The organism is Pseudomonas sp. S1_G07 (assembly GCF_054668565.1).
In genome coordinates this window covers 1,596,007-1,653,677 of record NZ_CP162778.1, presented here as the reverse complement: position 1 = coordinate 1,653,677, position 57,671 = coordinate 1,596,007, and the positions used below count along the sequence as shown (strand labels likewise).

51 protein-coding genes, 2 tRNA genes and 1 riboswitch (2 of these 54 only partly in view) are annotated in these 57,671 nt (G+C 61.6%); of the genes, 14 read left to right on the top strand and 39 right to left on the bottom strand.

Annotation, left to right across the window (positions count from 1 at the left end):
• The 6 genes from rplI to rnr all read right to left on the bottom strand — a co-directional run.
• Positions 1-321 carry the 5' portion of a 50S ribosomal protein L9 gene (gene rplI / locus AB4O05_RS07520; protein WP_003171376.1) on the bottom strand. 126 nt of this gene lie to the left of the window's left edge, so the window shows 321 of its 447 coding nt (coding positions 1-321); the start codon lies at positions 319-321; its stop codon lies off the left edge, out of view.
• An 18-nt stretch (positions 322-339) separates the two neighbouring features.
• Positions 340-1,233, bottom strand: coding sequence for a hypothetical protein (locus AB4O05_RS07515; RefSeq protein WP_460131869.1), 894 nt, complete (start codon positions 1,231-1,233; stop codon positions 340-342).
• Positions 1,234-1,269: 36 nt separating this feature from the next.
• On the bottom strand, positions 1,270-1,500 hold the full coding sequence (gene rpsR / locus AB4O05_RS07510; RefSeq protein ID WP_003171373.1) for a 30S ribosomal protein S18: 231 nt from the start codon (positions 1,498-1,500) through the stop codon (positions 1,270-1,272).
• 29 nt (positions 1,501-1,529) lie between these two features.
• The gene (rpsF, locus tag AB4O05_RS07505; RefSeq protein WP_003171371.1) at positions 1,530-1,952 is read right to left on the bottom strand and encodes a 30S ribosomal protein S6; all 423 of its coding nucleotides are present in this window, start codon (positions 1,950-1,952) and stop codon (positions 1,530-1,532) included.
• Between the two features lie 207 nt (positions 1,953-2,159).
• Positions 2,160-2,909: a 23S rRNA (guanosine(2251)-2'-O)-methyltransferase RlmB gene (rlmB, locus tag AB4O05_RS07500; RefSeq protein ID WP_460131871.1), complete on the bottom strand. Its 750-nt coding sequence runs from the start codon at positions 2,907-2,909 to the stop codon at positions 2,160-2,162.
• Positions 2,906-5,536: a ribonuclease R gene (rnr, locus tag AB4O05_RS07495; RefSeq protein WP_460131873.1), complete on the bottom strand. Its 2,631-nt coding sequence runs from the start codon at positions 5,534-5,536 to the stop codon at positions 2,906-2,908. The genes rlmB and rnr overlap by 4 nt, the downstream gene beginning before the upstream one ends.
• Before the next feature lie 225 nt (positions 5,537-5,761).
• On the opposite strand from rnr, the gene AB4O05_RS07490 reads away from it, so the two are divergent.
• Positions 5,762-5,848 (top strand) — tRNA-Leu (locus AB4O05_RS07490).
• Between the two features lie 8 nt (positions 5,849-5,856).
• On the opposite strand, the gene AB4O05_RS07485 is transcribed toward AB4O05_RS07490, so the two are convergent.
• Positions 5,857-6,027 (bottom strand): hypothetical protein, encoded by a 171-nt coding sequence (locus AB4O05_RS07485; RefSeq protein ID WP_460131874.1) that lies wholly within the window; start codon positions 6,025-6,027, stop codon positions 5,857-5,859.
• Here AB4O05_RS07485 and AB4O05_RS07480 point away from each other — a divergent pair.
• Positions 6,002-6,088: transfer RNA gene (locus tag AB4O05_RS07480), tRNA-Leu, on the top strand. The two genes, AB4O05_RS07485 and AB4O05_RS07480, sit on opposite strands and share 26 nt — an antisense overlap.
• 115 nt (positions 6,089-6,203) lie before the next feature.
• On the opposite strand, the gene AB4O05_RS07475 is transcribed toward AB4O05_RS07480, so the two are convergent.
• The 12 genes from AB4O05_RS07475 to AB4O05_RS07420 all read right to left on the bottom strand — a co-directional run bounded on the left by AB4O05_RS07475 (position 6,204) and on the right by AB4O05_RS07420 (position 20,549).
• Positions 6,204-8,138 (bottom strand): methyl-accepting chemotaxis protein, encoded by a 1,935-nt coding sequence (locus AB4O05_RS07475; RefSeq protein WP_460131875.1) that lies wholly within the window; start codon positions 8,136-8,138, stop codon positions 6,204-6,206.
• A 139-nt stretch (positions 8,139-8,277) separates the two neighbouring features.
• Positions 8,278-9,567 (bottom strand): adenylosuccinate synthase, encoded by a 1,290-nt coding sequence (locus tag AB4O05_RS07470; RefSeq protein ID WP_460131876.1) that lies wholly within the window; start codon positions 9,565-9,567, stop codon positions 8,278-8,280.
• A gap of 54 nt (positions 9,568-9,621) precedes the next feature.
• Positions 9,622-10,809, bottom strand: a complete 1,188-nt coding sequence (locus AB4O05_RS07465) for an ATP phosphoribosyltransferase regulatory subunit (RefSeq protein ID WP_460131877.1) — start codon at positions 10,807-10,809, stop codon at positions 9,622-9,624.
• A gap of 293 nt (positions 10,810-11,102) precedes the next feature.
• Positions 11,103-11,969 carry a protease modulator HflC gene (gene hflC, locus AB4O05_RS07460; RefSeq protein ID WP_010213607.1) on the bottom strand — a complete coding sequence of 289 codons (867 nt, stop codon included), beginning with the start codon at positions 11,967-11,969 and terminating at the stop codon, positions 11,103-11,105.
• Positions 11,969-13,144 (bottom strand): FtsH protease activity modulator HflK, encoded by a 1,176-nt coding sequence (gene hflK, locus AB4O05_RS07455; RefSeq protein ID WP_460131879.1) that lies wholly within the window; start codon positions 13,142-13,144, stop codon positions 11,969-11,971. The genes hflC and hflK overlap by 1 nt, the downstream gene beginning before the upstream one ends.
• Positions 13,145-13,240: 96 nt before the next feature.
• The gene (gene hflX, locus AB4O05_RS07450; protein ID WP_027604899.1) at positions 13,241-14,542 is read right to left on the bottom strand and encodes a ribosome rescue GTPase HflX; all 1,302 of its coding nucleotides are present in this window, start codon (positions 14,540-14,542) and stop codon (positions 13,241-13,243) included.
• Positions 14,543-14,554: 12 nt separating this feature from the next.
• On the bottom strand, positions 14,555-14,815 hold the full coding sequence (gene hfq / locus AB4O05_RS07445) for an RNA chaperone Hfq (RefSeq protein ID WP_034095604.1): 261 nt from the start codon (positions 14,813-14,815) through the stop codon (positions 14,555-14,557).
• A 94-nt stretch (positions 14,816-14,909) separates the two neighbouring features.
• Positions 14,910-15,881 (bottom strand): tRNA (adenosine(37)-N6)-dimethylallyltransferase MiaA, encoded by a 972-nt coding sequence (gene miaA / locus AB4O05_RS07440; RefSeq protein WP_460131881.1) that lies wholly within the window; start codon positions 15,879-15,881, stop codon positions 14,910-14,912.
• Entirely contained in the window at positions 15,881-17,794 is a 1,914-nt protein-coding gene (gene mutL / locus AB4O05_RS07435; RefSeq protein ID WP_460131882.1) for a DNA mismatch repair endonuclease MutL, read from the bottom strand. The genes miaA and mutL overlap by 1 nt, the downstream gene beginning before the upstream one ends.
• A complete protein-coding gene (locus tag AB4O05_RS07430) occupies positions 17,794-19,215 on the bottom strand; it encodes an N-acetylmuramoyl-L-alanine amidase (RefSeq protein WP_460131883.1) in 1,422 nt (473 codons plus the stop codon). Before AB4O05_RS07430 ends, mutL begins: the two co-directional genes overlap by 1 nt.
• Positions 19,216-19,230: 15 nt before the next feature.
• On the bottom strand, positions 19,231-19,701 hold the full coding sequence (gene tsaE / locus AB4O05_RS07425; protein WP_460131885.1) for a tRNA (adenosine(37)-N6)-threonylcarbamoyltransferase complex ATPase subunit type 1 TsaE: 471 nt from the start codon (positions 19,699-19,701) through the stop codon (positions 19,231-19,233).
• A complete protein-coding gene (locus tag AB4O05_RS07420; protein WP_460131887.1) occupies positions 19,689-20,549 on the bottom strand; it encodes an NAD(P)H-hydrate dehydratase in 861 nt (286 codons plus the stop codon). The genes tsaE and AB4O05_RS07420 overlap by 13 nt, the downstream gene beginning before the upstream one ends.
• Before the next feature lie 63 nt (positions 20,550-20,612).
• Between AB4O05_RS07420 and queG the strand changes: the two genes are divergently transcribed.
• Positions 20,613-21,677: a tRNA epoxyqueuosine(34) reductase QueG gene (gene queG / locus AB4O05_RS07415; RefSeq protein ID WP_460131888.1), complete on the top strand. Its 1,065-nt coding sequence runs from the start codon at positions 20,613-20,615 to the stop codon at positions 21,675-21,677.
• On the opposite strand, the gene AB4O05_RS07410 is transcribed toward queG, so the two are convergent.
• Entirely contained in the window at positions 21,674-22,291 is a 618-nt protein-coding gene (locus AB4O05_RS07410) for a trimeric intracellular cation channel family protein (RefSeq protein WP_175404229.1), read from the bottom strand. The genes queG and AB4O05_RS07410 overlap by 4 nt on opposite strands.
• Positions 22,292-22,483: 192 nt before the next feature.
• Entirely contained in the window at positions 22,484-23,026 is a 543-nt protein-coding gene (orn, locus tag AB4O05_RS07405; protein ID WP_460131889.1) for an oligoribonuclease, read from the bottom strand.
• 108 nt (positions 23,027-23,134) lie between these two features.
• Here orn and rsgA point away from each other — a divergent pair, with 108 nt between their 5' ends.
• A complete protein-coding gene (gene rsgA / locus AB4O05_RS07400) occupies positions 23,135-24,166 on the top strand; it encodes a small ribosomal subunit biogenesis GTPase RsgA (protein WP_460131890.1) in 1,032 nt (343 codons plus the stop codon).
• 167 nt (positions 24,167-24,333) lie between these two features.
• On the opposite strand, the gene motB is transcribed toward rsgA, so the two are convergent.
• Together motB and motA are read right to left on the bottom strand one after the other, a co-directional pair.
• Entirely contained in the window at positions 24,334-25,350 is a 1,017-nt protein-coding gene (motB, locus tag AB4O05_RS07395; protein WP_460131891.1) for a flagellar motor protein MotB, read from the bottom strand.
• Between the two features lie 3 nt (positions 25,351-25,353).
• The gene (gene motA / locus AB4O05_RS07390; RefSeq protein WP_460131892.1) at positions 25,354-26,205 is read right to left on the bottom strand and encodes a flagellar motor stator protein MotA; all 852 of its coding nucleotides are present in this window, start codon (positions 26,203-26,205) and stop codon (positions 25,354-25,356) included.
• A 167-nt stretch (positions 26,206-26,372) separates the two neighbouring features.
• Here motA and AB4O05_RS07385 point away from each other — a divergent pair, with 167 nt between their 5' ends.
• The 3 genes from AB4O05_RS07385 to asd are packed head-to-tail and all read left to right on the top strand — an operon-like array spanning position 26,373 to position 29,657.
• The gene (locus tag AB4O05_RS07385; RefSeq protein ID WP_460131894.1) at positions 26,373-27,908 is read left to right on the top strand and encodes an HDOD domain-containing protein; all 1,536 of its coding nucleotides are present in this window, start codon (positions 26,373-26,375) and stop codon (positions 27,906-27,908) included.
• A 57-nt stretch (positions 27,909-27,965) separates the two neighbouring features.
• The gene (locus tag AB4O05_RS07380) at positions 27,966-28,781 is read left to right on the top strand and encodes a rhodanese-like domain-containing protein (RefSeq protein WP_460131895.1); all 816 of its coding nucleotides are present in this window, start codon (positions 27,966-27,968) and stop codon (positions 28,779-28,781) included.
• A gap of 15 nt (positions 28,782-28,796) precedes the next feature.
• Positions 28,797-29,657, top strand: a complete 861-nt coding sequence (gene asd, locus AB4O05_RS07375; protein WP_102623807.1) for an archaetidylserine decarboxylase — start codon at positions 28,797-28,799, stop codon at positions 29,655-29,657.
• A gap of 87 nt (positions 29,658-29,744) precedes the next feature.
• Here the strand turns inward: asd and serB are convergent, their stop codons facing one another.
• The gene (gene serB / locus AB4O05_RS07370; protein WP_460131897.1) at positions 29,745-30,959 is read right to left on the bottom strand and encodes a phosphoserine phosphatase SerB; all 1,215 of its coding nucleotides are present in this window, start codon (positions 30,957-30,959) and stop codon (positions 29,745-29,747) included.
• 133 nt (positions 30,960-31,092) lie between these two features.
• Here serB and AB4O05_RS07365 point away from each other — a divergent pair, with 133 nt between their 5' ends.
• Positions 31,093-32,622: an AhpA/YtjB family protein gene (locus AB4O05_RS07365; protein ID WP_460131899.1), complete on the top strand. Its 1,530-nt coding sequence runs from the start codon at positions 31,093-31,095 to the stop codon at positions 32,620-32,622.
• 288 nt (positions 32,623-32,910) lie between these two features.
• Here AB4O05_RS07365 and AB4O05_RS07360 read toward each other — a convergent pair whose 3' ends face one another.
• From AB4O05_RS07360 to AB4O05_RS07325, 8 genes are all read right to left on the bottom strand, one after another.
• Positions 32,911-33,618, bottom strand: coding sequence for a PqiC family protein (locus AB4O05_RS07360; RefSeq protein WP_460131902.1), 708 nt, complete (start codon positions 33,616-33,618; stop codon positions 32,911-32,913).
• 166 nt (positions 33,619-33,784) lie between these two features.
• Positions 33,785-36,049, bottom strand: a complete 2,265-nt coding sequence (gene parC / locus AB4O05_RS07355) for a DNA topoisomerase IV subunit A (RefSeq protein WP_460131905.1) — start codon at positions 36,047-36,049, stop codon at positions 33,785-33,787.
• Between the two features lie 73 nt (positions 36,050-36,122).
• Positions 36,123-37,118 (bottom strand): esterase-like activity of phytase family protein, encoded by a 996-nt coding sequence (locus tag AB4O05_RS07350; RefSeq protein ID WP_460131908.1) that lies wholly within the window; start codon positions 37,116-37,118, stop codon positions 36,123-36,125.
• On the bottom strand, positions 37,118-39,022 hold the full coding sequence (gene parE, locus AB4O05_RS07345) for a DNA topoisomerase IV subunit B (protein WP_460131911.1): 1,905 nt from the start codon (positions 39,020-39,022) through the stop codon (positions 37,118-37,120). Before parE ends, AB4O05_RS07350 begins: the two co-directional genes overlap by 1 nt.
• A gap of 54 nt (positions 39,023-39,076) precedes the next feature.
• The gene (locus AB4O05_RS07340; protein WP_460131913.1) at positions 39,077-39,685 is read right to left on the bottom strand and encodes a YqiA/YcfP family alpha/beta fold hydrolase; all 609 of its coding nucleotides are present in this window, start codon (positions 39,683-39,685) and stop codon (positions 39,077-39,079) included.
• 95 nt (positions 39,686-39,780) lie between these two features.
• Positions 39,781-40,596: a 3',5'-cyclic-AMP phosphodiesterase gene (gene cpdA / locus AB4O05_RS07335; RefSeq protein WP_460131914.1), complete on the bottom strand. Its 816-nt coding sequence runs from the start codon at positions 40,594-40,596 to the stop codon at positions 39,781-39,783.
• 98 nt (positions 40,597-40,694) lie between these two features.
• Complete coding sequence (locus AB4O05_RS07330) at positions 40,695-41,144, bottom strand: DUF1249 domain-containing protein (RefSeq protein WP_003171323.1); 450 nt, start codon at positions 41,142-41,144, stop codon at positions 40,695-40,697.
• Complete coding sequence (locus AB4O05_RS07325) at positions 41,135-41,752, bottom strand: NUDIX domain-containing protein (RefSeq protein WP_460131916.1); 618 nt, start codon at positions 41,750-41,752, stop codon at positions 41,135-41,137. The genes AB4O05_RS07330 and AB4O05_RS07325 overlap by 10 nt, the downstream gene beginning before the upstream one ends.
• 193 nt (positions 41,753-41,945) lie before the next feature.
• On the opposite strand from AB4O05_RS07325, the gene AB4O05_RS07320 reads away from it, so the two are divergent.
• On the top strand, positions 41,946-42,683 hold the full coding sequence (locus AB4O05_RS07320) for an RsiV family protein (protein ID WP_460131918.1): 738 nt from the start codon (positions 41,946-41,948) through the stop codon (positions 42,681-42,683).
• Here AB4O05_RS07320 and cytX read toward each other — a convergent pair.
• Both cytX and thiC read right to left on the bottom strand, forming a co-directional pair.
• Positions 42,652-43,941 carry a putative hydroxymethylpyrimidine transporter CytX gene (gene cytX / locus AB4O05_RS07315; protein WP_460131919.1) on the bottom strand — a complete coding sequence of 430 codons (1,290 nt, stop codon included), beginning with the start codon at positions 43,939-43,941 and terminating at the stop codon, positions 42,652-42,654. The genes AB4O05_RS07320 and cytX overlap by 32 nt on opposite strands.
• Before the next feature lie 146 nt (positions 43,942-44,087).
• Positions 44,088-45,992 (bottom strand): phosphomethylpyrimidine synthase ThiC, encoded by a 1,905-nt coding sequence (thiC, locus tag AB4O05_RS07310; protein WP_460131921.1) that lies wholly within the window; start codon positions 45,990-45,992, stop codon positions 44,088-44,090.
• 149 nt (positions 45,993-46,141) lie between these two features.
• Positions 46,142-46,247: riboswitch (TPP riboswitch) on the bottom strand.
• Between the two features lie 196 nt (positions 46,248-46,443).
• Here thiC and AB4O05_RS07305 point away from each other — a divergent pair.
• Entirely contained in the window at positions 46,444-47,883 is a 1,440-nt protein-coding gene (locus tag AB4O05_RS07305; RefSeq protein ID WP_460131923.1) for a TolC family outer membrane protein, read from the top strand.
• A 123-nt stretch (positions 47,884-48,006) separates the two neighbouring features.
• On the opposite strand, the gene waaA is transcribed toward AB4O05_RS07305, so the two are convergent.
• Together waaA and AB4O05_RS07295 are read right to left on the bottom strand one after the other, a co-directional pair.
• Positions 48,007-49,284, bottom strand: coding sequence for a lipid IV(A) 3-deoxy-D-manno-octulosonic acid transferase (waaA, locus tag AB4O05_RS07300; protein ID WP_460131925.1), 1,278 nt, complete (start codon positions 49,282-49,284; stop codon positions 48,007-48,009).
• A gap of 23 nt (positions 49,285-49,307) precedes the next feature.
• Positions 49,308-50,198, bottom strand: a complete 891-nt coding sequence (locus tag AB4O05_RS07295) for a LysR family transcriptional regulator (RefSeq protein ID WP_460131927.1) — start codon at positions 50,196-50,198, stop codon at positions 49,308-49,310.
• A 103-nt stretch (positions 50,199-50,301) separates the two neighbouring features.
• Between AB4O05_RS07295 and AB4O05_RS07290 the strand changes: the two genes are divergently transcribed.
• The 4 genes from AB4O05_RS07290 to AB4O05_RS07275 all read left to right on the top strand — a co-directional run bounded on the left by AB4O05_RS07290 (position 50,302) and on the right by AB4O05_RS07275 (position 53,759).
• On the top strand, positions 50,302-50,637 hold the full coding sequence (locus tag AB4O05_RS07290) for a DMT family transporter (protein ID WP_460131928.1): 336 nt from the start codon (positions 50,302-50,304) through the stop codon (positions 50,635-50,637).
• A 142-nt stretch (positions 50,638-50,779) separates the two neighbouring features.
• A complete protein-coding gene (locus tag AB4O05_RS07285; RefSeq protein WP_460131930.1) occupies positions 50,780-51,949 on the top strand; it encodes an NAD(P)/FAD-dependent oxidoreductase in 1,170 nt (389 codons plus the stop codon).
• Positions 51,946-52,758: an aldo/keto reductase gene (locus tag AB4O05_RS07280; protein WP_460131932.1), complete on the top strand. Its 813-nt coding sequence runs from the start codon at positions 51,946-51,948 to the stop codon at positions 52,756-52,758. Before AB4O05_RS07285 ends, AB4O05_RS07280 begins: the two co-directional genes overlap by 4 nt.
• A gap of 41 nt (positions 52,759-52,799) precedes the next feature.
• On the top strand, positions 52,800-53,759 hold the full coding sequence (locus AB4O05_RS07275) for a metal ABC transporter ATPase (RefSeq protein WP_460131934.1): 960 nt from the start codon (positions 52,800-52,802) through the stop codon (positions 53,757-53,759).
• Between the two features lie 113 nt (positions 53,760-53,872).
• Here the strand turns inward: AB4O05_RS07275 and AB4O05_RS07270 are convergent, their stop codons facing one another.
• The 3 genes from AB4O05_RS07270 to msbA form a co-directional block, all read right to left on the bottom strand.
• The gene (locus tag AB4O05_RS07270; RefSeq protein WP_460131936.1) at positions 53,873-54,808 is read right to left on the bottom strand and encodes an NAD-dependent epimerase/dehydratase family protein; all 936 of its coding nucleotides are present in this window, start codon (positions 54,806-54,808) and stop codon (positions 53,873-53,875) included.
• Entirely contained in the window at positions 54,801-56,225 is a 1,425-nt protein-coding gene (hldE, locus tag AB4O05_RS07265) for a bifunctional D-glycero-beta-D-manno-heptose-7-phosphate kinase/D-glycero-beta-D-manno-heptose 1-phosphate adenylyltransferase HldE (RefSeq protein WP_460131937.1), read from the bottom strand. The genes AB4O05_RS07270 and hldE overlap by 8 nt, the downstream gene beginning before the upstream one ends.
• Before the next feature lie 164 nt (positions 56,226-56,389).
• Positions 56,390-57,671: the 3' portion of a lipid A export permease/ATP-binding protein MsbA gene (gene msbA / locus AB4O05_RS07260; protein ID WP_460131939.1), read on the bottom strand. The gene runs 524 nt beyond the window's last position; only the last 1,282 of its 1,806 coding nucleotides appear in the window; the start codon falls outside the window, past its right edge — the gene reads right to left on this strand; its stop codon occupies positions 56,390-56,392.

Genomic DNA, 57,671 nt, shown 5'->3' with positions numbered 1-57,671 from the left:
AACGCCGGAGGCGGTCAGTGCATCAGCGATGTCGTGGGTGCCGATCGAACCGAACAGCTTGCCTTCGTCACCGGCGGTGGCAGTGATAGTCACTTCCAGCTCAGCCAGTTGGGCAGCGCGAGTTTCGGCCGAAGCTTTTTTGTCTGCTGCTGCTTTTTCCAGCTCGGCACGACGCTCTTCAAACGCAGCCAGGTTGGCAGCGGTTGCAGCGGTGGCTTTGCCGTATGGCAGCAGGTAGTTACGACCGTAGCCGGCCTTAACGTTCACTTTGTCGCCCAGGTTGCCCAGGTTGGCGACTTTTTCCAGAAGGATCAGTTGCATGTGAAAATCCTCTAACTTTTAACCTTCACCGTTCGCGTTATCGGCGTCTTTCGACGCCAGACGACCGCGAAAATCAATCAGGCCGTCGACAATGGCCAAAACCACGAGTAACGGATAGATCAGCTGCATGAACAGCAACAGCGTGACGTACAACCCCACCAGCCAAAACTTGGCCAGGCGCTTCTGCGCCGCGAGCCCGTGAATCAGGGCCAGCCCGGCAAACACCAGCGGTACACTGCAAATCGGCGCCAGCAAGGCCATCTGTGGGCCGAAGTTCGGCCCGACAACCATGCACGCCAGCAGCAACATCGCCGGCCCCGCGGGGATTCTGATACTGCGAAACTCGCGACCAAAACCACCCGGGTTGTACAACAACGCCTGCCAATAACGCCCAAGAATCAGGCTCAGCACGCTGACGACCTGCAACAATGCCGCAATCAGGCCGGTCAGGACCGGGGCAATCAGTGACGCAAACCGCGCTCGCTCATCTACCGACAACTGCTGGTAGAGATCCCCGAGAGCCAGCGGCAGGATCTTGACGATCTCCTGCGCCAGCGCTTCGATTTGCGGGCGGAAAGCCGCGCCAAGCATCACTGAGTACACCAACCCCAATGCCACGCTGACGAGCAGCGTACGGACCCAGGACTCACTTGCGCGTAAAACCAACGCAAGGCTCGATGACCCCAGCAGTACCAGAAGTACCCGTGGATCACCCAATTGCAGCCACCAGATCAAGGCTGGCAACAATCCCAGGGCAAGAACGCCAGCGGCGTCCTTCAAACCGCGCCGCAGCAGCACAAGGCAACCTGCGGCAGCACCCAACCAATAAAGCAACGGCAATGCCGCACAGCCAGCCACTACCAGAGTGGCCTGCACACGACCGCGCATGATGAACTCAGCTAAGGCGCGCATGCATTCAATCCCTTACTACTTGTCGACTGCCCGGTCTCAGCGGCCGTGGCTGTCGGTGTAGGCCAGCAGGGCCAGGAAGCGGGCGCGCTTGATAGCGGTGGCCAGCTGACGCTGATAACGTGCTTTGGTACCGGTGATACGGCTTGGAACGATTTTGCCGGTCTCGGATACGTAGGCTTTCAGAGTGTTGAGATCTTTGTAATCGATCTCCTTCACTTCTTCAGCGGTGAAGCGGCAAAACTTACGACGACGGAAGAAACGTGCCATTTGATAGGCTCCTTAATAAGGTCCGTGGATTACTCGTCAGCGTTATCGCTGCTGTCGCTGTCATCACTGTCAGCGCTATCAGCGCCTTCGTGCTCAGGACGGTCGCGACGCTCACGGCGCTCACTGCGGTTTTCTTCAGCCTTGAGCATCTCGGATTGGCCGGTAACGGCTTCTTCGCGACGGATGACCAGGTTACGGATCACTGCATCGTTGTAGCGGAAGTTGTCTTCCAGCTCGGCCAGGGCCTTGCCAGTGCACTCAACGTTCAGCATCACGTAGTGAGCCTTGTGAACATTGTTGATTGCGTAGGCCAGTTGACGACGGCCCCAATCTTCCAGACGGTGGATTTTGCCGCCGTCTTCTTCGATCAGCTTGGTGTAACGCTCAACCATGCCGCCGACTTGCTCGCTTTGATCCGGGTGGACCAAAAAGATGATTTCGTAATGACGCATGAATGCTCCTTACGGGTTGTAGCCTGCCGCTCAAAAACGGTCAGACAAGGAGTGAATGACACTTATGGATCTTGCCGCAGGGGAGGCACATAGGTGCCTGCCAGGTGGGCAAGGGGCGCAATAGTAGAGGAGCAGGGGGGAAGCTGCAAGCTGCAAGCTACAAGTGGTCAACCACCTTGCTTTAACTTGCAGCTTTTAGCTGGAGGCTTATCGCTTTCGCGTAGCGGCCCGCTGACGCTGGGCCTCGAACAGGCACACACCGGTAGCAACCGACACGTTCAAGCTGCTGACGCTGCCCGCCATCGGCAGATGCACCAGGTAATCGCAATGCTCACGGGTCAGACGGCGCATGCCTTTGCCTTCGGCGCCCATGATCAGGATGGTCGGGCCGGTAAGGTCCTGGTCATAAATGCTGACCTCGGCCTCCCCCGCCGTGCCCACGACCCACAAGCCGCGCTGCTGGAGCTTCTCCAGGGTGCGCGCCAGGTTGGTCACGGCCACCAGCGGAATCACTTCCGCCGCGCCGCAGGCCACTTTACGCACCACCGGCGTCAGGGTGGCCGACTTGTCTTTAGGCACGATCACGGCCAGCGCGCCGGCCGCATCCGCCGAACGCAGGCAGGCGCCGAGGTTGTGCGGATCGGTTACGCCATCCAGCACCAGCAGCAGCGGCGCGCCTTCGGTGCGGTCGAGCAGTTCGTCGAGCATGGCCTCGCCCCAGACCTGGCTGGGGCTTACATCGGCGACCACGCCCTGGTGAACGCCTTCGACCCACACGTCCATTTCACGACGCTCGGCCTGGCCGATGGCAACCTTATTTTGGGTGGCCAGTTCGACCAGCGCTTGCACGCGCGGCTCGCTGCGACCTTCCGCCAGCCACACTTGCTTGACGCGCTTAGGGTGGTGACGCAGCAGTGCTTCTACGGCGTGGACGCCGTAGATTTTTTCCAGACTCATGACTTGGCCTTAGGTTTGCGCGACCCGCCGCTTCTGGCCGGGGCCGAACCCGCTTTGGGCGGGCCTTTTCGGTGTTTACTTGGCTTGCTCGACGGTTTTTCCGCCCCTTGGGACTTTCCCCCAGACGCCGCTTTACCACCGCTTTTGGCTTCGTTGAGCAACTGCTGCTTCAACTCGCGGCTTTTGCGCAGCTCGGCGTTTTTCGCCGCTGCATCGCTTGGGCGGTAGGCTTCGGGGGCCTTGTCCTTGGCAGACGAACGGCGCCCCGTAGTCTTGGCCGGCGCAGGCTCTGCTGTTTTTGCAGGCGCACCTTTGCCCTTGGTCGCAGGCGCTGCGGTGTCGCTGCCACGCTTTTTACGGCCAGTCGGTTCGGCGGGTTTGTCAGGCATGCCGAAGTCGATCTTGCGCTCGTCGAGGTCGACGCGCATGACCTGCACTTCCACGGTATCGCCCAAACGGAAGCTGCGACCGGTGCGCTCGCCCGCCAGGCGGTGATGCACGGGATCGAAGTGGTAGTAGTCACCCGGCAATGCAGTGACATGCACCAGGCCTTCGACGTAGATGTCGGTCAACTCGACGAACAGGCCAAAGCCGGTCACGGCAGTGATCACGCCCGGGAACGATTCGCCCACGCGGTCCTTCATGAACTCGCACTTGAGCCAGTTCACCACGTCACGGGTGGCTTCGTCGGCGCGGCGTTCGCTCATTGAGCACTGCTCGCCCAACTGCTCCAGGGCCGCTTCGTCGTACGGGTAGATCCGCGCCTTCGGAATGGTCATGGCCCCAGCGCGCTTGACGTGCGGAGTGTTCTGCTTGGAATGGATCACGCTGCGGATTGCGCGGTGCGTGAGCAAGTCCGGGTAACGACGGATCGGCGAAGTGAAGTGGGTGTACGCCTCGTAATTCAGGCCGAAGTGGCCCTGATTGTCGGCGCTGTACACCGCCTGGCTCAACGAGCGCAGCATCACGGTCTGGATCACATGGTAATCCGGTCGGTCCTTGATACTGGCCAGCAACGCCTGATAGTCCTTCGGCGTCGGGCCGTCCTTGCCTTTGTGCAGGGACAGGCCGAGTTCGCCGAGGAAAGCGCGCAGTTTTTCCAGGCGCTCCGGTGGCGGGCCGTCGTGCACGCGGTACAACGCAGGAATCTCGTGTTTCTTGAGGAATTCAGCGGTGGCCACGTTGGCCGCCAGCATGCATTCTTCGATCAGCTTGTGTGCATCATTACGCGTCGTCGGGGTGATTGCCGCGATCTTGCGCTCGGAACCGAAGACAATCCGGGTTTCCTGGGTTTCAAAATCGATCGCGCCACGCACATGACGCGCGCCCAGCAACACCTTGTACAGCGCGTAAAGCTGCTTGAGGTGCGGTACCACACCGGCGTATTCGCCGCGCAAAACCTTGGCTTCGCTGGTCTTCGGCGTTTCCAGGATAGTGCTGACCTTGTTGTAGGTCAGGCGCGCCTGGGAGTGGATCACCGCTTCGTAGAACTGGTAGTCGGTCATTTCGCCGGTTTTCGAGATGGTCATCTCGCACACCATGGCCAAGCGGTCGACTTTCGGGTTCAGGGAGCACAGGCCGTTGGAGAGCTGCTCGGGCAGCATCGGGATCACGCGCTCAGGGAAATACACGGAGTTGCCGCGTACCTGGGCTTCGTTATCCAGGGCCGAACCGATTTTCACATAGCTGGACACGTCGGCAATCGCGACGAACAACTTCCAGCCGCCGGAGAACAGGCGCAGTTTGCCTGGCTTGGCTTCGCAGTAGACCGCATCGTCGAAGTCGCGGGCATCTTCGCCGTCGATGGTGACGAACGGCAGATGGCGCAGGTCGATGCGTTTTTCTTTGTCTTTTTCTTCGACTTCCGGCTTGAGCTTGGCGGCTTCCTTGAGCACGGCCTCGGGCCAGACGTGAGGAATATCGTAGGTGCGCAGCGCAACGTCGATTTCCATGCCCGGCGCCATGTAGTTGCCGACCACTTCAACGATATCGCCCTGTGGCTGGAAGCGCGCGGTTGGCCAGTGGGTGATTTTCACCTCGACAAACTGACCGACCTTGGCGGCGCCATTGCGGCCCGGGGTAATCAGCACTTCCTGCTGGACCTTCGGGTTATCCGGCACTACGAAGCCGATACCGCCCTCTTCGAAGTAGCGGCCAACGATGGACTCATGGGCACGGGACACCACTTCGACGATCACGCCTTCACGGCGACCGCGACGGTCCAGGCCGGACACGCGCGCCAGCGCACGGTCGCCATCGAACACCAGGCGCATTTGCGCCGGGCTCATGAACAGGTCGTCACTGCCGTCGTCCGGGATCAGGAAGCCGAAACCATCCCGGTGACCGGCGATGCGGCCAAGGATCAGGTCAAGCTTATCTACCGGCGCGTAAGTACCACGACGGGTATAGATCAGTTGAGCATCGCGCTCCATGGCACGCAAACGGCGGCGCAGGGCTTCGAGCTGGTCTTCGGTGGTCAGACCGAACTCTTCAACCAGCTGCTCGCGGCTAGCAGGCGAACCTCGATCGGCGAGGTGCGCCAGGATCAGTTCGCGGCTAGGAATAGGGTTTTCATATTTTTCCGCTTCACGAGCGGCCTCGGGATCGAGGGACTGCCAATCGGCCATTAGAGAGTTTTCACCTTGTCTATATGCGGGTTAGTTTGGCATACGCGTATTGAAACGGGAAATTTCAGGCATCAACAAGCCCTTTAAAAGCCCTTTATGGCCCTGCGCGCACACCTTGCACGACCACGGACGAAATTTTCCAGGCTTTTTTGATAGCAGGGGTTTACAGCTAAAATGCCTCTGCGTATAGTGCGCGCCATCGACGACGGCAACGTTGAAGATACTGCCCAGATGGTGAAATTGGTAGACACGCCAGCTTCAGGTGCTGGTGGCCGCAAGGCCGTGGAAGTTCGAGTCTTCTTCTGGGCACCACATTCAGATCAAACCCGCAAAAGCGGGTTTTTTCGTTTCAGGCCTTTGATTTTTAACGTTAATCTCGATTTATTTTTTTGAATCAGGGGTTTACAGATCAAAAAGCCCGCCGTATAGTTCGCCCCATCAGCAGCGGCAACGTTGCCTGATAATGCCCAGGTGGTGAAATTGGTAGACACGCCAGCTTCAGGTGCTGGTGATCGCAAGGTCGTGGAAGTTCGAGTCTTCTCCTGGGCACCATATTCAGATCAAACCCGCGAAAGCGGGTTTTTTCGTTTCAGGGATTAAAAAATCGCCCCCGCTTACGGCTCGGATGTACCCGAGCCGCTGAAACGGCCTTCGCAAACAGTCGATATCAAGCCCTGAACTGCCCCAGACTCGCCTTCAACTGCGCCGCCAACCCATCCAGCACCTTGCCACTGGCGGTGGTCTCCACCACTGCCTGCGCGGCACGCTCTGCCTGGGCATGAATCACTTCCACTCGCCCACGCACCGCATGCGCGCCTTGAGCCTGGTGCTCGGCCGCACGGGTAGCCAGACCGATCGCCGCGTGTACCTGCTCCACCGAGGCCTGCACAGTCTGCTGCAAGCGCACACTGTCGCGCAGCACCAGCAACCCCTCATTGGCCTGACGCCCGGCCTTGCCGATGGTTTCCACGGCTTCACGCGCGCCCTGCTGCAACGCCACGATATGCGCCTGGATGTCCCCAGTGGAACTTTGGGTTTTGCTCGCCAGTGCGCGCACTTCGTCGGCCACCACCGCAAAGCCGCGTCCGGTCTCGCCGGCACGCGCCGCCTCGATAGCCGCGTTAAGGGCCAGCAAGTTGGTCTGCTCGGCAATGCCATGGATCACCGTCAGCACCACCTCGATCTGCTCGCTCTGCTGGGCCAGACGCTCGATCACCTGGGAGCCCGCCTGCACCTGCCCCGCCAATGCCTCGATCAAACTGCCGACTTCGGCCGAGGTACGAGAGTTTTCATCCGTGGCCTGGCGAATATCTACCACCTGCTGCAACGCAGCCTGCATCGCGTGGCTTTCGGCCTGGGCCTCGTCGGCCATTTGCGACAGCGCACGCAAGCTCTCGGCCACTTCATCGCGCTGCAGGCCGGCGGCGGCGTCGGCGCCGGCATTGCGCAGCGTCATAGCGCCGATTTCCACGCCGGTACGCTGGGCCACATCGCCCGCCTCACGCACGATGGGCTGTAACTTATCCACAAAGCGATTGACCGCCGAGGCCATGTCACCGATTTCGTCCTTGCTGCTGATCTGCACGCGCTTGGTGAGGTCGCCCTCGCCCGCCGCCAGGTCATCCATGGCCGCGATCAAGAGCTTCAAGCGATTGACCACACGACGGCCCAGCACGATGCTCAGCAGCAGCAACACGCCGAATCCCACCAGAGCCAGGCCCATGCCGATGCGCCAGCGCAAGGTGCCGGCAGCCTCCTGTACAGCGCTGGAGGTATTGGCGGTCATCTGGGTTGCGGTGGCCTGCGCGGACTGCAAACGCGCGCCCATGGCGGCCGCGCTGTCGGCGGCTGCGCCTTTGAGACTGTCACCTACCAACTGATCACCGCTGGCGATCAGGGCGGCAAAACGCTTATCCAGCGCTTGCAGGTCGGCCTCTACCGACGCGGTCGAAACCCCCATGCGGACTTTGCCGATCTCCACGCCATTCGGGCTGATGGACGCTTCGACGTAGTACACCGACGGATCGGTCTTGGCCGCGTCCAGCACTTTATCGAGGGCGCGATCACCCGCACCCTTGGCCAGCAGCATCTGGTTGATCGGATTTTCGCGGTTCAGGTAACGGGTCAAGTGCTCGCCAGCCGCATCGTCGTAGATCACGAACAGCACATTGGGATTGCGCTGGGCGCGCCGGGCGAATTCCGACAACGTCGGCACGTCGCTATCCCACATGGCACGAGGCGCCACCGAAGCCAATAGCTGCGCCATATCATTGGCGGAGTCGTGCAGGTCTTTTTCCAGGGTCGCGCGCAATTGCTTCTGCTCTTCCTGCAACCGTGCGGAAAGCCCTGCCGTCAGACGCTGACGGGTGCTGGTGGATAAACTATCCAGACTGGAGGTGACTTCCTTGCCGGCCTGAGCCAATTCGCCAGACAGCTTCTGACTGTCAATCCCCAGGCGGCTGCCCAGATCAGCTTCCAACGCGGTCACGGTGCTCCGGGTTAGAGCGACCGCCACCAGCACCTGCACCAAAAGAGCGATACCTAGAGTAACGAACACCGGCCGCAGCAGCCGACTTTGTAACAATGAGAGAACGGCAGACATCGGTAATCCCTCCACCACGGGTGCCATTAATTTGATAGCACCGCGAAAGAGAGAAATACAGCAAGGGCCGTGCCGTTTGGCAAACAGAGACGGCAAAGGGCTCCCTGAGGAGCCCTTTGCTTTTTACATCAATAGCTTATTACGCGAACGGATGACGCAGAACGATGGTTTCGTTGCGGTCCGGGCCCGTCGAAATAATGTCAATCGGCGCGCCGATCAGCTCTTCAACACGCTTGATGTAGGCACGAGCGTTGGCTGGCAGCTCTTCGAGGGTTTTCGCCCCCACGGTCGATTCGCTCCAACCCTGCACTTCTTCGTATACCGGCTGCAGACCCAAGTAGCTGTCAGCATCAGTCGGGGCAACGTTCTTGCCTTCTGCATCTTTGTAGCCGATGCAGATGTTGATGGTTTCCAGGCCGTCGAGTACATCCAGCTTGGTCAGGCAGATGCCCGAGATGCTATTCACATCGATAGCGCGACGCAGGATAACGGCATCGAACCAGCCACAACGACGAGCACGGCCGGTAGTCGCGCCAAATTCATGACCCTGTTTAGCCAGATGCGCGCCCACTTCGTCGAACAGCTCAGTCGGGAATGGACCCGAACCGACCCGCGTGGTGTAAGCCTTGGTGATGCCCAGGATGTAGTCCAGGAACATAGGACCAACACCCGAACCGGTCGCCACACCGCCAGCGGTGGTGTTGGAGCTGGTCACGTACGGGTAGGTGCCATGGTCGATGTCCAGCAAAGAACCTTGGGCGCCCTCGAACATGATGTCCTTGCCGGCGCGACGCAGGTCGTGCAACTCGGCGGTCACGTCCAGCATCAGCGGCTTGAGCAGCTCAGCGTATTCCTTACATTCGGCCAGGGTCTTGTCGAATTCGATGGCCGGCTCTTTGTAGTAACCGACCAGCATGAAGTTGTGGTAATCCACCAGTTCACGCAGCTTGTCTTCAAAGCGTGGCATGTTGAGCAGGTCGCCCACACGCAGGCCACGACGTGCAACCTTGTCTTCGTAGGCCGGGCCGATGCCGCGCCCGGTGGTGCCGATCTTCAGCTCGCCACGCGCCTTTTCACGGGCCTGGTCCAGCGCCACGTGGAAAGACAGGATCAGCGGGCAAGACGGGCTGATACGCAGGCGCTCGCGCACCGGCACACCTTTCTCTTCCAGCTTGGTGATCTCGCGCAACAGGGCATCCGGAGCAACTACCACGCCGTTGCCGATCAGGCACTGCACGCCTTCGCGCAGGACGCCCGACGGAATCAGGTGCAAGACGGTTTTTTCGCCATCGATGACCAGCGTGTGGCCAGCGTTGTGGCCACCTTGGTAGCGCACCACGGCGGCAGCATGTTCGGTCAGCAGATCAACGATCTTGCCTTTGCCCTCATCACCCCATTGGGTGCCCAGGACTACGACATTCTTACCCATAACACTTGTCCTCATTCGCGCAAACTTGGTACCGGCGATGGCCGGCAGGAAAACTCAAGAAGCCAGTGGCGATACTTGCCAAAGCCCATTCTGCAGAATCAATTGCCGGTCGCAGTCCGCTTCAAGGGCGGCGGCCAATGGTTGGCCAGGCAAGGCCTGAACGACACGCTGACCCTCACTGCGCAACTGGCATACGTGCTGCCAGAGTGCTGCGTCCGTACTGTCGGGCATCCAGATGCCACCAGATGGCAGCTCGACCTCAGCACGCCCCAGGGTCACCAGGGTTTTCAAATCGGTGGAAAAACCAGTGGCCGGACGCGCACGACCGAAGTCGGCGCCGATGTCGTCATAACGACCACCTTGGGCGATGGCTTGGCCCACACCCGGCACAAACACCGCAAACACCACACCGGTGTGGTAGTGGTAGCCGCGCAGCTCGCCCAGATCAAAATACAGGGGCAGCCCAGGAAAGCGCGCCGACAACTGGTCGGCGATCGCGACCACATCATCCAGCGCCGCCAGTACCGGCGCCGGCGCGTTGGCCAGGCGCTCACGCGCAGCCACCAGCACTTCACGGCCGCCGCACAGGCTCACCAGCGCACGCAGCATATCGGCCAGGTCTTCCGGCACGCCGGCGGTCAGGTCAATGACTTCATCAATCGCCTTGCGTTGCAGGGCGTCGAACAGTTGCTGTTCCACTTCGCCGGACAAACCGGCCGCACGGGCCAGGCCACGGTAGATACCGACATGGCCCAGATCCATATGGACATCGGGTATATCGGCCAGTTGCAGCATGGCAAGCATCAAGCTGATCACTTCAACGTCGCTGCTTGGGCTAGCGTCGCCGTACAACTCGGCGCCCAACTGGATCGGGCTACGGGAAGACGACAAGGCACGCGGTTGCGCATGCAGCACGCTGCCGGCGTAGCACAGGCGGCTCGGGCCCTCGCGGCGCAGGGTGTGCGCATCAATACGCGCCACTTGCGGCGTAATGTCGGCACGGAACCCCATTTGCCGGCCCGATTGCGGGTCGATGACCTTGAAGGTGCGCAGATCCAGATCCTGGCCCGCGCCGGTCAGCAGGGATTCCAGGTACTCGATATGGGGGGTCACGACAAACTCGTAACCCCAGCTCTGGAACAGATCCAACACCTGGCGGCGCGCGACTTCAATGCGCGCAGCTTCCGGTGGCAGTACTTCTTCGATGCCATCTGGCAGCAGCCAGCGGTCTACCGTTGCCATTACGCCATTCCCCTATGATCCGGGCGGCCAGCCCTCGGCCGAGCCTTGAGTGAAGCAGAAAATACCCGCCGTCTGCATAAACCACGCGCAAGAGCGACGTGACGAACGGCCTGTAACCGGCCTCGTCGGGCACTTTCCTCGAAAAACCTGTCACGCCTGCCGAATCAAACATGCAGACGCAAAAAAGCCGGGAATTTCCCGGCTGCCGCATCATACACCCGTTTTCTGAAAGGATCACCCCGCCAGGTGTTTTAGCCGCCCGACGGAGTGTGCCCTACAGAATCACAGGCCGGTTACTTGGACTTTTCCAGGTAGCGGAAGAAGTCGCTGCTAGGGTCCAGCACCATGACGTCGGTTTTGTTCGCGAAGCTTTCACGGTACGCACGCAGGCTACGATAGAACGCGTAGAACTCCTGGTCCTGGCCGTAAGCCTTGGCGTAGATCGCCGCAGCCTGAGCATCGCCATCACCACGGGCCTCTTCAGACTCGCGATAGGCTTCAGCCAGCAGTACACGACGCTGACGGTCGGCATCCGCACGGATACCTTCAGCCAGTTCGTTACCCTTGGCACGGTGCTCACGGGCTTCACGTTCACGCTCGGTGCTCATACGCTCGAACACGCTGCGGTTCACTTCCTTCGGCAGGTCGATGGCCTTGACCCGAACATCGACAACCTCGATGCCCAGCTCTTTTTCCGCCATCGTGTTCAGCGAACGCGTGATGTCAGCCATCAGCGCGTCACGCTCACCGGACACCACCTCGTGAAGCGTGCGTTTACCAAACTGGTCACGCAGGCCCGATTCCAGACGGCGCGACAAACGCTCGTCGGCAATCTGCTTGAGGCCGGAGGTCGCGGTGTAGAAGCGCTCGGCATCCTTGACGCGCCACTTGGCGTAGGCATCAACCATCACGGCTTTCTTTTCCAGGGTCAGGAAGCGCTGTGTCGGTGCATCCAGGGTCATCAGGCGCGCGTCGAACTTGCGCACCTGGTTGACGTAGGGGACTTTCACATGCAGGCCCGGCTGGACATCCGCCTGGACCACACGACCGAATTGCAGCAGCACCGCGCGCTCGGTCTGAGCGACGATGTAGAAGCAGTTCCAGGCAGCGATGACCACGACGACGCCCACAATCAGGGCGGTCAGCGATTTATTGCTCATCAACGACTCTCCCTGGTACGTGTTTGCTGTTGCAGCAAGTCAGCGGCCGCACGGGCGCTCGCTTCGTTGGCAGCGGCATTCGAACCGGTGGACGGCGCGCTGGTGCCGCTACGACCACCTTCGATCATCTTGTCCAACGGCAGGTACAGCAGGTTGTTCTGCCCACCCTTGCTGCCGGTCACGAGGACCTTGCTGGTGTTGCTGAAGACTTCCTGCATGGTGTCCAGGTACAGACGCTCGCGGGTCACTTCAGGGGCCTTGCGGTACTCGGCGACCAGCTTGGTAAAGCGATCGGCCTCACCCTTGGCGCGGGAGACCACTTCATCACGGTAACCGTTGGCATCCTCGATGATGCGCTGGGCCTGACCACGGGCTTCCGGCACGACGCCGTTGGCATAGGTTTCCGCCTGGTTGCGCGAACGCTGCTCGTCTTCACGGGCGCGGATCACGTCGTCGAAGGCTTCCTGCACTTCACGCGGTGCGGCTGCGCTCTGTACGTTCACCTGGGTGACGGTGATACCGGTGCGATAAGTATCGAGGAACCGTTGCAGGCGCTCCTTGATTTCGCTGGCCATCAATTCACGACCTTCGGTCAGCACCTGGTCCATGGCGGTGGAACCCACCACGTGGCGCAGGGCACTTTCGGTTGCGTGCTGCAGGCTGATTTCCGGCTGATCAACGTTCAGCACGAAGTCCTGCAGGTTGCTGATCTTGTACTGCACGGTCAGCGGCACTTCGACGATGTTCTCGTCTTCGGTCAGCATCTGGCCCTGCTTGGTGTAGGCACGCTCACGCGTGACGTTCTCCATGTACTTCTTGTCGATCGGCGGGAAGTAGATATTCAGGCCCGGGCCGACCGTCTCGTAGTATTTGCCGAAGCGCAGCACCACGGCTTGCTCCTGCTCGTCCACCACGTATACGGCGCTGTACAGCCAAACCGCCGCCAGCACGACAAGACCCAGGCCGAGCAGGCCATAGCCGCCCCCCTTGCTTGTGCGGCCACCGTCGCCGTCACCACGTTTTTTCCCACCACCGAACAACCCATTCAGGCTTTCCTGCAGCTTTCGGAAGGCCTCGTCGAGATCCGGCGGCCCCTTGCGGTCGCCATTATTGCGGCGCTTACCACCCCAAGGATCCTGATTATTCGAGTTGCCACCCGGCTCATTCCAAGCCATAGCGCTCTCCATCTGATAAAGCAAAGACGCGCCCACGGCGCGCCGACCAATGCTACAGAATGCCTGCTATTGCGGCACAACCGCTTTCGGAGGCTTTTATTGCAAAGTGTGTTGTTCGATGAACTCTGTCGGAACAACGCCCTCGCGGCTGACCAGCCGATTGAGCTCCGAGCGCGGCAATCGAACGGCCAGCAAGCTGACACCTTCTTCGTCGTGTTCTTCTTTCTGTACCGCGCCCAGCTCGAAAAACTGTGCACGCAGTCGAGCAAAACGCTGAGGCAAGCGCAAGGTGCCGACAAACAAATCGCTGCCGAGCAATTCGGCAATGGCCTGTTCAAGCAGCTCCAAGCCACTGCCATCACGCGCCGACAACCATACCCGCTGGGGCTTGCCGTTCTCGTCGCGTTGTATTTGTGGCTCAACACCCTCAAGCAAATCGAGTTTGTTATAGACCTCGAGGATCGGCAAGTCCTGGGCACCAATCTCGCCCAGCACCACCATCACCTGTTCAATTTGCAACATGCGATCCGGTTCCGCCGCATCGATCACGTGCAAAAGCAGGTCGGAGTTGCTCGACTCTTCGAGCGTAGACCGAAATGCCTCAACCAGCTTGTGGGGCAAGTGGCGAATGAAACCCACGGTGTCGGCCAGGACAATCGGCCCCAGGTCGTCAATATCCAGACGGCGCAAGGTCGGGTCGAGGGTGGCGAACAGTTGGTCGGCCGCATACACGTCGGATTTCGTCACGTTGTTGAACAGCGTCGACTTGCCGGCGTTGGTATAGCCCACCAGGGACACAGTGGGGATATCCGCACGTGAACGGCCACGTCGCGATTGCTCGCGCTGGCTGCGCACTTTTTCCAGGCGGCCCTTGATCTGGCGCAGGCGCACCCGCAGCAGACGCCGGTCGGTTTCCAGCTGAGTTTCACCCGGGCCACGCATGCCGATACCACCACCTTGACGCTCAAGGTGAGTCCAGCCGCGAACCAAGCGGGTGCTCATGTGATCAAGCTGGGCCAGTTCAACCTGGAGCTTGCCTTCATGGGTACGGGCACGTTGGGCGAAAATATCGAGAATCAGGCCGGTACGGTCGATCACGCGACACTCGAAAACACGTTCGAGGTTACGCTCCTGACTGGGCGTGAGGGTGTGGTTGAAGATCACCAGATCGGCTTCTTCGGCGTGGACCAGGTCGCGCAACTCCTCGACCTTGCCGCTGCCAATCAGAAATTTGGCGGTTGGCCGATGACGCGGCACGTTAAAAAACGCAACGGTCTCGGCGCCGGCCGAATTTGCCAACTCCTGAAACTCCTGCGGATCTTCGCGCGCCTCAGGGTCCTGTCCATCCAAGTGAACGAGGATTACTCGCTCACCACCACCGTGGCGCTCAAAGAACAAAGGAGACTCCTATCAGGCGTTACCTGGCTCAGCGTCAGCCTGTTCGTCACCTGCTGCACTAGGCAGACGGATTGGACGGACGGGAACGACTGTCGAGATAGCGTGTTTGTAAACCATCTGGCTGACGGTGTTTTTCAGCAGGATAACGAACTGGTCGAACGACTCGATCGTGCCTTGCAGCTTGATACCGTTGACCAGGTAGATGGAAACCCCCACTTTCTCTTTACGTAAAGTATTCAAGTAAGGGTCTTGTAGCGAATGCCCTTTTGACATGTGCCGCACTCCTTTAAGGATCAATAATAAAAAATCGGAAAATAGGTAGCTTATGGCCGTCACACCCCCAAGGATAGACGGCAATTGCAAGGACTCAGCTCAATATGGAGACCGTTCCCAAGTATTTCAAGGCGCGTGACAGATTGTCGCTGTCCAGGCTGTCCAACCAGTGCAAATCGCTCCAGCTGCGCAGCCAGGTGAACTGGCGTTTTGCCAATTGGCGCGTGGCAATGATGCCGCGCTCCTGCATGTCGGCTGACGTCAGTTTGCCATCGAGATGATCCCAGACTTGGCGATAGCCTACAGCACGTATCGACGGCAACCCTGGATGCAGGTCACCTCGGGAACGCAGTGCTACGACCTCGTCTATAAACCCCTGTTCCAACATATTTGTGAATCTTTGTGCAATTCGTTCATGCAGCACCTGGCGATTTGCCGGAGCAATGGCCAGATTCGCCACAGTATAGGGCAATTGTGACTGTCCAGATGCGCCTGCGTCAGCACTTTGCGCAGTTTGTTTCAGCCGCAGTTCAGTCATGGTCTGGCCGCTGACACGCCAGACTTCGAGGGCGCGACTGAGGCGCTGAGGGTCGTTGGGGTGAATGCGCGCGGCGGACACCGGGTCTACCGCTGCCAACTGGTCGTGCAGGGCTTGCCAGCCAAGGCGCGCAGCTTGTTCTTCGAGTTCGGCGCGCACCTGGGCGTCAGCTGGCGGCATATCCGCCAACCCTTCCTGCAGAGCCTTGTAGTAGAGCATCGTACCGCCCACCAGCAGCGGGATGTTGCCACGCGCGGTAATCTGCGCCATGGCGGCCAGGGCGTCGCTACGAAAATCCGCCGCGGAGTAGCTCTCGGCCGGGTCAATAATGTCGATCAGGCGGTGCGGGTGCTGGGCCAGCAGTTCTTTTGAAGGCTTGGCGGTGCCAATATCCATGCCCCGGTAAACCAGGGCAGAGTCGACACTGATCAGCTCGCACGGCAACACCTTGGTCAGCTCGATGGCCAGGTCGGTCTTGCCGGCAGCCGTGGGGCCCATCAGGAAGATCGCGGGGGGCAAGGCACTCATCAACGGCCGCGCAAGAACAGTTTGTCCAGGTCGTCCAGGCCCATCTGGGTCCAGGTCGGTCGGCCATGGTTGCATTGGCCGCTGCGCTCGGTGTTTTCCATGTCACGCAGCAGGCCGTTCATTTCTGGCAGGGCCAGACGCCGATTGGCGCGGATTGCGCCGTGACAGGCCATGGTCCCGAGCAACTCGTTGATACGCGCCTGGATGCGGTCGCTGGTGCCGTACTCCATCAGGTCCGCGAGCACGTCGGCCACCAGCCGATTTGCCTCGGCCTGCTTGAGCAGCGCGGGAATCTGGCGGATCGCCAGGGTTTCCGGGCCCAGGCGCTGTAATTCGAAACCCAGTTTCTGGAATACGTCGTGGTGCTCTTCGGCGCAATCGGCCTCACGCTGGCTGACCGCCAGGGACTCCGGCACCAGCAGTGGCTGGCCGCTGAGGCCTTCGCTGGCCATGGCGATTTTCAGGCGTTCGTACATGATCCGCTCGTGGGCGGCGTGCATGTCCACCAGCACCAGGCCATGGGCGTTTTCCGCGAGGATGTAGATACCCTTGAGCTGCGCCAGGGCATAGCCCAGCGGTGGAATATCACCGCCGCCCTCCGGCAAGGCAACCGCCACGGGCTCGCCCCCCGCCAGCGGCGCGAAAAACTCGCGATAAGCCGCTTGAGCCTCGGCCACCGGCACTGTCGATTGCGGGCGCGGCGTATATTGGTATTGATAGCCCGCACCCGCCCCAGAACCCGGCGCCGTATACGCAGGCTGCGGTTGTGGTGATTGCAGCAGGTTGCCCGCCAGGCTCATTTCGCCCTGAGGGCCGAACTCACCGGCCTCGGGACCGCTTGGACGCACCACGGCGGTCACAATAGGTGCCGATAACTGGTCATCCGGGCGCACATCGCCCAGGGCGCGGTGCAAGGTGCCATAGAGGAAGTCATGCACCATGCGCCCATCACGGAAGCGCACTTCGTGCTTGGTCGGGTGCACATTGACGTCCACCACCGAGGGGTCGACCTCAAAAAACAATACGAATGTCGGGTGCCGCCCATTGAACAACACATCGCGATACGCCTGGCGCACCGCATGGGCTACCAGCTTGTCGCGTACCGCGCGGCCGTTCACGAAGAAGTATTGCAAGTCTGCCTGGCTACGGGAGAACGTCGGCAGACCGACCCATCCCCAAAGCCGCAGGCCATTGCGCTCGATCTCGATCGGCAGCGCCTGCTCCAGGAAGCCTGCACCGCAGATCGCCGACACGCGCCGAGCACGGGCTACGTCATCATGGGCTTCATGCAGGCTGAGGATAGACTTGCCGTTATGGCGCAGATGAAAGGCCACGTCGAAGCGTGCCAGGGCCAGACGCTTGATGACTTCCTGCAGGTGATCGAATTCGGTTTTCTCGGCCTTGAGGAATTTGCGCCGCGCCGGGGTGTTGAAGAACAGGTCGCGCACTTCCACCGAAGTGCCCACCGGGTGCGCTGCGGGCTGGACCCGAGGCGCCATGTCGCGACCCTCGGTTTCCACTTGCCAGGCCTGGTCGGCCTCGCGGGTGCGCGAAGTCAGGGTCAGGCGCGCCACGGAACTGATCGAGGCCAAGGCTTCACCGCGAAAGCCCAGGCTCATGACCCGTTCCAGGTCTTCCAGGTCGCGGATCTTGCTGGTGGCGTGACGGGCCAGGGCCAGCGGCAGGTCATCGGAGGAGATGCCGCTGCCGTCGTCACGTACCCGCAGCAGCTTGACGCCGCCCTGCTCCACATCGACGTCGATGCGCTTGGCGCCGGAGTCGATGCTGTTTTCCAGCAGTTCCTTGATCACCGAGGCCGGGCGCTCGACGACTTCTCCCGCCGCAATCTGGTTCGCCAGGCGCGGGCTGAGCAGTTCGATGCGCGACCCGCTATTCAATACTGACTCGCTCATTACTGTGCCGCCAATTCAGTGCCAGGGATGGTCAACACCTGGCCGACTTTCAATTCATCGCTCTTCAGGTTATTGGCATTGCGCAGGGTAGCCGCCGAAACCTGGAAACGCACCGCCAGCATCGCAAGGGTGTCCCCCGGCTGAACACGATGGTCACGCGGGCCTTGGGCGATTTTGCCGGAATCGCGCAGCCAGGCGATGTAAGTGCCCGGCGGCGGGTTCTGCTGGAAGAACTGGCGCACCCCGGCACTGATCGACCGTGCCAACGCCTGCTGGTGGCTGGCACTGGCCAGCTTCGAGGCTTCATTGGCGTTGGAGATGAACCCGGTTTCCACCAGGATCGATGGGATGTCCGGCGACTTCAGCACCATGAACCCGGCCTGTTCCACACGCTGTTTGTGCAACGACGTCACGCGGCCGATATTGCTCAGTACCTTCTGGCCCACGTTCAAGCTGGAGGTCAGCGAGGCAGTCATCGACAGGTCCAGCAGTACACCGGCGAGCATCTTGTCCTTGTCATCGAGGGAGACGTTGCCGGCCCCGCCGATCAAGTCGGAACGGTTTTCACTGTCGGCCAGCCAGCGCGCAGTCTCGGACGTGGCGCCGCGATCCGACAGGGCGAACACCGAAGCGCCAAACGCAGCGGACGAAGGCGCGGCGTCGGCATGGATCGACACGAACAGGTCGGCGCCCTTCTTGCGCGCGATTTCGGTACGACCGCGCAACGGAATAAAGTAGTCGCCGGTACGGGTCAGCTCGGCGCGGTAGCCCTTCATGCCGTTGACCTGACGCTGCAGCTCACGGGCGATGGCCAATACCACGTCTTTTTCATGCTGGCCTCGCGAACCGGAGGCACCCGGGTCTTCACCCCCGTGGCCGGCGTCGATCACCACGATAATGTCGCGCTTGCCGGCCGGAGCCGGCGGCGGCGGTGGTAACTTGACCTGAGGTTGCGACGGGTTGACCGGCACGGCCGGAACGGTCGCCACGCTCGGGGTTGGCGCGGGCGGCGGTGCGGCGTCGGCGGCGTTGTCGTACAGGTCGACTACCAACCGGTTGCCGTATTGGGCGTTGGGCGCCAGGGAGAAGCTTTTCGGCGTCACGACCTTTTTCAGGTCGATGACCACGCGCAAGTCGGTCGGCGTACGTTGAGCCGAACGCATGGCGGTAATCGGTGTGTTGGCGGTGGAGACTTTCAGCGGCGAGGCCAGGGTCGCACCGTTGATGTCGATCACCAGGCGATCAGGCGCCGTAAGGGTAAAGACGCTGTGCTGGACCGGGCCAGACAGGTCGAACACCAGTCGCGTGTTATCCGGCGCTCGCCACAGGCGAACACTTTTCACCTGTGAAGCAGCCAGAGCATTGACAGTCATTGCCGCAAGCAACACCCCTACGACAGCAACCAACGCGCGAAAGCGCATACCTAACCCCACCAATTATTTGAATTCCAATGCCAGAGCGGCACACCACGCTTCACCGCGCGCACTCTGGGGCAACAACTTCAGCTGACGTCCTGGTCCATGCGGCGTAATGGTAATGGTCAGGTCCGGCTTTGGCAAAAAGCCTGTGCCTTTATCTGGCCACTCGATCAGGCACAACGCATCTTCATCGAAGTAATCACGGATGCCCATGTACTCCAGCTCTTCGGGGTCGACCAGGCGATAGAGGTCGAAATGAAAGGCGCGCACGTCGCCAATCTCGTAGGGCTCAACCAAAGTGAACGTGGGGCTTTTCACCGCCCCCTGATGCCCCAACCCACGGACAATCCCTCGGGACAATGTGGTCTTGCCCGCCCCCAGGTCGCCCTCCAGGAAGATCAATCCTGCCCCGTCCGTGACTTGTGCGATGCGATGCCCCAACGCAACCATGGCTTCTTCATCGGCCAGGAAAAGGATTACTTCAGGCACGGCGATTGCTCCTCCAACAATTGACGAATGGCAGGTATCAGATCGCTGGCAGCCAGGCCGCGACCAAAGGTGCCCTGGCGATCACCCGCAGTGGCATGCAGCCACACGGCCAGGCAACTGGCTTCATAAGCGGGCATGCCCTGGGCCAATAACGCGCCCACCAGGCCGGCCAATACATCACCCAGGCCCGCCGTCGCCATCGCCGGATGACCTTGATCACAGCGGGAAACGCGACCGTCCGGGCAGGCAATCAAACTGCCAGCCCCCTTGAGGATCGCCACGGCATTGAGTTTCTGACTCAACGCGCGCGCCACCTTAAGGCGATCCGCCTGAACCTCGGCTGTAGACACCCCCATCAAACGTGCCGCTTCGCCCGGATGGGGCGTGATCACACTGTTGGACGGCAGGCTGACGCGGCCTGTCGCCAGCTGATTCAGCGCATCGGCATCCCACACCTGCGGCTGGCCGGCGTTGGCGGCCACCGAGAGCAGGCTTTTGCCCCACGCGGCAGCGCCCAGGCCCGGGCCAATGACGATCACGGCGATTTTTTCCAGCAAGCCCATCAACTGGTTGGCCGAACTCACGCCCAGGGTCATGACTTCCGGCAGGCGAGCCAACGCGGCGGGCACATGCTCAGGGCGCGTGGCCAGGGAGACCATGCCCGCGCCACTGCGCAAGGCGCTTTCGGCACTGAGCAACGCCGCGCCACCAAAGCCGCAGTCGCCGCCAATTACTAACAAGTGGCCGAACTGGCCTTTATGGGCGTCCGGGGCGCGCGCAGCCAGTTGCGGCAAATGGCCAGGCAACAGGGGCTGAACGTCGGTTATTTCGTGTTTTGTCTGAGGCATGCGTCTTCAAGCTCCGATGTCTGGCAGAATTATACGCATCTAACCTGTGGTTTCCCGTGTCTCATGCCCGTTACTACCTCCGATCTGCCCGCCCTCGCCCAATCGATCAAAGACTGGGGCCGCGAGCTGGGCTTCCAACAAGTCGGCATCAGCGGCCTGGACCTGGCCGAGCATGAACAGCACCTGCAACGCTGGCTCGACGCGGGTTACCACGGCGAGATGGACTACATGGGCGCCCATGGCAGCAAGCGCTCCCACCCTGACGAGCTGGTACCGGGCACCCTGCGCGTGGTGTCGCTGCGCATGGACTACCTGCCTGGCGACACGCAAATGGCGCAGTTGCTGGCCCAGCCGGAAAAAGCCTATATCTCGCGCTATGCCCTGGGCCGCGACTACCACAAGCTGATCCGCAAGCGCGTGCAGCAACTGGCCGACCGCATCCAGGCGCAGATCGGGCCGTTCGGCTTTCGCGCCTTTGTCGACAGCGCGCCGGTACTGGAAAAAGCCATTGCCGAAAAAGCAGGGCTCGGCTGGATCGGCAAAAACACCCTGGTGCTCAATCGCAAGGCCGGCAGTTATTTCTTCCTGAGCGAACTGTTTGTCGATGTGCCGCTGCCGGTCGACGAGCCCCACAGCACCGAACACTGTGGCCGCTGCACCGCCTGCCTGGATATCTGCCCAACCAATGCCTTCGTCGGGCCCTATGTGCTGGACGCCAGACGCTGCATTTCCTACCTCACCATCGAACTCAAGAGCGCAATCCCGGAAGACCTGCGCCCGCTGATCGGCAACCGCGTGTTCGGCTGCGATGACTGTCAGATCGTTTGCCCGTGGAATCGTTTCGCCCGATCCACCGCCGAGGGCGATTTCAAGCCACGGCATAACCTGGATAACGCAGAACTGGCCGAACTGTTCATGTGGGACGAGGATAAGTTTCTCAGCAACACCGAAGGCTCACCCTTGCGCCGTGCTGGTTACGAGCGCTGGTTGCGCAACCTGGCGGTGGGCCTGGGCAATGCGCCGTCGAGCATTCCCGTACTGGAAGCCTTGAAGGCGCGCCGGGACTACCCTTCGGAGCTGGTGCGCGAACATGTCGAATGGGCGCTTGGCCAGCATGCGGCACGCTAGTGCACGTCGTCGTTGTAGACGAACTTGGGCATTTCCCAGTGAAACCGGATCGCCAGCAGGCGCAATAGAAAGCCGCTGAACAGCGTCAGCAGAATGGCTTGCTCGCTGGGCAGCTCCAGATAAAGGCACAGCAGGTAAAACCAGGCGGCAAGGAACGACACGCTGGCGTACAGCTCACGGCGAAAGATCAATGGGATGTCGTTGCAGAAGATATCTCGCAGGATGCCGCCGAAAACGCCGGTGATCACACCGCTGACCGAGGCCACCAGCATGCCGTGGCCCATTTCCAGAGCGGTCATGCAGCCGATCAGGGTAAAGGCCACCAGGCCGACGGCGTCCAGCGCCAGAAACAGCGAGCGCAAGTGGCGCATCAGCGGCGCGGCAAAGATCGTCACCAGCGCCGCAACCGAAGTCAGCACCAGGTATTCCGGGTGCTTGACCCAGGTCAGCGGGTAATGCCCCAGCAATACGTCACGTACCGAACCGCCACCCAGCGCCGTCACGCAGGCGATCAGCACCACACCAAACCAGTCCATGCCGCGACGCCCGGCAGAAAGGGCGCCGGTCATGGCTTCGGCGGTGATGGCGATGAGGTAGAGCATCAGCAACATGATGGCGATCCTTGCAAAGAGGCCGGCAGTCTAATCATTTGCTGATGGCACCAAAAGGGGGCGCCGGGCGAAAGACCGAGTCGCGTCCTTCGCGAGCAAGCCCGCTCCCACACTTGCCCGAGTTGTCATGACGAATGTTGTACAACATGTGGGAGCGGGCTTGCTCGCGAAAGCGCCAGGCCAGCCACCACCTCTTCAAGCCTTGATGAAGTGCTTGCGGTAATGCTGCAACTCGGCGATCGACTCACGGATATCATCCAGCGCCAGGTGGGTGCTGCCTTTATGGAAGCTGTCCTTGACTTCCGGCGCCCAGCGCGCGGCCAGCTCTTTCAAGGTGGACACATCCAGGTTGCGGTAGTGGAAGTAGCTTTCCAGCCCCTTCATGTGGGTATAGAGGAAGCGGCGGTCCTGGCAAATACTATTGCCACAGATCGGCGACTTGCCCTTGGGCACCCACTTCTCCAGGAAGGCAATGGTTTGGGCTTCGGCTTCGGCCATGCTGATGCGGCTGTCGCGCACGCGCTGGGTCAGGCCGGAGTTGCCATGGGTGCGAGTGTTCCACTCGTCCATGGTGGCGAGCACGGCATCGCTGTGGTGGATGGCGATCACCGGACCTTCGGCCAAGGTATTGAGGTCACTGTCGGTGACAATGGTCGCCATCTCGATGATGACGTCGGTGTCGGGGTTCAGACCGGTCATTTCCAGATCGATCCAAATCAGGTTCTGTGGGTTTTGCATGGCTTGATTCTCTTGGCACCTTGGCGTAGCTGCGCAGTTTAGCAGGCGGGGGCGTGCTAGACTCGCGACCGTTTTACCCAACCTTTGCATTATCGACACGGAACACCAATGGCCAAACGCCAGCTCAATCGTCGCCAAAACTGGCGCATCGAAAAGATTCAAGGTGAGCGCGCCGCGCGCGCCGCCAAACGTGAATCCTCCGCCGTGGAAGCACTCGAGGGCGGCGACCTGGGCCCCGAACAAACGGGCCTGGTGATCGCGCACTTCGGTGTGCAGGTCGAAGTCGAGGCGCTGGAAGGCGAACTCGCAGGCCAGGTATTCCGTTGTCACTTGCGCGCCAATCTGCCGGCGCTGGTCACGGGTGACAAAGTGGTATGGCGTGCCGGCAACCAGGGCATTGGCGTCATCGTCGCCCAATTGCCGCGCACCACCGAACTGCGCCGCCCCGACAGCCGGGGCCAGTTGAAGCCCGTGGCGGCCAACGTCGACATGATCGTGATCGTGTTCGCCCCACTGCCTGAGCCCCATGCCAACCTGATCGACCGTTATCTGGTGGCCGCCGAGCATGCCGGCATTCGCCCGCTGTTGCTGCTGAACAAATTCGACCTGATCGACGAACAGAACGCCCCGGCGCTCAACGCGTTGCTGGCGGTCTACCGCACCCTGGGCTACCCGGTGCTGGAAGTCTCGGCGCATCACGGTAATGGCATGGAACAGCTGCAACAACAGCTGGACGGGCGCATCAGCGTGTTTGTCGGCCAGTCCGGCGTGGGCAAGTCATCACTGGTCAACAGTTTGCTACCGGAAGTCGACACCCGCGTCGGCCCGCTGTCGGAACTGTCCGGCCAAGGCACCCACACCACCACCACCGCGCGGTTGTTCCACTTCCCCGGCGGCGGCGAGCTGATCGACTCCCCGGGCATCCGTGAGTTCGGTTTGGGCCACGTCAGCCGCAGCGATGTGGAAGCCGGCTTCATCGAGTTCAACGACCTGATTGGCACCTGCCGCTTCCGCGACTGCAAGCATGATCGCGAGCCGGGCTGTGCGTTACTCAAGGCATTGGAAGACGGCCGTGTGCAGCAGCAGCGGATGAACAGCTATCGGTCGATTATTGCGAGCCTGCCCGAGAGCGGTTACTAAGCCGCCAGCCTCGTAGGAGCGAGCTTGCTCGCGAAGACCCCAAGAGCAACGCGGGCATCCTGAATACACGCGTTATCGTTGACGTTTTTCGCGAGCAAGCTCGCTCCTACAGTGAAACACCAGATACAACAAGGCCGCGATTATCGCGGCCTCGTTGTATCTGGTGCTTAGGAGCCCGTCTTGGGCACCGTCGGATCTTTCACCCCGCCGTCATCGAACAGGTTCAGCTTCTGCCGTAGCTCATGCGCCGGCAACGGCTCCTGCCCTGGCGGAATAGCGTTCGGATCAGCCGGCACTTCACCTGGCGCGCCCGCGCCTGGGGTCGGTTGCGGTGGCGGCTGGTCACCTTCAATCGCACGCTGGGCTTTCTTGGTCAGCACCACGATGTCGATGCGGCGGTTGATCGGGTTGAACGGATCCTTCGCGTCAAACAACTGCGATGAAGCAAACCCCACCACCCGCGCCACTTGCGCGTCCGGATAGCTGCCGGCCACCAACGTGCGGCGTGCGGCGTTGGCGCGGTTGGCCGAGAGCTCCCAGTTGCCGAAGTCACCTTGCCCCGCATACGGCTTGGCATCGGTGTGGCCACTGATGCTGATCTTGTTCGGCACCGCCTTGATGGTGTCGGCCATGGCCAGCAGGATGTCTTCAAAGTACGGTTTCAGACGCGCACTGCCGGAGTCGAACATCGGTCGGTTGGCGGCGTCGGTGATCTGGATGCGCAAGCCGTCCGGCGTGATCTCGAACGAAATCTGATCCTTGAACTTCAGCAGTTGCGGGTTTTCCTCGACCTTGTTCTGCAACTCCTGCAGCAACAGTTCCAGGCGCTCCTGCTCGACCTGCTCGGCCATGGCCTCGACGGTATCGCGCTCGATCGGGATTTTTTCCTGGGGCGCTTCGGTTTTGACTTCCGGGTTGATGGTGCGCTCAGGCGCCAATTGCGGTGAGCCGCCCAGGTCGATCACGAACGGCGTGCCACTTTCCGAGAAACCAATCGGGTCTTTGAAGTAACCGGCGATGGCGATCTTCTGCTCGGGCGTGGCGGTGGACATCAGCCACAGCACCAGGAAGAACGCCATCATCGCCGTCGCAAAGTCGGCAAAGGCGATTTTCCAGGCGCCACCATGGTGCCCCGCTGCGAAGCGCTTGACGCGCTTGATGATTATCGGCTGGTTGTTTTCCATGGCTTAGCGACCGCGAACCGCTTGTTCCAGCTCGGCGAAGCTTGGGCGATGCTTCGGGTACAGGACCTTGCGGCCAAACTCCACCGCCAACGAGGGCGGCATGCCGGAAGCGGACGCCACCAGGCTGGCCTTGATCGACTCATACAGGTTGACTTCTTCCTTGGCGTCGTGGGCCAGGGAGGTCGCCAGCGGGCCGAAAAAGCCGTATGCCGCAAGAATACCGAAGAAGGTACCCACCAGTGCCGCACCCACGTGCATGCCGATGGCCGCCTGGTCACCCTCGCCGAGCGAGGCCATGGTCACCACGATACCGAGTACCGCCGCGACGATACCGAAGCCGGGCATGCCATCGGCAATACCGGTCACGGCGTGGGAGGGGTGCTCCAGCTCTTCCTTGAGGCTGAACAGTTCCATGTCGAACAGGCCTTCGAGCTCATGGGGCGCCATGTTGCCGGAGGACATGATGCGCAGGTAGTCGCAGATATAGGCGGTCATGCGCTCGTCTTTGAGCACGGCCGGGTACTTGGCGAAAATCGGGCTGGCCGCGGCGTCCTCGATGTCGGCCTCAATGGCCATCATGCCTTCGCGGCGGCTCTTGTTGAGGATCTCGTACACCAGGCCCAGCACCTCCAGGTAGAAGGTGTGGGTGAAACGCGAACCAAACATCCCCAGCGACTTCTTGACCACGTGCATGGTCATGTAGCCGGGGTTCGCCTGCAGGAAGGCGCCGAATGCCGCGCCACCAATAATCATCACCTCGAAAGGCTGGATCAGTGCCGCAATTTTACCGTGGGACAGGACGTACCCGCCGAGCACGCTCGCGAAGACGACAATAATGCCGATAATTTTAGCCATAGGAGATGAGTACTTGCGCCGTCGGGTTTATGGACAAATTTGGGGGAACAGGAAAACTCTTGTTCTACTTATCGGCAAAACTGCGCCAGACTATAGCCCGTTAAGGCGAAAAGCCAGTTCGGCCCGCTCCGGGCGTGTTGACCGCAAATGATGATCGCGCCCCAATCATGGCTAATGAAACGACAGTCCCAACTGCAAAACCTGCTTCTCTCACCGCTTGGATCAAGCGCCTTGACGATGTGCGGCTGCCCGTTCCGCAGGCCAGCCACGACCTTGTGTGCAAGGCCATCCGCGACAGTCGCAGTTCGTTGCGAGATATTGCCGAGCTGATGCAAAACAGCCCGGCTCTCGTGCTCAGTGTGATACGCGAGGCCAACAGCCACACCCATGGCAGCCTGACCGAACCGGCGGAAAATCTCGAAGTGGCACTCAACCGCCTGGGCCTCAAGCGTGCCGAAGAACTGCTGGCGCGCCTGCCCTCGGTGCCGGCCCATGAAATTCCCGTGGCGCTGCGTCAACTGTTGCTGGTCAGCCAGCACGCTTCGCAACAAGCCAGCGGTTTGTTCGGCACACGCCTGGCGCGGCTGTGGCAAGACATTCACTGGGGCAGCCTGTTGTTCCTGTCGCCGCTATGGCCGATGGCCGTTGCCTACCCCAAGCTCCTGGAAGAATGGGAGCTGCGGGTGATCCACAAAGGCGAGTCGGCGCGCAAGGTCGAGCTGGCCTTGTTCGGCGTGCGCCTGTTGGACTTGTGCCTTGGCCTGACGCAAGCCTGGCACCTGCCGATCTGGGTCTCCCAGGGCTATAACCTGTTGCTGGGCGAACAACGCTTGCTGGTCAAGGCGCTGCATATCGCCCGCGAAGACGACCCACTGCGTCAGCAGCAATTGCTCGATGCCGAGCCGAACCTGCGACGCTGGTTGAACCAGCCCGCCAACACCGTGCTGCTGGCCAACGGCCTGGCGATGTCGGCCCAGGAGTCCTGGACCTGCCCACACACCCAGCGCTGGCAGCGCCTCACCGCGCTGTATCTGCAACAGCCCTTGGCCGAGGTGCAGCAACAGGCGCACCAGCAAGCCGTCATCAGCGCACGCAGCACGCTGATGCCGGACCTCTGGCACCCGGCGCTGTCGCTGATCTGGCCGTGGCATGTGCAGAAAATCCATCGCGGCCTGTTGCCAGCACCGCCGCCCACCGCCGAAGCCCTCGCCGTCTGGCGCCAGCGCTGCAGCGAACTGCTGCTGGAGCCGAGCCGCTTTGCCAACGCCATGCATCTGACCAACTGCGCCAAGGAAGCCCTGGTGGCCAGCGGCATGCAACGGGTCGTGTTGTTCATGGCCGATCGCGCCCTGAGTACCTTACGTGTTCACCAGGCGGATGGCCTGCCGAAGGACGTCGCCAACCTGAGCCTGGATGTGGTCAACAGCACGCTGTTGCAGCGCCTGTTGGAAAAGTCCGCCCAGGTGCGCCTTACACCGGACAACCACACGCAGTTCTCGGCGCTGTTGCCGCCGATCCTGCGCCGCCTGTTCACCGGTGAACACCTGTTGCTGCGCTCGATGAGCTGCAACGGGCGCGTGGTGATGGTGATGATCGCCGACCAGGGCGGTGGGCCGTTCTCGGAAACCACCGTGCAGGCCTTCGGCAAAACCGCCCAGTGCATCGAGAAAGCGCTGCACAGCTTTACCAACCGCAGCGCCTGATGCTTGCGCTACAATCGCGGTCCTTTATCGCCAACATTTGTGCCCAGGAGACCTCACATGCCTGACTTCTCTGGCTTGCCGCTGGTGATCGAATCCAGTGACCTGCTTGGTCGCCTTGATGCCGAACACCTGATTCTGGTGGACCTCACCAGTGCCGCCCGCTACGCCGAAGGGCATATCCCCGGCGCGCATTTCGTTGACCCCAAACGCACCCAATTGGGTCAGGCGCCAGCCCCCGGTCTGTTGCCTCACAAGGCGGACCTGGAAAAACTGTTCGGCGAACTGGGTCACACCCCACAGGCCACCTACGTGGTGTACGACGACGAAGGTGGTGGCTGGGCCGGGCGCTTCATCTGGTTGCTCGACGTGATCGGCCACCAGAAATACCACTACCTCGACGGCGGCCTGCTGGCGTGGCTGGCGGACGGGCATCCCCTTTCCACCGAGGCAACGCCCCCCATCGGCGGCCCGGTCAGCCTCACCCTGCACGATGGCCCCACCGCCAGCCGCGAATACCTGCAAAGCCGTCTCGGCGCCGCCGACCTGGGCATCTGGGATGCGCGCGGTCCGCTGGAATATTCCGGCGAAAAACTGCTCGCAGCCAAAGGTGGCCACATCCCCGGCGCGGTGAACTTCGAATGGACGGCCGGCATGGACAAGGCGCGCAACCTGCGCATCCGCCGTGACATGCCGCAGATCCTCGAAGACCTCGGGCTGACCCGCGATAAAGAAATCATCACCCACTGCCAGACTCACCACCGCTCTGGCTTCACCTACCTGGTGGCCAAGGCGCTCGGTTATCCGCGAGTCAAAGGTTATGCCGGTTCCTGGGGCGAATGGGGCAACCACCCCGACACCCCCGTTGAGATTTAAGGTTTAAGGACAGTTATGAAAAAGCAGTTGTTTATCCTCAGCCAGTACTTGCTGCCGCACCACTTGCTGTCGCGCCTGGCCGGCTGCATTGCCGAGTGCCGCGTGCGCTGGTTCAAGAACGCGTTCACCACCTGGTTTGCCAAGCGCTATCAAGTGGACATGTCCCAGGCCCTGGTCGAAGACGTAACCGCCTACGAGCACTTCAACGCCTTCTTCACCCGCGCCCTCAAAGACGGCGCCCGCCCGCTGGACCCAACCCCAGGCGCCGTGCTGAGCCCCGCCGATGGCGCGGTCAGCCAGTTGGGCCCGATCGAACATGGTCGCGTGTTCCAGGCCAAGGGCCACAGCTTCAGCGTGCTGGAATTGCTCGGTGGCGATGCAGCCGTGGCCGCACCGTTCATGGGCGGCGATTTCGCCACCATCTACCTGTCGCCGAAGGATTACCACCGCGTGCATATGCCACTGGCCGGTACCTTGCGCGAGATGGTCTATGTGCCAGGCCGGATTTTCTCGGTGAACCAGACCACCGCTGAAAACGTGCCGGAACTGTTTGCGCGTAACGAGCGTGTTGTCTGCCTGTTCGACACCGAACGCGGCCCCATGGCCGTAGTGCTGGTGGGCGCGATGATCGTGGCCTCGATTGAAACCGTATGGGCGGGTTTGGTGACGCCGCCCAAGCGCGAGCTGAAAACCTTCCGCTACGACGAAGCCGCGCGTGCGCCGATTCACCTGGAGAAAGGTGCGGAATTGGGTCGTTTCAAGCTGGGTTCGACCGCGATAGTGCTGTTCGGGCCGGATCAAGTGAAGTGGGCCGAAGAGCTGGTGGCGGGTTCGCCAGTGCAGATGGGCCAGGGTATCGCACTGCCGAAAGCCTGACGTACATCCCACTGTAGCAGCCGGCTTGCCGGCGATGACGCCATCAGGATCGCCATCGCCGGCAAGCCGGCTTCTACAGGGTCGGGGTTACAGCTGACCGTCGCGATCGCGAAAGCCCAACAGATACAACACGCCATCCAACCCCAGGGTCGAAATCGCCTGCTTGGCCGATTGCTTGACCAACGGCTTGGCGCGGAACGCCACACCCAACCCGGCAATTGCCAGCATCGGCAAGTCATTGGCGCCGTCGCCGACCGCAATGGTCTGCTCCAGACGCAAGCCTTCCTTATGCGCCAATTCCTTCAGCAGGTCCGCCTTGCGCTGTGCATCGACGATCGGCTCCACCGCCACGCCGGTGACCTTGCCATCCACCACTTCCAGCTCGTTGGCGAACACATAGTCGATACCCAGCTTGGCCTGCAATTGTTTGGCGAAGTAAGTGAAGCCGCCCGACAGGATGGCGGTTTTGTAACCCAGGCGCTTGAGTTCGGCGAACAGGGTTTCGGCGCCTTCGGTCAGGCGCAGGGACGCGCCGATGGCGTCCAGCACGCTCACATCCAGGCCCTTGAGCAGCGCCAGGCGCTCCTTGAAGCTGGCGCGGAAATCCAGTTCGCCGGCCATGGCACGCTCGGTAATGGCCGAAACCTGTTCGCCCACGCCGGCGGCCTTGGCCAGTTCGTCGATGACTTCGGCTTCAATCAGCGTTGAGTCCATATCGAACACCGCCAGGCGCCGATTGCGCCGGAACAGTGAATCTTCCTGGAAGGCAATATCGACATTCAGCTCCTGGGCCACGCTGAGGAAGTCGGCGCGCAGGGCTTGCGGGTCGGCCGGCTCGCCACGCACGGAAAACTCGATGCAGCCCTTGCCCTGGTCAGCCGGGGTGTCCAGCGGCATGCGTCCCGACAGGCGGTCAATATGGTCGATATTCAAACCGTACTGCGCGGTGATGGAGCTGACGCGCTGCAATTGCTCGGCGGTGACCTTGCGCGTCAGCAGGGTGACGATATGGCGCTTCTTGCCCTGGCCGGCCACCCAATGCTGGTAATCCTCTTCGGACACCGGGGTGAAACGCACCTGTTGATCGAGCTTGTACGCGGTAAAGAGGATGTCCTTGAGCACCGACGACGCCTGCTCGGTGCTCGGGATTTCCACCAGGATGCCGAACGACAAGGTGTCGTGGATCACCGCCTGGCCGATGTCGAGAATGTTCACACCACCCTGGGCCAGAACACCGGTAATGGCGGCGGTAAGACCTGGGCGGTCTTCCCCGGTGATGTTAATCAGGACAATTTCGCGCAAGGCGCACCCCCAGGCTGGAAAAAAACCGCATTCTACCCACTTTCAACGACCATCGGGCACAGCCAGCGCTTTGCCGGTCCTGGGGCTGTCGCTATACTGCGCGTCAACTTCACGGACCAAGAGCCGAGCGCAAGTGAACCGGCCCACGCCAGTAAAAACCGATAACTTCTTCCTGCTGATCTTCCGGGCACTGCGCCACCGCCGTGTACCGATCGCATTACGCATCGCCAGCCATAACGTCATCCTGGTCGCCCTGGCCCTGGTGATCTACGCCTGTGTGATGGGTTTGCAGTTCAAACAGGCCATGCACGAACAGGCCGACGCCCTCGGGGAGAGCCTGACCACCCAGACCGCCACCTCGGCGACCGAGCTGCTGGTGTCCAACGACATCCTCAGCCTCAACGTGCTGCTCAACAACCTGACCAAGAACCCGCTGGTGGCCCACGCCGCCATCTACAGCGTGGACAACCGGATCATGGCCGAAGCCGGGCAGCGCCCGAAAAACGGCCTGTTGGGTGAAGCCGAAGGCCTGTACCAGAGCAACATTACCTTTCAGGATGTAAAGGCCGGCCAACTGCGCATCAGCCTGGACATGCAACAGTTCCAGCAACCGATGACCATCAGCCTGCAAAGCATGGGCATCCTCAGCGCGATCCTGCTGGCCCTTGCCCTGGCCTTGAGCCTGCGCCTGGGTCGGCATATCTCCACGCCGTTGATGCAACTGCGCATCTGGCTGCGGGACATCGACGAACACACCCCGGCCACAGACCGCCAGGATGAAATCGGCGACCTCGCCCGCCAACTGCACGCCAGCTTCGCCCCGGAGCCTGCACCCAAGGTTGAGCCTGAGCCGGAGTTAGACGACAGCGATTACGACGACGAGCCCGAGTTCGAGGTGCGTGACCTGCGCGACCCCTGCTTTGACGAAAGCACCCCGGCCACCCGCCCGAAACCTGCACCACGCCACGTGCTCAAGGCCGAAGAAGACGAACTGGACGACGAAGACCCCTTCGCCGACCTGCGCGACACCTCAAACGACGGCACGGCCGCGATGCCCAAGCCGGCACCGACACGCAGCACCGAGCCGCAGTACAGCGCGGTCCTGGCCGTGCAACTGGGCGCCCAGGACCAACTGCGCCGCCTGCCCCGCGCACGTCTGACGGAATTGCTCGAACGCTATCGCGACTGCCTCGACCAGGCCGCCTCGCTGTACCAGAGCGAACTGCACACCCTGAACGACGGCAGCACGCTGATGCTGTTCCACAGCGAAGACAGCGGTGAGGACTACCTGACTAACGCCATCTGCTGCGGCGAGCTGCTGCGCGCCCTGGGCCATGAGTTGCAGATTGAAGTAGCCGACAGTGGCATCACCCTGCAGCTGCAACTTGGCTTAACCGTGGGTGATGACCTGTTCGGCATGAGCCAGATCGACCTGCTGCTCACCGAAATCGCCCAGGACGCCCTGGCCTTGTCCCAACACAGCCGCAACCTGCTGCTGGTGGAACGCAAGATCAGTGAAGACCCGCTGATCCGCCAACGCGCGCGCATCCGCCCGATTGCCAGCCCTGAAGGCTCCAGCTGTGTGGAGCGGTTGATGGAGCCGTATCCCTCGATGCTGGAGCGGCAATTGGCGCGGATGCATGAGACCCGCGCAAAGGGCTGAGCATAGTGCCCCAATAAAAAGCCCGCCGATGATTACTCATCGGCGGGCTTTTTATTGACTGCCTGTAGGAGCGAGCTTGCTCGCGAAGAACGTCAACGATAACGCGGTAAACCTGATCCCCCGCGGCGTCCTCGGGTTTTTCACGAGCAAGAACTAGGCGTCCCCTCGCTCCTACAGTGAATCACTTTCGCTTAACTGAACGGCATTGCACCGATTACGCGGGTTGGCTGGTAAACGCGTTGTTTCTGCGTTTTTCGCGAGCAAGCTCGCTCCTACAAAAGGTGCTGATCAGAACCTGAACACTTCCATATCCGTACGGATCGGCGTAGCCATCGGCATTTTTGGCTTCTGCGGCTCTACAGGCTTGGCCTGCGCCGGGGCTTGCTTGCGCGGCGCCTCGGCGATCGGCGGCTGGTTGGCCAATGGCTTGAGGGCCACCGACAATTGCTGCGCCAAGTGCTGCAACAACACGCCCTGGGCCTGGACCTGAGACGCGGTGGTGCCCGTGTGTTCTTCCTGCAGGTGCACGATGCGGTTATCGCGCACCTGGCCACGGCGGTCGATCAAGCGCCATTGCGCATCGAGGATCGCCGGTTGCGACTTGCCGGAATCGAGCCGGGTAATGGTCAGCAACACCTGTACATCCGGGGTAAAGCCGGTTGGCGCAGGCGCGAGCACCACACGCTGGCTGTCCAACTGGCCCGCCACCTGGCGCAGCATCAGTTGATTGATATCGGAAGACAAACTGCCCGCCCAACGACCATCAACGGAACCTTGCAGGCTTCCGTCGTTCTGACGTTGCAGCAGGGTTTCACGTTGCAGGTAGTCCGCGACCACCACCGGACCCAACAGTACGGCCATGCCAGCAGTTTGTGCCGGCTGAGCCGGACTTCCGCTGTCCAGTTGGTACAGCGACACCGGCTGGTGTGTGCTGCAACCCGCCAGCCCCAAAAGGCCGGCGAGCATGAAAATAAAAGGAAGGCGTGGAGCAGTCATCATCCCATCCAGGTGGCTGCCACAAGGCGAACCACAATGTAATACTAAAAATAACCTAAACACGCTCGGCCACGCCGGCGCTGGAAAGGCCATATCATCCGTGAATATGCGCCATGACTCCAGCGCCAAAGCGTCGATCTACGGGTTAAATCGTAGATCGAGGGCTCTAAAGTGGCGTCTCCACCAATAAAGCATCCACCCGTTGGAAGCCCCGAGGCAGTTTGTTACCACGCCGACCACGCTCGCCCTTGTAATGCTCAAGGTCGTCAGGACGCAGCGATAGCGTACGTTTGCCGGCCTGCAGCACCAGGGTAGAACCTTCCGGGATCACGGCGATGTCGGTCACGTACTCCTCACGACTGGCCACCCGATCCCCGGGAATACCAATAATCTTGTTGCCCTTGCCTTTGCCCAACTGCGGCAGGTCGCTGATCTTGAACACCAGCAAACGCCCTTCGGTGGTCACCGAGGCGAGCCAATTGCTCTCACGGTCACCCACCGCACGTGGCAGGATTACCTTGGCGTTGTTCGGCAGGCTCAACAATGCCTTGCCCGCCTTGTTCTTGGCCTGCAGGTCGTCGCCCTTGACCACGAACCCATACCCCGCGTCGGAAGCGATCACATACAGCGCGTCGTCGTCCGGCAGCAGCACACATTCAAAATTCGCCCCCGGCGGCGGCGTGAGGCGCCCGGTCAACGGCTCACCCTGCCCTCGCGCGGACGGCAAGGTATGGGCCGGTACCGAATAACTGCGCCCCGTAGAATCGATAAACACTGCAAACTGGTTGGAACGCCCGGCGGCAGCGGTCTTGAACCCGTCACCCGCCTTGTACGACAAGCCAGTGGCGTCAATATCATGCCCTTTGGCGGACCGAACCCAACCCTTTTCCGACAGAACGACGGTAATTTTCTCGTTCGGCAGCAACTCGGTCTCTGTCAGCGCCTTGGCTTCGGCACGCTGGACAATGGGCGAACGGCGGTCGTCGCCATAGGTTTCGGCGTCTTTGATCAACTCGCTGCGCACCAGCTTTTTCAGCTTGGCTTCGCTGCCCAGCAAGGCTTGCAGCTTGGCTTGCTCCTTGAGCAACGCATCCTGCTCGTCGCGCAGCTTCATCTCTTCCAGGCGCGCCAATTGACGCAGGCGGGTGTCGAGGATGTAGTCGGCCTGGATCTCGCTCAGCTCGAAACGCGCGATCAACTCGGCTTTCGGGTGCTCGGCGGTGCGGATGATATGGATCACTTCATCCAGGTTGAGGTAGGCAATCAGCAAACCGTCCAACAGGTGCAGGCGGCGCTCGACCTTGTCCAAGCGGAATTGCAGGCGACGACGAACGGTCTCCACCCGGAATTCCAGCCATTCCACCAGCAGGTTGCGCAGGTTTTTCAGCTGCGGCTTGCCATCCAGGCCGATGATATTGACGTTGACCCGGTAGCTGGACTCCAGGTCGGTGCTGGCGAACAGATGCTGCATCAGCACTTCATGGTCGACCCGGCTATTGGTCGGGATAATCACGATGCGGCATGGGTTTTCGTGGTCGGACTCGTCACGCAGGTCAGCGACTTGCGGCAGCTTCGAGGGCTTGGCCTGCATCAGCGCGGCGATCTGCTCCAGCACCTTGGCCCCGGAGACCTGGTGCGGCAGCGCCGTGACAATAATGTCGCCGTCTTCGACGTGGTACACCGCACGCATGCGCACCGAACCTTTGCCGGTTTCGTACATCTTCAACAGATCGGCGCGCGGCGTGATGATTTCCGCTTCGGTCGGGTAGTCCGGGCCCTGGATATGCTCGCAGAGCTGTTCCACCGTGGCCTTTGGCTCATCCAACAGGCGCACGCAGGCCGTGGCCACTTCGCGCAGGTTGTGCGGCGGTACGTCGGTGGCCATGCCGACCGCGATACCGGTAGTGCCATTAAGCAGGATGTTCGGCAAACGTGCCGGCAACACCAGGGGTTCGTCGAGGGTGCCGTCAAAGTTCGGCCCCCAGTTCGCGGTGCCCTGGCCCAACTCACTGAGCAGCACTTCCGAGTAGCGCGACAGGCGTGCCTCGGTGTAACGCATGGCCGCGAAGGACTTGGGATCATCCGGCGCCCCCCAGTTACCCTGGCCGTCCACCAGCGTGTAGCGGTAACTGAACGGCTGGGCCATCAGCACCATGGCTTCGTAGCATGCCGAGTCGCCATGGGGGTGGAATTTACCCAGCACGTCACCGACGGTACGCGCCGACTTCTTGTGCTTGGAATCGGCGTCCAGGCCCAACTCACTCATGGCATAGATGATGCGCCGTTGCACGGGCTTCAGGCCGTCACCGATATGCGGCAAGGCACGGTCCATGATCACGTACATGGAGTAGTTGAGGTAGGCATTTTCGGTGAAGTCAGCCAGCGACCGGCGTTCTACGCCATCTAAGCTGTCTGCGAGGATGTCACTCATGCGGGCCTCATCATTGTCTGGTAAGGCACAGCGGACATACCGCCGTGCCGGGTCAATTCAAAAAAGCGGCGGTTCATGGCTGGGCACTCCAGCCACCGGCCGGGGCGGCAAAACGATAGACCACCGGGCGTTTCTCACCATCGGCGCGCGGGCCGAAATTATTGTCGATGCCCACCCAGGCACCGTCTGCGTCCACCATCAGGGCTTCAGCCAGGCCGTAAGGCTGGGCATAACGCCGTTCGGGCGTCAGGGCTTCGTCGGCAAACGACCAGCACAGCTCGACCTTGGCCGTGAGCGCATCGCGGCGGCAAATCCGGAACGCATTGCGCTCCAGGGTAAACAGCTTGCCGTTGAACAACGCCAGGTCGGCAAAGTCCTTGGACACCGCCTTGGCCTGGGTGAACTGGGCCGGTTGCATTTCCTGGCCAGCCTCGCTCAACAACACGCACGGGCCGTCGCAGTCCCACAGGCTTTGCGGGCGCTTGATGGAAATCAGCCCACGCCGCTCACGCTCGGCGGCCAACCAGATCTGATTGCCTTGCGGGTTGATCGCCAGGCCTTCAAACAAGGCATTGAAGTGCAGCAGCATGCCACTGGCCCGGGCTTCGCGCACCATGCCAGGGGCGATCTTCAACCACTGTGGCTCACCCGTTACCGGCACTTGCAGCACGGCCGCATGGGCCTCGCTGACGATGTAGCGGTTGCCGGCGGCATCACAGGTGATCCCTTCAAAATCCAGGTCGCCACCGCGAATGAACGAGGCGGCCTTGGTGCGCGAGCGCAAGCCCCAGGGCAAACCGGACTCCGGCACCGGCGGCACGTCGATCTTCACCGTTTCCGCCTGCCAGGTCGGCGCGCGGGTATCCAGGCGGTAGATCTGCTCGTCATCGCGGTCGGAAACGGTCCACAACTGCGTACCGCACAACGCCAGGCCCGACAGGTTACCGCCGCGCATGCCGTCCACCGGGTGTTCGGATACGAGTTTGAGCTCAGCCATGGGCGCGGCGGCGACCTTCGTGGCCAACAATGCGCTCAACATCAGGATCGCCAGGGCGAAACCTGTGCGCATTAACCCAGAACCTCCGCCAGGTTGCCTTTGGACTCCAGCCAGGACTTGCGGTCCGGCGCGCGCTTCTTGGCCAGCAGCATATCCATCATTTCCGAGGTGGCGGCGAAGTCATCCAGGGTCAACTGCACCAGGCGCCGGGTGTTCGGGTCCATCGTGGTTTCACGCAACTGTGGCGGGTTCATCTCACCCAGGCCCTTGAATCGCGTGACCTGTGGCTTGCCGCGCTTCTTCTCGGCCACCAGGCGGTCGAGAATGCCGTCGCGCTCGGCCTCGTCCAGGGCGTAGAAAATCTCCTTGCCCAGGTCGATGCGGTACAGCGGCGGCATGGCGACGTAGACGTGACCGGCATCGACCAGCGGGCGGAAGTGCTGCACGAACAGTGCGCAGAGCAAGGTGGCGATGTGCAGGCCGTCGGAGTCGGCGTCGGCGAGGATGCAAATCTTGCCGTAGCGCAACTGGCTCATATCCGCCGCGCCTGGGTCGACACCGATGGCCACGGCGATGTTATGCACTTCCTGGCTGGCCAGGACTTCGCTGCCGTCGACTTCCCAGGTGTTGAGGATCTTGCCGCGCAACGGCAGGATCGCCTGGAATTCCTTGTCGCGTGCTTGCTTGGCGGAACCGCCGGCAGAGTCACCTTCCACCAGGAACAGCTCGGAACGCATCGGGTCCTGCCCGGCGCAGTCAGCCAGCTTGCCAGGCAACGCCGGGCCCTGGGTGATGCGCTTGCGCTCGACCTTCTTGCTGGCCTTCAAGCGACGGCCGGCGTTGTTGATCGCCAGTTCGGCCAGGGCCAGGCCCAGTTCCGGGTGGGCGTTGAGCCACAGGCTGAAAGCGTCCTTGACCACACCGGAGACAAACGCCGCAGCCTCGCGGGACGACAGGCGTTCCTTGGTCTGGCCGGAGAATTGCGGTTCCTGCATCTTCATCGACAGCACGAACGCAATGCGCTCCCACACGTCTTCCGGCGCCAGCTTCACGCCGCGTGGCAACAGGCTGCGGTATTCGCAGAATTCGCGCATGGCATCCAGCAGGCCCTGGCGCAAACCGTTGACGTGGGTACCGCCCTGAGCGGTGGGGATCAGGTTGACGTAGCTTTCCTGCACGCTGTCGCCGCCCTCGGGCAACCACAGCAGCGCCCAGTCGACGGCTTCTTTGTTACCGGCCAGGCTGCCGCAGAACGGCTCGTTGGGCAGGCGTTCGAAGTCGCTGACCGAGTCTTCCAGGTAGGAACGCAGGCCATCTTCGTAATGCCACTCGACTTTCTCGCCGGTGCCTTGGTCTTCAAAGGTAACCAGCAGGCCCGGGCACAGCACGGCCTTGGCCTTGAGCACGTGCTTGAGGCGGCTGATGGAGAATTTCGGCGAATCGAAGTATTTCGGGTCCGGCGCGAAGTACACGCTGGTGCCGGTGTTGCGCTTGCCAACGGTGCCGATCACCTGCAGGTCGGTGGCTTTGTAGCCATCGGCAAAGGTCATCTCGTACTCGTTGCCATCGCGCTTGACCTTGACCCGCACCAGGGTCGACAAGGCGTTGACCACGGAAATACCCACACCGTGCAAACCACCGGAGAACTGGTAGTTCTTGTTGGAGAACTTGCCGCCGGCGTGCAGCTTGGTAAGGATCAGCTCGACGCCTGACACGCCCTCTTCCGGGTGAATGTCCACCGGCATGCCGCGACCATCGTCGGACACTTCCAGGGAATGATCAGCGTGAAGAATGACGTGCACCGACTTGGCGTGCCCGGCCAAGGCTTCGTCGACGCTGTTGTCGATGACTTCCTGGGCAAGGTGGTTCGGCCGACTGGTGTCGGTGTACATGCCGGGACGTTTGCGCACCGGGTCGAGGCCCGAGAGGACTTCGATGGCGTCGGCGTTATAAGAGCTAGCGCTGGGAGTGGCCATGGGGTCTCGTCGTGAGTCGTTCGATTAAAAAGTGACCTGCGGTTTTCAAGGCAACTACAGTGCCGAAAAATCGAAGGATTGATACTGATCCGCGCCAATGCCGGCAAAGCTGAGCAACGCCGGCAATTGCCGGGCGAACCCTTGGTAACCATGGTCGCCACCGGCCTGGATGCGTAAGGCACAGGCCCGGTAATACTGTTGGGCGAGGCGATAATCCAGGGTTTCATCCCCGGTCTGCAACCACACTTGATAACGCGCGGCATCCTGGGGAGCCGGAACTTCCAACTCGGCCAGCGCCGTGACGTGATCGGGGGTCAATTCCCAGGCTTCGTCGGTGTAGAGGTTCTTCTGGGTGCCCAGGTAACCGTCGAACATCCGATGCGGGCTTACCGCCGGGTTGACCAGCAGCGCCTTGAGACCATGGCGTTCGGCAAGATGGGTTGCATAGTAGCCGCCGAGTGAGCTGCCGACCAGCAGTGGCCGTCCCAGCTCGGCGATGGCCTCCTCCAACTGAGGAATCGCCTGACGGGGATGATGATGCAGGGCCGGCACCCGCAACTGCCCGGCCAGGCCGAGAGTGTCCATCACACGGATCAACTGGCTGGCCTTGTTGGACGCGGGCGCACTGTTGAAACCGTGGATATACAGGATCGAAGCGGACATGCCGGGCTCTCCGTGCTTGCGCGAAAAAGGCGCAGTTTACAGGGATCGGGCCGGTGAGTCCCCTGTCTTCCAGTCACGGCAGAACCCTCCCGTTCCTAGTAGCCGTTGCTGCCGTAATCCACCGTAAAAGAGAAGCCTTTGACGCGCTCTACGCCGGTCTCCAACCGCCCGTCGGCATGCAGACGCAACCAGCGATAGCCCGGCGCTTGCTCACTGACCTTGAAATCCTCGCTGCCCGGCGTGAACTGGATGCAAGTGGACGGTGACGCCAGCAGGCGCACGCCGTTGCGCTCGCTATCGATCTCTTGGTGCACATGCCCCCACAGCACCGCCCTGACCTGCGGGAAGCGGTCGAGCACGGCAAACAACGCCTCGGGGTTGCGCAGGCCGATGGGCGCCATCCATGCACAACCGATGGGCACCGGATGATGGTGGAAGCACACCAGGTGATGACGGCTCGGCGCTTCGCTCAACGCTTGGGCCAGCAATTGCAGCTGTGAATCCTGCAGGTAGCCCGGCACCGAGCCCGGCACGGCGGAGTCCAGAAGGGTAATGCGCCAGTTGCCCACGTCCACCACCGGCTCCAGCAGGTCGCTGTGCACGGCGGCGTGCGCCATGATCTGTGGCTCGTCGTGGTTACCGGGAAGCCAGCGTGCAGGGGCGTCGATGGCGGCGGTCATATCGCGAAACTGCTGGTACGACGCCAGCGTACCGTCCTGGGACAAATCTCCCGTGGCCAGCACCAGGTCGATCTGCGGCTGCTGCTCGCGCGCCAACGCGATCACCCGTTGCAGGCTCTCACGGGTGTTCATGCCCAGCAGCGTGCCGTCGGCCTCGGCGAACAGGTGGCTGTCGGACAGTTGCACCAGCAGTGCCGGCGCTTCAGGGTGCACAGTGGATACGCTCGGCAAGGCGCTCTCCCAAGGCAATCACAGGAATGATCATAGGCGACGATTATGCTGGGGCAGGACACAAAGAGGAAACTCAAGGAAGCAGACGCAGTTCACATCTATCGCACGACTTCGAACTCATGGCCCAGGGCCAGGCAGTGACTCAACCATTCACCGAGGAACACATTGAGCTGTGCTTTCTCATCGGGCTGGTGCATGAACACATTCGGGTAAGGATAGATGCTGCGAAAGCGCCGCGCATGTTCGGCGCTGATGACTTCGGCCATGCGGGCGTCGTGGTACACCTGCACTTCCAGCTGCGGCACCGGCAACCAGGGCAGGCTGTGCTCCTGGCGCACGCGCAGGGTGGTGGTGTACGGGCAGTTGACGATGACCTCAAGGGCCAGCACGCCAAGCATCTGGTCGCCATGGGTCACGCCGATGCGCCGCGCCTCGGGGGCGTGACGCATGTCGGGCAACAGGCGCATCAGCCGCGCATAGTTGGCTTCGCAGGCGGCTTGCAGGCCGATCAGGTCGACTCGATAACGTTCCCGTGCCTTTACTGCCATAACCCCCTCACTTCCGCGCGATTAAGCGCAAGCCATTGCAGGGCGATAATGCTGGCTGCGTTGGAAATCTTACCGTCACGTACGGCCTGCAGGGCATCTTCGAATGCCCAGACCGTCACGCGGATGTCTTCTGCCTCTGCTTCCAGCCCATGCACACCGCCCACGCCCGCACTGTCGCAACGGCCCAGGTACAGGTGCACATATTCGGTACTGCCGCCAGGCGACGGGAAATACTTGGTGATCGGCCACAGTGCGGCGAATGTCAGCCCAGCTTCCTCCTCGGCTTCGCGGTGTGCAACCTCCTCCGGCTGCTCATTTTTATCGATCAGGCCGGCGACCATCTCGATCAGCCAGGGGTTGTCGGTACGCCCCATGGCGCCGACGCGAAACTGTTCGTTCAAGACCACTTCATCACGCCGCGGGTCGTAGGGCAGCACACACACGGCATCGTGGCGAACAAAGACTTCGCGGTGGATCACCCGGCTCATGCCACCATCGAACTTCTCGTGGCGCAGTTGCACCCGATCGAGCGTGTAGAAGCCTTTGTGGGCATTATCGCGCTGAACAATTTCAATCTTGCTCGGCGTCGATTTCGCAAAGTCCGTCATATCCCTTCCTCGTTATACCTGGGCAATTCGCGCCATCCTAACGCGCTCCTGGCCGTTGGTGCAGCCCCTTTCCAGTTGCCGGGATAGGCGGCGGAGGTCAAACTCACTCTAATCAGCTTAGTGGCGAACTGACTGCCGTGCCGGTAGTCGAAGGTCCACGAATTTCGCTCTTATCGATGGACGAAGAACATACATGTCGCTTTTAAAAATTGCCTCCGTGGCTTGTATCGCATTGACCCTCGGCGCCTGCCAGAGCCTGTTTCAACCGAGCTGGCGCACACCGCTTGAAGCCACCCGCGATACCTCCGAACAAACCCGGCCGGGTTGTACCCGCGCCGATTGCGCATTGGTGAATATCGACACCGTGCATTTCGCCAAGGAGCCCAAGCTGGATGCGTTGATCGAACAGCGCCTGCTGGAAATGACCGGCGCCAACCCGCTGCCGACCAGCCTGGCGACCTATCGCGAGCAATTTCTGCAAACCGCCGCGCCGAACAACAACATGTACTTGCAAGCCAAGGTACGGGAACAGCATGACGGCTTGGTGATCATCGAGTTGTCCAGCTACCTGGACCAGGGCGCCACCCATGGCGAGCCTGGCCGCGCGTTCATCAACTATTCACGCCAGCAGCAAAAGGCCCTGTCGCTGACCGACATGCTGTTGCCGGGCAAGGAAGATGCCTTCTGGAAAGCCGCCCAGGTGGCGCATAACAGCTGGCTGATCAGCACTCGCCTGAGCCTGGAGCCGGAGTTCGTGAAAGCCTACCCCTTCCAGAAGACCCCGAACGTGGCGCTGACCTATGGTGGCGTGATCCTCAAGTACCCCACCACCACCATCGCGCCGTACGCCTTGGGCCACGTCGAGTTGCAGATCCCCTATTCGCGCCTGGACGGCATCCTCAAGCCTGAGCTGGTGCCCGCGCGCCGCTGAACGCCCGACCCAGGATGAACTGCAACAGCCCTGCCAGCACCAGTGCCGGCAGGGTTGCGCCGATATCCGGATACAGATTGGCCAGCAGGTGGTAAGTCGCAATCCCCCCCAGCCACGCCAATAATGCCGGCCAGCGCAGGCTGGCGATCACACCCTGGCCACGACCGCGCAGGATAAAGTGATCCACCAGCACCACGCCAAACAGCGGCGCAAACACCGAACCGATCAGGAGCAGGAAGTTCTGGTACTGCGCCAACGGTGCAAAACAGGCAATCAGCGTGCAGAGCAGACCGATGGCCAAGGCCAGGTGCTCGACCTTCAAGCGCAACAGCATGCCGCTGGAGACCGCCGCCGAGTGAATATCGGCAAAGGCGTTTTCCGACTCATCCAACAGGATCAGCAACAGCGGAATCCCCAGGCCCGCCCCGGCCAGTGCCAACAACAGTGCATTCACCTCACCGCTTGGAGCAAACGCCAGCGTGTAGGCCACGCCCAGGCTCATCAGCCAGAAATTACCGATAAAGAAGCCCAGCGCGGTACCGCCGAACACGCTCTTCGCACGTTTGCCGAAACGTGAGTAATCAGCGATCAGCGGCAACCACGACAGCGGCATGGCGATGGCGATATCAAAACCGACTGCAAACGGCATCGAACGGTCACCGGCCTGGGCCCAGAGCGCGGCGAGGTCGGCCTTGGCAAACAGGTTCCAGGTCAGCCACAGGCAGGCGCCGAGCAGCAGCCAGATGCCCCATTTGCGCAGGATCTGCCGCACGAAAGTCAACGGGCCGCTGACAGCCAGCAGGGTCGCCAGGCCGCCAAAAAACAGGGTCCACAGCAATGGGCTGGCCAACAGGCTGCCGTCGCTGAACGCCCGTGTGCCCAACAGGCTGGCCGCGTCGCGCATCACGATGATTTCAAACGAGCCCCAGCCGACCAGTTGCAACAGGTTCAACAATGCCGGCAGGCTCGCGCCCTTGGCACCGAGGCTGAGTTTGAGCGCGGCCATGGCGGACAGTCCGGTGTCGCTGCCGATCACACCGACGGCCGCCAGCAACAGCACGCCCGCCAGTGTGCCGAGGAAGATCGCCAGCAACGAGCCGGACAAGCCCAGGCCCGGCGCGAGCAAGGCTCCGGTTTGCAGGACCATCAGGCCGATGCCGAGGGAGAACCATAGAGAGAACAGGTCGCGGGCGCCAAAAACTCTTTTGTCAGCAGGCACCTCGATGTCGGGGGAGTAGGTGCTGGGTTGAATACTCAAGGCGTTTATCTCTGAGAAACATCTGTTGTTTGGACGATTGCATTCGCGAGCAAGCCCGCTCCCACACTTTTGAATGTATTCACAGATCAAAAGGTGGGAGCGGGCTTGCTCGCGAAGAGGCCAGTACCGTCGCCTGAAATCCTGAATCAGACCTTTTTGTAGAGCTGGCTGCCTTCCTGCTTGAACCGCTCCGCCTGCTCCGCCAAGCCCTTGGCCACATCCACGTCCACTGCGTCAATGCGCTGGTTGGCCGCGTACTCACGGACTTCCTGGGTGATTTTCATCGAGCAGAACTTCGGCCCGCACATCGAGCAGAAATGCGCGACCTTGGCCGAGTCTTTCGGCAAGGTTTCGTCGTGATACGAACGCGCGGTGTCCGGGTCCAGGCCGAGGTTGAACTGGTCTTCCCAGCGGAACTCGAAGCGCGCCTTGCTCAAGGCGTTATCGCGGATTTGTGCGCCGGGGTGCCCCTTGGCCAAGTCGGCCGCATGGGCGGCGATCTTGTAGGTGATGATCCCGGTCTTCACGTCATCCTTGTTCGGCAAGCCCAGGTGTTCCTTGGGCGTGACGTAGCAGAGCATGGCGCAACCGAACCAGCCGATCATTGCCGCACCGATGCCGGAGGTGATGTGGTCGTAGCCCGGCGCAATGTCGGTGGTCAGCGGGCCGAGGGTGTAGAACGGCGCCTCGTCGCAGCACTCCAGTTGCTTGTCCATGTTCTCCTTGATCAACTGCATCGGCACGTGGCCGGGGCCTTCGATCATGGTTTGCACGTCGTGCTTCCAGGCGGTCTTGGTCAGCTCACCCAGGGTTTCCAGCTCGCCAAATTGCGCGGCATCGTTGGCGTCGGCAATCGAACCGGGGCGCAAGCCATCGCCGAGGGAGAAGCTGACGTCATAGGCCTTCATGATTTCGCAGATTTCGTCGAAATGCGTGTAGGTGAAGTTCTCTTTGTGGTGTGCCAGGCACCACTTGGCCATGATCGAGCCGCCACGGGAGACGATACCGGTGACGCGCTTGGCGGTCAGGGGCACGTAACGCAGCAGCACACCGGCGTGGATGGTGAAGTAATCCACGCCCTGCTCGGCCTGCTCGATCAGGGTGTCGCGGAACAGCTCCCAGGTCAGGTCTTCGGCGGCGCCGCCGACTTTTTCCAGGGCCTGGTAGATCGGCACGGTACCGATCGGCACCGGCGAGTTGCGGATAATCCACTCGCGGGTTTCGTGGATGTGCTTGCCGGTCGACAGGTCCATCACCGTGTCCGAACCCCAGCGAATACCCCAGGTGAGTTTGGCCACTTCTTCTTCGATGGACGAACCCAGGGCACTGTTGCCGATGTTGCCGTTGATCTTCACCAGGAAGTTACGGCCGATGATCATCGGTTCCAGTTCGGTGTGGTTGATGTTGGCCGGGATGATTGCGCGGCCACGGGCGATTTCTTCGCGCACGAACTCCGGGGTGATGATTTTCGGCACGCTGGCGCCGAAGCTGTGACCGGCGTGCTGCTGGTCGAGCAGGCCACTGGCGCGGGCTTCTTCAAGCTTCATGTTTTCGCGGATGGCGACGTATTCCATCTCGGCGGTGATGATGCCTTTGCGCGCGTAGTGCATCTGGGTGACGTTGGCACCGGCCTTGGCGCGGCGCGGGTTTTTCACGTGGGCGAAGCGCAGGGCGGTCAACTCGGCATCGCTCAAGCGCTGCTGACCAAAATGCGAACTCAGACCGGCCAGACGCTCGGTGTCGCCGCGGGATTCGATCCACGGCGAGCGCACATCGCCCAGGCCCTTGCGCACATCGATGATGACGTTGGGATCGGTGTAGGGGCCGGAGGTGTCGTACACGGTGACCGGGGCGTTGATTTCACCGCCGAAATCGGTGGGGGTCACATCCAGGCTGATTTCGCGCATCGGCACGCGAATGTCCGGGCGAGTGCCTTGCACATAGATTTTTTGCGAGCGAGTAAACGGTTGCACGGAGCCGGAGTCGACCTTGGCCGATTCACTCAAGTGCACGGTATTTTTCAGTTTCGTACTTTTTTGTTCTGTGCTCATCACGGGCTCTCCAACTTATCCAGGCGGTGGATTTTTGTCGGAGCGAACCTGTGACGAATGGACGCACTGAAAGCAGTGCTGTGCTTGGCGCACGAAGGCTGTTCGAGGGTCGAACAACATCCCGGACGAAGCACAAGAGGACTCGCCGGGTGACGAGAAATCTTGTTCCCTACGCAGGCGCTAACCTGATCAGGTTCAACGGGATCCGGTATTTACCGATCTCAGCCTTCCAACAAGGCACCCCGACAAGAACGCGGCCAGTCTAGACCAGGGCGGGGGCAAATTGCCAACAGTGGAGCATTCAGCGTGATGAATGGCGTGATTGCGGGATTGTTGCGCCGGGGTAGCGCCACTACACTCGAGAGCTGCCCCCATGCTTGACGCCAGGAATGGCCAACCGTAGCCTTGGGCGATAAATTATTGCCGTAATATTCACAACAGGGAACGCCTCATGCTGCGCAAACTCTCACTGGCTGTTGCCGTGTCTTGTGCGACCAACACCATGGTCTGGGCAGCTGAAGCGCCCTTGTCCGCCAGAACCGATCTGGTCAGCGTCTATCAGGAAGCGGTGGATAACAACGCCGACCTGGCAGCCGCCCGCGCCCAATACGGTGCTCAAAAAGAAGTGGTGCCCCAGGCCCGCGCCGGGTTGCTGCCTAACCTGTCGGCCGGTGCCGATATCAATAATGTACGCACGCAAATCGACACGCCTGCGGCCACTGCCAACCGTGATGCTCACTCCTGGCGCGCGACCCTGAGCCAGCCGCTGTTCCGCGCCGACCGCTGGTTCCAGCTGCAAGCCGCCGAAGCCGTCAACGAGCAGGCCGCGTTGCAATTGTCGGCCACCGAACAGAACCTGATCCTGCAAAGCGCCGAAAATTACTTCGCCGTGCTGCGCGCCCAGGACAACCTGGCCTCCACCAAAGCTGAAGAAAATGCGTTCAAGCGCCAGTTGGACCAATCCAACGAGCGCTTCGACGTGGGCCTGTCGGACAAGACCGACGTACTGCAATCCCAGGCCAGCTACGACACTGCCCGGGCCAACCGTATCCTCGCCCAGCGCCAGGTCGAAGACGCCTTTGAAGCGTTGATCACCCTGACCAACCGCCAGTACAACTCGCTTCAGGGCGTCGTCCATACGCTGCCGGTGTTGCCGCCGCTGCCGAACGATGCCAAGGCCTGGGTCGAAACCGCCGGCCGCCAGAACCTGAACCTGCTCGCCAGCAACTACGCGGTGACCGCCGCCGAAGAAACCCTCAAGCAGCGCAAGGCCGGTCACGCGCCAACCCTGGATGCGGTGGCGCAGTACGAAAAAGGTGATAACGACGCCCTCGGCTTCAGCAACCCGAATGCCTTCGGCACGCCATATCGTGGCGACGTCGAGCAACGCACCATCGGCCTGCGCCTCAGTATTCCGTTGTACAGCGGCGGCCTGACCAGCTCACAGGTGCGTGAGTCCTACTCGCGCCTGGGCCAGACCGAACAGCAGCGCGAAGGCCTGCGCCGCCAGGTGGTGGAAAATACGCGCAACCTGCACCGCGCGGTAAACACCGACGTGGAACAGGTGCAAGCACGCCGCCAGTCGATCATCTCCAACCAGAGCGCGGTGGAAGCCACGGAAATCGGCTACCAGGTGGGCACACGCAATATCGTCGACGTGCTCGACGCCCAGCGACAGTTGTATGCGTCGGTGCGCAACTACAACAACAGCCGCTACGACTACATCCTCGACAATCTGCGCTTGAAGCAGGCCGCAGGTACGCTGAACCCTGGCGACCTGCAGGACCTGGCGCGCTACCTCAAAGCCGACTACAACCCGGACAAAGACTTCCTGCCACCGGACCTGGCCAAGGCCGCCGCCGAGCAACTAAAAGCCCGCCCAGGCTATTAAGCGCACCACAGAACCAATGTGGGAGCGGGCTTGCTCGCGAATGCGCAGTGTCAGTCAACATCTGTTTGACTGAACCACCGCTTTCGCGAGCAAGCCCGCTCCCACATGTTGATACGCGTTAACTCAGCGATCGATCAGTTTGCTCAACCCATCCAGCAAACGCTTCAACGCGCCCTGATTGGCCTGCATCACCTTAAGCCCCGCCTGCGCCATCCTGCGCGCATCCTGCGGCAGCTCGAACAGCTGGCGCACGGCCTCGGCCAGCCCTTCGGCGTCATCCACTTCGCGCAACGCCCCGGCTTCGCGCATCATCGCGGTGATCTCGAGAAAGTTGAACACGTGCGGTCCCATGATCACCGGTTTGGCCAGCGCTGCCGGCTCCAGCGGGTTGTGCCCGCCGGTCGCCACCAGGCTGCCGCCGACGAAGGCGCTGTCGGCCAAGGCGTACAGAAACAACAACTCACCCATGGTATCGCCGAGCAGCACTGAGGTGTGTGCACTGACAGGCTCCCCGGTGGAGCGGCGCACCGTGGCAAACCCTTGCTGCTGGCACAACTCGAACATCGGGCCAAAGCGCTCCTGGTGGCGCGGCACCAGAATCAGCAACGCATCGGGATAGCTGGCGAGCAACTGACGATGAGCCGTCAGTACCACTTCATCTTCGCCTTCGTGCGTACTGGCGGCGATCCACACCGGGCGCTCACTGGCACCCCATTGCCCACGCAGGGCAGTGGCGCGTTCCAGCAGTTGCGGGTCGATGCTCAGGTCGAACTTGATCGAACCGGTCACCTCCACGGTTTCCGGACGCGCGCCCAGGCTCAGGAAACGCTCGGCCTCGGCGCGTGTCTGCACCGCGATCAGGCTCATCTCGGCCAGCATCGGCGCCGTCAACCTGGCGAACCGTGCGTAGCCCTTGGCCGAACGCGCCGACAGCCGCGCGTTGGCCAGCGCCACCGGAATGCCGCGTTGGGCGCAGGCGTGAATATGGTTGGGCCACAGCTCGGTTTCCATGATCACCGCGAGCTTGGGCTGCACGCGGTCGAGAAAACGCTTGGCGGCGCAGGGCACGTCATACGGTAAATAGCAGTGCTGGATGCGCGGTTCATTGGCGAACAACGCCTGGATCCGCTCGGAACCGGTGGGCGTCATGCAGGTGACGGTGATCGGCAGCTGTGGGTAACGCTCCAGCAGCCCACGAATCATGGGCGCTGCAGCGATACTTTCGCCCACCGACACGGCATGCACCCATATCCCGCCCGGTTTCATCACCGGCAAGCCACAGGAAAACCGCTCGCCCACGCGCTTGGCATAGGCCGGGGCCTTGCGCGCGCGCAGCCATAGACGTAAAGCCACCAAGGGCAGCGCCAGGTAAAACAGACAGCTGTAGAGAGTTCTATTCATGGCGGCGGAGTTTATCGGCTTTTTCAGTCAATCGCCCGCAGACACTCGGCAAAACGTTCGGCGAGAAAGCGCGCCGCCGGCCCCAGGGGCTCGTCGCGGCGCCACACCAGCTCGACGACCAGCGCGGGCGGGGTCCATTCGCTGTCAAGTTCGACCATATGATTTTGATAGGCGGGGTACTGCACCACGTGCCGGGGCAACCAGGCCCAGCCCAGGCCGCGAATCAGCCATTCGGCCAGCACGTAGAAACTGTCGGCGCGCCACACCTGCGGGCTGGCGGCTTCGCTGCCGGGGTAAACGCTGGTCTGGGTCGACATCAGCAACTGGCGAAACTGCGCCAGGCCCTGGCAGTCCACGGTGTTCTGCGCGGCCAGCGGGTGGTGGCGTCCGCAGACCGTGACCATCTCGACACTGCCCACCACCCGCCGCTCCAGCGCTTCGGGGATCTGGTCGTGATAGAACAACAGGCCCAGGTCCGCCTTGCGCTCCACCAGCTTGCGCGCGACATCGCCTTGGGCGGCACTGGAAAGCTGTACTTCCAGGTTCGGAAATTGCCCAGCCAGGGCGTCCAGGCTGTCGAGTACCGGCTGGTACAACATCGCCTCGTCCTGGGCCAGGCGCAGGCAGGCTTCTTCGCCGCGCATCAACGACAGCGCACGGCCATTGAGGCGCTCGCATTGGCGCAGCACCTCTCTGGCCTCTTCGAGCAGGACCGCACCGGCTTCGGTCAGACGGGGCTGACGACCGCTGCTACGTTCAAACAGGCTCACGCCCAAGTCGGCCTCCAACAACGCAATCCCATTGCTCACCGCCGATTGGGCCTTGCGCTGCCCGCGCGCCACCGCCGAAAAAGAGCGTTGCTCGGCGACACTGACAAACAACCGCATCTGCTCCAGATTCCACTGCACGCTCATGGCACAACCCATCTTTAATTCGGATAGGTAATGACTTTACCGCATCTGAGCAACCTCTAGAATAGCGGCCATATCAGAGCGCTCTACACCGAGGATCAACGCCATGAACATCGCTTACTACTACCTGGCCATCGCCATTTGCTCGGAAGTGATCGCCACCGTTTCCATGAAAGCCATCAAAGGCTGGAGCACCCCTATTCCACTGTTATTGGTGATCATCGGCTACGGCGTGGCCTTCTGGATGCTGACCCTGGTGGTGCGCACCGTACCGGTCGGAGTGGCCTATGCAGTATGGGCCGGGATGGGCATCGTGATGGTCAGCATTGCGGCGCTGTTTATCTATGGGCAGAAGCTCGATGTGCCGGCAATGCTGGGGATGGGCCTGATTGTGCTTGGGGTTGTGGTGATTCAACTTTTTTCGAAAACAGCGGGGCATTGAGTCGATACATAATCACAAGCTGCAAGCTGCAAGCTGCAAGAAAGAGCGGCGTGAATCGCTTGTAACTTGCCGCTTGCCGCTGATAACTTGCCGCTGCGCGCTATACTAGCGTCCCTTTTTCTACACCAGAGGTCTCGCGCGCATGCCTATTTCCACCGACGTCCTGATTGTCGGCGCTGGGGTTGCCGGCCTCTGGCTGAATGCGCGCTTGCGCCGCCAGGGCTTTTCCACGGTAGTGGTGGAAAGCGCAACCCTGGGTGGCGGGCAGAGCGTGAAGTCCCAGGGGATCATCCACGGCGGTGCGAAATACGCCCTGCACGGCGCGCTCACCGGCGCCTCCGAAGCCATTGCCGATATGCCGCGCCGATGGCGCGAAGCCCTGGCGGGGAACGGCGAGGTGGACCTGTCCGGCGTGCGCGTGCTCTCGCAAGCCCATTACCTGTGGTCCCCTGGCACGATCGCCGGCAACCTCACCAGCTTTTTCGCCAGCAAGGCCGTGCGCGGCCGGGTCGATCAGGTCAAGGGTGACGACTTGCCTGCGGCGCTGCAGGACCGTCGCTTCAAGGGCAAGGTCTATCGCCTGGCCGAACTGGTGGTGGACGTACCCAGCGTGATCGAACGCCTGGCACAGTTGGCCGGAGACGGTTTGCTCGCCGGGCAACATATCGAACCGCTGCGCGAAGGCGACACCCTGGTGGGCTTGAAAGTCGATGGCCGCGAGGTCCGCGCCCAGCGCATCGTGTTGAGCGCCGGCGGCGGCACCGCCGATTTGCTCGCTGCACTGGGCCTGAACCAGCCGGCCATGCAAACCCGTCCACTGCATATGATCCTCGCCAAAGGCCCGGGCCTGAAGCCGCTGTACGCTCACTGCCTGGGGGGCGGCACCAAGCCGCGCCTGACCATCACCACTCATCCGGCGGCTGACGGCGACTGGGTGTGGTACATGGGTGGCGATATCGCCGAGGCCGATGGCGTGGCGCGCACACCTGAAGAACAGATCGCCACCGCCCGGAAAGAGCTGGCGCAATTGCTGCCGTGGATCGACATGGCCCAGACTCGGTGGGCCACCTTGCGCGTCGAGCGTGCCGAGCCACTGCAATCGGGCTTGAGCCGGCCCGACAACGCCTTTGTCGCCGAAGAGGGCAACCTGCTGGTGGGCTGGCCGACCAAGCTGGCCCTGGCGCCGGATTTCGCCGATCGCGTGATCGACCGTCTCGAACGTGACGGCATCCGCCCAGGCGCGGCCCAACCCCTGCCCGACCTGCCAAAACCCGCCCTCGGCGTACCGGCCTGGGAGCAACTGCTGCCATGAGCCTGCCGACCTTGCACGACCTGCATCGCCCGCTGGGCAGCACCGGCCTGTGGGTGTCGCCCCTGGGCCTGGGCACCGTCAAGCTGGGCCGCGACCAGGGTGTGAAATACCCCAGCGGCTTCCAGATCCCGAATGACGATGAAGCGCGGCTGTTGCTGCGCCAGGCACGCCAGTTGGGCATCAACCTGATCGATACCGCGCCGGCGTATGGCCGCAGCGAAGAGCGCCTGGGGCCACTGCTGCGTGGCCAGCGCAAGGACTGGGTGATCGTCAGCAAGGTCGGCGAGGAGTTCGAAGCGGGCGTGTCCCGTCACGATTTCAGCGCGGCCCATACCCGCCTGTCGATTGAGCGCAGCTTGAAACGACTTGAAACGGATTTTATCGATCTGGTGCTGGTGCATTCCGACGGTAACGACCTGCACATCCTCGACGACTGCGAGGTCTACCACACCCTGGCGCAACTGAAACAAGAGGGCAAGATTCGCGGTTTCGGCTTCTCCGGCAAAACCGTCGAAGGTGGCGTGAAGGCTCTGGAACAGGGTGATTGCGCGATGGTCACCTACAATCTGAACGAACAGGCCGAAAAAGCCGTCATTGACTATGCTGCGGCCCACGGCAAGGGCATCCTGGTGAAAAAGGCACTGGCAAGCGGCCACGTTTGCCTGGAGCCTGGAATGGATCCAATACACGCGAGTTTCATGCTGTTGTTTGCGCAAACGGGCGTCGCCAGTGCTATTGTCGGGACCATTAATCCGCTGCACCTGGCCCATAACGTGGCGACCGCTGCCAAGGTCATTCGTCAACTCTGATGCCGCCGACGCGGCCGACCCCGTCGCAAGAAGGAGCCGACATGCCGCGAACGCTCATAAGAAAGAACCCCAGCAACTTCAAGACACTGCCGCTGCACGTCGAAGCCACCCCCGAAGGCCTGAGCTACCAGAGCGTTGGCATGCCGCTCAATTTCGCCCAGACCCTGCAACGACGCAAACCGGTGGACGTGCCGGACCCCGAGCGCTTTGCCCTGGAACTGGCAAACCTCGGCGTGTCGGTGCGCCTGACCCTGCATTGGCAAAACCGCGATTACTGGGTGCTGGTGCGCCAACGCCGCCAGGATCGCGGCGATGTGGTGCTCAAGCTGATCTCCGGTTACGTCCCGGCCCATGAGCTGAACTTGCCGCTGCACACCGCCATCCAGGAAATCGCCGAAGAATGCCTGCTGGAAACGCCCGAAGGCTGGCTTGGCGGGCGCTTCAATGACACCTGGCTGCCAGCGCCCTACTCCGCCGCGCTGCATTACCGCGAGGCCCTGCCGTTTCGCCTGAGCCCGTTGTCGGGTGCGGCCCGCCCGGTGCGCTGCGCCACCACCCAATTGATCGAACGGCCACAGGCCTACGTGCATTTGCCCACGGCGTCGCTGCAATTGATTTATGACCTGCGCCTGGAAGTCCCCAAGGAAGCCAAATCCCTGAGCCTGTTCCATGTGGACGAGCGACTGGAAGGCGACCAGTTGGTCGCGCGCCTGGACCGCAAACGTCCGGACCTGTACCTGATGCCACTCAAGGACGGTCAACCCCTTCCCGAGCTTTACACCGTCAAGAAAGACCAACTGTACCCAGCCAGTACGCGGGGCTTGTACCTGGCGGAAAGCTTCGCCCGGCAGGAAGGCTGGCTGGTGCGCGAAGAGCGCATTCGCTGGAAGGATTGGCTGAGGCAGCAAGGCCTGACGGCGCCCGAGAAAGAATCGAAGCTCAAGGGCTTGGCGCGGCGTGTGCTGCGCAAAATTGTGCCGAAGAAAAAAACCAAGGGATAACGCAAACCTAATGTGGGAGCGGGCTTGCTCGCGAAAGCGGTGTATCAGTCACAACGGTATCGACTGACAAGACGCCTTCGCGAGCAAGCCCGCTCCCACAACATTAATAGCGCTCAACCGTTAAGCAGGCGCTCCAGGCCGACCTTCAACGGGGTAGGTTCCGGGAGCGTGAAGCTGGCCAACAGTCGCTGGTTGTTCGCCCGCGAATGCCGGATGTCCCCCGAGCGTGCCGGCCCGTAAGTCACGGCAGGCAGCGAGCCCACCGCTTCTTCCAACGCCTGCAGCACTTGCTTGAGGGTGGTCGTGCGGTTCCAGCCCACGTTGATCGCGCCCAAGGGCGCGCCTGGTGCTTCGATGGCCTGCACCAGCACGTCGACCAGGTCTTGCACATACATGAAATCACGGGTCTGCTCGCCATCGCCAAACACCGCAATCGGCAAGCCCTGCTGTGCACGCTCGCTGAAAATGCTGATCACGCCAGAGTACGGCGACGACGGGTCCTGGCGTGGCCCGAAGATATTGAAGAAGCGGAAAATCACTGGTTCCAGGCCATGCTGGCGGCGGTAGAAATCAAAGTAGTACTCACCGGCCAACTTGTCGGACGCATAGGGCGTCAACGGTGCCTTGGTGGTCTCTTCGTCAATCGAAGCGCCCTCGCCGTTGTTGCCATACACCGCGGCGCTGGACGCAAATACCACCCGCTTGACCCCGGCCTTGCGCATGGCTTCGCACACATTCAAGGTGCCGACGAAATTGCTCTGGTGCGTGCTGACTGGATCATCCACCGACGCCTGCACCGATGCCACTGCCGCCAGGTGCACCACCGCCATCGCACCCGCCGCGGCACGCGTCACCTGCGCGGCGTCGGCGACGTCACCCTCAAGCAACTCGACGCGCGGGTCGTGCAACGGCAGGTTGGCGCGCTTGCCGGTGGACAGGTTATCCAGCACGCGCACGGCATAGCCCTTGGCAAGCAACGCATCGACCAGATGCGAACCGATAAAGCCGGCACCGCCGGTTATCAGCACCAACGGCGCAGCCTCACTCATGATTGCGGATCTTGTCGACAATCGCCGTGGTCGAGCTGTTCTCTACCAGGCCCAGTACTTTGACCGTACCGCCATAGGCGCTGACGATATCGGCACCGACTACCTGGTCGACGGAATAGTCGCCGCCCTTGACCAGCACGTCGGGCTTGACCTGGGCCAACAGGTTTTCCGGGGTCGCTTCATGGAAGCTGATCACCCAGTCCACCGCCCCCAAACCGGCCAGGACGGCCATGCGCCGGTCGACGCTGTTGATCGGACGACCCGGCCCCTTCAGGCGGCTGACCGAAGCGTCGTCATTGACCGCGACGATCAGGCGGTCGCCTTGGGCGCGCGCCTGCTCCAGGTAGGTCACATGACCGGCGTGCAGGATGTCGAAACAACCGTTGGTGAACACAATGCTTTCGTTGTGGGCACGGGCATCGTCAATCGCCAGCAGCAATTGCTCGATGGTCAGCACACCGCGCTCCGAGCCTTCGGAACGCTGGATCGCACGGCGCAGTTCAGGTGCACTGATGGCCGCGGTACCCAGCTTGCCGACCACGATACCCGCCGCCAGGTTGGCCAGGGCCACGGCGTGGGGCAGTTCTTCGCCGGCCGCAATGGAGGCGGCCAGGGTGGAAATCACGGTGTCGCCGGCGCCGGTCACGTCGAACACTTCACGGGCCCGCGCCGGCAGGTGCATCGCCGGGTGGCCGGGACGCAGCAGGGTCATGCCGTGCTCGCCACGGGTCACCAGCAAGGCACCCAGGTCGAGGTCGGCCATCAGCGCGGCGCCCTTGGTCACCAGTTCGTGCTCATCGGCGCAACCGCCGACGATGGCTTCGAACTCGCTGAGGTTTGGCGTGATCAGGCTGGCGCCGCGATAAATCGAGAAGTCCTTGCCCTTGGGATCGGCCAGCACCGGAATACCCTTGGCCTTGGCAGCCTGGATAAGCGCCTGGTGGTTTTTCAACGCGCCTTTGCCGTAATCGGACAGCACCAGCACCTTGACGCCTTCGAGCAGTTCGTCGACCTGCCCCCCCAGGACCAGGGCGTCGGTGGCGAAGGGTTCTTCGAAATCGATACGCAGCAATTGCTGGTGACGGCTCATGACCCGCAGCTTGACGATAGTCGGCTGGTGGGCAATGCGCTGGAACAGCGCGCGCACGCCGGCACCGCGCAGGCTGTTGGCCAGGCTGTCGGCGGCTTCGTCGTCGCCGGTCACCCCCACCAGGGAGGCAGGCGCGCCGAGCGCGGCAATATTGAGGGCAACGTTGGCAGCGCCACCCGGGCGGTCTTCGATTTGCTCGACCTTGACGACCGGTACCGGCGCCTCAGGGGAAATCCGTGAGGTACCGCCATGCCAGTAACGGTCGAGCATGACATCGCCGACCACCAAGACAGGGGCTTGATCGAATCGCGGCATGGACAACTTCATGGAGCAACCCACATACAAAATGAACAGGGGCGCGATATTAGCACAGGGTTACAGGAGGTTTGCGGGAGGGTTTTGCAATGTAGGCGCTGGCTCGCCGACGTTGGTATCACTGCGGTCCGATGAAGGACCGCAGTGCATGGATCTGCGGCAACTTACACAGGGGTTCAGGTGATGTCGGCGGAAACCGGTGCATCCAGGCCCATGGCGTGCAGGCGGGCATAGTAGCCATTTTGCGCCAACAGCTCGCCGTGGGTGCCGCGTTCGACGATCCGGCCGTCGTCCATCACCAGGATCAGGTCGGCCTTCTCGATGGTGGACAGACGGTGCGCAATCACCAGGGTGGTGCGCCCCTGCATGACCTTGTCCAGCGCCGCCTGGATATGCCGCTCGGATTCGGTGTCGAGGGCCGAGGTGGCCTCGTCGAGAATCAGCAGCGGCGCGTTCTTCAGCAAGGCCCGGGCAATCGCCAGGCGCTGGCGTTGGCCACCGGACAGCAGCACACCGTTTTCGCCGACCTGGGTGTCGAAGCCCTTGGGCAACTGGTCGATGAAATCCTTGGCATTGGCATCCGCCGCCGCCGCTTCAACGTCGGCTCGTGGCGCGCCGGCCAAGTCGCCGTAGGCGATGTTGTTGGTCACGGTGTCGCTGAACAGGGTCACGTGCTGGGTGACCTGGGCGATATGCTTGCGCAGGTTGAGAAGCTTGTAGTCCTCGATCTCCAGGCCATCGAGCAGGATTTCGCCGCTTTCGTGGTGATAGAAGCGCGGGATCAGGCTGGCCAGGGTCGACTTGCCGCTGCCCGAACGACCCACCAGGGCGATCATCTGCCCCGGCTCGGCGGTGAAGCTGATGTCCTTGAGCACATGGCGCTCGGTGCCTGGGTAGGTGAAGTTGAGGTTGCGCACTTCCAGACGACCACTGACCTTGTCGCGCTCGATGGTGCCGCGGTCGACCTCCTTCTCTTCGTCCAATTGTTCGAAGATGCTTTCAGCGCCGGCCACACCTTTCTGGATGGTCGAGCTGACTTCCGACAATTGGCGGATCGGCTTGGGCAAGAGGCCAGCCAAGGTGATGTAGGCCACCATGTCGCCGGCCGACGCATCGCCGCGAAGGTACAGGACCAGAAACATCAGCACCGCCATGGCGGTGTAGATCACCAGTTGCAATGCCGGGGTGTAGATCGCCCCGGTGCGGGTCATGCGCAGTTGCTTGTTGGTGTTGCTCTGGCTGGCCTTGAAGAAGCGTTTCTCCTCGTACACCTCGCCACCGAAACTGCGCACCACGCGATAACCCTGAATGGTTTCCGACGCTACGTGGGTCACGTCACCCATGGCGACCTGAATCTTCTTGCTTTGCTTGCGGAATTTCTTGCTGGCCGTGCTGACCATCACCGCGATCAACGGCAGGATGGCGATCATCACCAGCGTCAAGCGCCAGTTCATGAAC

Coding starts and splice junctions, on each gene's coding strand:
- AB4O05_RS07515 (WP_460131869.1), bottom strand. CDS start 1,233: ATGCGCGCCTTAGCTGAGTTCATCATGCGCGGTCGTGTGCAGGCCACT.
- rpsR (WP_003171373.1), bottom strand. CDS start 1,500: ATGGCACGTTTCTTCCGTCGTCGTAAGTTTTGCCGCTTCACCGCTGAA.
- rpsF (WP_003171371.1), bottom strand. CDS start 1,952: ATGCGTCATTACGAAATCATCTTTTTGGTCCACCCGGATCAAAGCGAG.
- rlmB (WP_460131871.1), bottom strand. CDS start 2,909: ATGAGTCTGGAAAAAATCTACGGCGTCCACGCCGTAGAAGCACTGCTG.
- rnr (WP_460131873.1), bottom strand. CDS start 5,536: ATGGCCGATTGGCAGTCCCTCGATCCCGAGGCCGCTCGTGAAGCGGAA.
- AB4O05_RS07475 (WP_460131875.1), bottom strand. CDS start 8,138: ATGTCTGCCGTTCTCTCATTGTTACAAAGTCGGCTGCTGCGGCCGGTG.
- AB4O05_RS07470 (WP_460131876.1), bottom strand. CDS start 9,567: ATGGGTAAGAATGTCGTAGTCCTGGGCACCCAATGGGGTGATGAGGGC.
- AB4O05_RS07465 (WP_460131877.1), bottom strand. CDS start 10,809: ATGGCAACGGTAGACCGCTGGCTGCTGCCAGATGGCATCGAAGAAGTA.
- hflC (WP_010213607.1), bottom strand. CDS start 11,969: ATGAGCAATAAATCGCTGACCGCCCTGATTGTGGGCGTCGTCGTGGTC.
- hflK (WP_460131879.1), bottom strand. CDS start 13,144: ATGGCTTGGAATGAGCCGGGTGGCAACTCGAATAATCAGGATCCTTGG.
- hfq (WP_034095604.1), bottom strand. CDS start 14,815: ATGTCAAAAGGGCATTCGCTACAAGACCCTTACTTGAATACTTTACGT.
- miaA (WP_460131881.1), bottom strand. CDS start 15,881: ATGAGTGCCTTGCCCCCCGCGATCTTCCTGATGGGCCCCACGGCTGCC.
- mutL (WP_460131882.1), bottom strand. CDS start 17,794: ATGAGCGAGTCAGTATTGAATAGCGGGTCGCGCATCGAACTGCTCAGC.
- AB4O05_RS07430 (WP_460131883.1), bottom strand. CDS start 19,215: ATGCGCTTTCGCGCGTTGGTTGCTGTCGTAGGGGTGTTGCTTGCGGCA.
- AB4O05_RS07420 (WP_460131887.1), bottom strand. CDS start 20,549: ATGCCTCAGACAAAACACGAAATAACCGACGTTCAGCCCCTGTTGCCT.
- queG (WP_460131888.1), top strand. CDS start 20,613: ATGCCCGTTACTACCTCCGATCTGCCCGCCCTCGCCCAATCGATCAAA.
- orn (WP_460131889.1), bottom strand. CDS start 23,026: ATGCAAAACCCACAGAACCTGATTTGGATCGATCTGGAAATGACCGGT.
- rsgA (WP_460131890.1), top strand. CDS start 23,135: ATGGCCAAACGCCAGCTCAATCGTCGCCAAAACTGGCGCATCGAAAAG.
- motB (WP_460131891.1), bottom strand. CDS start 25,350: ATGGAAAACAACCAGCCGATAATCATCAAGCGCGTCAAGCGCTTCGCA.
- motA (WP_460131892.1), bottom strand. CDS start 26,205: ATGGCTAAAATTATCGGCATTATTGTCGTCTTCGCGAGCGTGCTCGGC.
- AB4O05_RS07385 (WP_460131894.1), top strand. CDS start 26,373: ATGGCTAATGAAACGACAGTCCCAACTGCAAAACCTGCTTCTCTCACC.
- AB4O05_RS07380 (WP_460131895.1), top strand. CDS start 27,966: ATGCCTGACTTCTCTGGCTTGCCGCTGGTGATCGAATCCAGTGACCTG.
- asd (WP_102623807.1), top strand. CDS start 28,797: ATGAAAAAGCAGTTGTTTATCCTCAGCCAGTACTTGCTGCCGCACCAC.
- AB4O05_RS07360 (WP_460131902.1), bottom strand. CDS start 33,618: ATGACTGCTCCACGCCTTCCTTTTATTTTCATGCTCGCCGGCCTTTTG.
- parC (WP_460131905.1), bottom strand. CDS start 36,049: ATGAGTGACATCCTCGCAGACAGCTTAGATGGCGTAGAACGCCGGTCG.
- AB4O05_RS07350 (WP_460131908.1), bottom strand. CDS start 37,118: ATGCGCACAGGTTTCGCCCTGGCGATCCTGATGTTGAGCGCATTGTTG.
- parE (WP_460131911.1), bottom strand. CDS start 39,022: ATGGCCACTCCCAGCGCTAGCTCTTATAACGCCGACGCCATCGAAGTC.
- AB4O05_RS07340 (WP_460131913.1), bottom strand. CDS start 39,685: ATGTCCGCTTCGATCCTGTATATCCACGGTTTCAACAGTGCGCCCGCG.
- AB4O05_RS07330 (WP_003171323.1), bottom strand. CDS start 41,144: ATGGCAGTAAAGGCACGGGAACGTTATCGAGTCGACCTGATCGGCCTG.
- AB4O05_RS07325 (WP_460131916.1), bottom strand. CDS start 41,752: ATGACGGACTTTGCGAAATCGACGCCGAGCAAGATTGAAATTGTTCAG.
- AB4O05_RS07320 (WP_460131918.1), top strand. CDS start 41,946: ATGTCGCTTTTAAAAATTGCCTCCGTGGCTTGTATCGCATTGACCCTC.
- thiC (WP_460131921.1), bottom strand. CDS start 45,992: ATGAGCACAGAACAAAAAAGTACGAAACTGAAAAATACCGTGCACTTG.
- AB4O05_RS07305 (WP_460131923.1), top strand. CDS start 46,444: ATGCTGCGCAAACTCTCACTGGCTGTTGCCGTGTCTTGTGCGACCAAC.
- waaA (WP_460131925.1), bottom strand. CDS start 49,284: ATGAATAGAACTCTCTACAGCTGTCTGTTTTACCTGGCGCTGCCCTTG.
- AB4O05_RS07295 (WP_460131927.1), bottom strand. CDS start 50,198: ATGAGCGTGCAGTGGAATCTGGAGCAGATGCGGTTGTTTGTCAGTGTC.
- AB4O05_RS07290 (WP_460131928.1), top strand. CDS start 50,302: ATGAACATCGCTTACTACTACCTGGCCATCGCCATTTGCTCGGAAGTG.
- AB4O05_RS07285 (WP_460131930.1), top strand. CDS start 50,780: ATGCCTATTTCCACCGACGTCCTGATTGTCGGCGCTGGGGTTGCCGGC.
- AB4O05_RS07280 (WP_460131932.1), top strand. CDS start 51,946: ATGAGCCTGCCGACCTTGCACGACCTGCATCGCCCGCTGGGCAGCACC.
- AB4O05_RS07275 (WP_460131934.1), top strand. CDS start 52,800: ATGCCGCGAACGCTCATAAGAAAGAACCCCAGCAACTTCAAGACACTG.
- AB4O05_RS07270 (WP_460131936.1), bottom strand. CDS start 54,808: ATGAGTGAGGCTGCGCCGTTGGTGCTGATAACCGGCGGTGCCGGCTTT.
- hldE (WP_460131937.1), bottom strand. CDS start 56,225: ATGAAGTTGTCCATGCCGCGATTCGATCAAGCCCCTGTCTTGGTGGTC.